Origin of the sequence: Collimonas sp. OK242, assembly GCF_900107095.1 — a bacterium.
Lineage (GTDB): Bacteria > Pseudomonadota > Gammaproteobacteria > Burkholderiales > Burkholderiaceae_D > Collimonas.
In genome coordinates, this window is the sequence record NZ_FNOR01000021.1 from 1 (window position 1) to 57,312 (window position 57,312).

Sequence of the window (57,312 nt, forward strand, 5' to 3'; positions counted from 1 at the left end):
TGCAGGCGCTTGCTGCATGATGCCCGCTCTCAAAACAAGTAGTCCTGATTAGTTCTTCGACTGGTCAACCATCTTGTTCTTTTTGATCCAAGGCATCATGCCGCGCAGTTGCTCGCCAACTTGCTCGATCTGATGTTCGGCAGTGATGCGGCGACGGGAAATCAGGGTTGGCGCGCCAGCCTTGTTTTCGAGGATGAAGCTCTTCGCATATTCACCGGTCTGGATGTCTTTCAGGCACTGACGCATGGCGTTCTTGGTGTCTTCTGTAACGATGCGCGGGCCGGTGACATATTCGCCGTATTCAGCGTTGTTGGAGATCGAGTAGTTCATGTTGGCGATGCCGCCTTCATAGATCAGGTCAACGATCAGCTTCAGTTCGTGCAAGCATTCGAAGTAAGCCATTTCCGGCGCGTAGCCAGCTTCGACCAGAGTTTCAAAACCGGCTTTGATCAGCTCAACCGCACCGCCGCACAAAACAGCTTGCTCGCCGAACAAGTCGGTTTCAGTCTCTTCGCGGAAGTTGGTTTCGATGATGCCGGCACGGCCGCCGCCATTGGCGGTTGCGTACGACAAGGCGATCTCGCGGGCGCTACCGGATTTATCTTGATAAACGGCGATCAGGTGCGGCACGCCGCCACCTTGGGTGTAGGTCGCACGGACAGTGTGGCCTGGCGCTTTCGGCGCGATCATAATGACGTCGAGGTCGGCACGCGGCACGACCTGGCCGTAGTGCACGTTGAAGCCGTGGGCAAACGCCAGCGTCGCGCCTTGCTTGGCGAACGGCGCGACGTTTTCTGCGTAGACCTGGGCGATATTTTCGTCCGGCAGCAAGATCATGATGACGTCGGCCGCTTTCACCGCGTCGTTGACTTCAGCCACGTTCAGGCCGGCGTTCTTGGCTTTGTCCCACGATGCGCCGCCCTTGCGCAGGCCGACTGTCACCTTGACGCCGGAATCGTTCAGGTTTTGCGCGTGCGCATGGCCTTGGGAACCGTAACCGATGATGGCAACATTCTTGCCTTTGATCAGGGAGAGGTCGCTGTCTTTGTCGTAGAAAACTTTCATTTTTAATCCTATATATGTAATTTGATGTTTGAGTGCATTGCGTTGAACATTTCAGCGCGCTGACTTATTGTTTGCTTAAACTTTGAGAATGCGTTCGCCGCGACCGATGCCGGAGCCACCGGTACGGACGGTTTCCAGAATCGCTGCACGATCGATAGAATCGATGAATGCGTCCAGCTTGCCCTTGTTGCCTGTCAGTTCCAGGGTATAGGACTTGTCGGTGACGTCGATGATGCGGCCCCGGAAAATATCCGCGGTACGCTTCATCTCCTCACGTTCCTTGCCGACCGCGCGCACCTTGATCAGCATCAGCTCGCGTTCGATATGTGCGCCTTCGGTCAGGTCGACCACTTTGACGACTTCAATCAGACGGTTCAGGTGCTTGGTGATCTGTTCGATCACGTCATCCGAGCCGCTTGTCACGATGGTCATGCGTGACAAGGTCGCATCTTCGGTCGGTGCGACCGTCAATGTCTCGATATTGTAGCCACGGGCCGAAAATAGACCGACCACGCGCGACAAGGCGCCCGCTTCATTTTCCAGCAGTACAGAAACGATATGTCGCATGATTACAGATCCTCCGAACCGAGCAGCATTTCAGTCAAGCCCTTGCCCGCCTTGACCATAGGCCAGACGTTTTCGGTTTGATCCGTAATGAAATTCATGAATACCAGGCGATCCTTCATGCCGAACGCCTCTTTCAGTGCACCGTCCACATCGGCCGGATTTTCGATCTTCATGCCGACGTGACCGAACGACTCGGCCAGTTTGGTGAAGTCCGGCAGCGAATCCATGTAGGACTCGGAATAGCGCGAACCGTAATCGATCTGCTGCCATTGACGGACCATGCCGAGGAAGCGGTTGTTGAGCAGAATGATCTTCGGCGTCAGGTGATATTGCTTGCAGGTGGCAAGTTCCTGGATACACATCTGGATCGATGCTTCGCCGGTGATACAGGCCACGGTCGCACCCGGATTGGCCATCTGCACGCCCATCGCATACGGCAAGCCGACACCCATGGTGCCGAGGCCGCCGGAATTGATCCAGCGGCGCGGCTTGTCGAAGCCGTAATACTGCGCCGCCCACATCTGGTGCTGGCCGACGTCGGAGGTGATGAATGCATCGCCATCAGTGATCTGCCAGACCTTCTGTATCACGGACTGCGGCTTGATCACTTCTTTCGAATCGGCAAACTTGAGGCAATCGCGGCCGCGCCATTCGTTGATCTGCTTCCACCAGTTGGACAAGGCCGCCGTATTTTGCCGGGTCTCGGCAGCATCCAGTTGCGCCAGCAGCTCCTGCAGCACATCCTTGACGTTGCCGACGATAGGAATATCGACCTTGACGCGCTTGGAAATCGACGATGGGTCGATATCGATATGGATGATCTTGCGCGATGTCGAAGTGAAATGCTTAGGGTTGCCGATCACGCGGTCGTCAAAGCGGGCGCCGATCGCGATCAGCACATCGCTGTTCTGCATCGCCATGTTGGCTTCGTAAGTGCCGTGCATGCCGGGCATGCCGACAAACTTGTCGCTGGACGATTTGTAGCCGCCGAGGCCCATCAAGGTGGTGGTGCACGGGTAGCCCAGGCGATCCACCAGCTTGTTCAGCTCAGGCGAAGCATTCGCCAGGATCACGCCGCCGCCGGCATAGATCATCGGCCGTTCGGCTGTCAGCAATAATTGCACTGCCTTGCGGATCTGACCGGAATGACCCTTGTCGACCGGCTTGTAGGAACGCATTTCGACTTCCTTCGGATAGTCGAAAACGTGGCGGTGCATGGTAATGTCTTTGGGGATATCCACCAACACCGGGCCGGGACGGCCGGTACTGGCGATAAAGAAAGCCTTCTTGATGGTCGATGCCAAATCCTTGACATCCTTGACCAGGAAGTTGTGCTTGACGCACGGGCGTGTAATACCAACCGTGTCGCACTCCTGGAACGCATCTTCGCCGATCGCATAGGACGGCACCTGACCCGAAATCACCACCATCGGGATCGAGTCCATGTAGGCCGTGGCCAGGCCGGTCACCGCATTGGTGACGCCGGGACCGGACGTGACAATCGCCACGCCAACCTTGTTCGAACTGCGAGAGTAGGCATCGGCTGCGTGAATCGCAGCTTGCTCATGACGTACCAGGATATGCTGGAATTTTTCTTGCTGGAAAATGGCGTCGTAGATGTACAGCACCGCGCCACCGGGATAGCCGAACACGTGTTCGACACCCTCTTCCGCCAGACAGCGCACCAGAATTTCCGCGCCGGTAACAGGCAAATTTGTATCTTTGTTCATGATGACTAGATCCTTTCAAGGTCCATTGGAAATTGATCGGATGCTCTTTCCTGACGAAATGGCGCAGCGTACCAGTGCCACGGCGTCCCTTTTTTGTGCGATCACGTCATTCCGTTGCGTAGCCGTAGATACGATTCAAAATGGCGCTAAACGCTACTCGTTCGGCCGAAAATTCTGATTCCACCGCTGCCTGTTTCTCGCGCTTGTGGCACGGGTTGGAGCAAACAGCTTACACATGTGAAGCATGCCTGTCCGTTGAGCAACATCTTGAGTCGTCAGCGAAAAGGCTTGCACTTCAGGGTTCTGAAGTGGATAGCTACCATAATGCGTAGTTTCATTCCGGTCAAGCCAAATTACATGAAATCCAAGTTAAATCGTGTCTTTTGCTGCAGATTTACCCACAACCCTCCCCTTTTTTGCTAGCATTCGGCCAGTCTGGAAATTTATTGCAAGCCATTGCTTATCCGGACGCAGGCCAAGGGCGGCAAACGTAGACGAGTCAACATCGGGGCCTGCCCCAGGCGTGATCGTATTCCGACTCGCAACAGAATCTTGAATCAGCAGTAGGTAGAAGGGCCTGTTAACAATTGATTTGGGAGTGCGAACGCGCGGCAGGCGTTGCGTGCCTAGGCGCAGCGACGCGACGTAGCGGTGCTACGGCAAGGAGTTGCAACAACGGCATGCGACGCCTGCAGCCGTTCCCGGAGGGTTCAAACCAAAACGTGCGCTGGCCGCGTTGCGTGGCTTGCTGGGGCACCAGCCCCAGCAAGCCACGCGCCTTGCCACCACACGTTTTGGTTTGAACGCATCTCCCAAATTAATTGTTAACAGGCCCTAGTGTATGACCCAATTCGCCGCGAAGCATGGCCACAGATAAAGAACTTTCCGATTTCCTTGAAAACGTAGAACGCCGGGCTTTCAAGCAGGCGGTGTACGCCGTCCGTAAAGACGAGTCCGCCTTGGACATCGTCCAGGACGCCATGATCAAACTGGCGGAAAAATACGGCGACAAACCGGCGGCCGAGCTGCCGATGCTGTTCCAGCGCATCCTGCAGAACACCATCCATGACTATTTCCGCAGGGAAAAGGTACGCAATACCTGGGTCAGCCTGTTTTCCAGCATGGGGCATAACAATGCCAGCGACGAGGATTACGATGTCCTGGAAACCTTCGAGTCGGATGAAGATTCGCAAGCGACCGAATCCAGCGCCAATAAGCTGGAACGTGAGCAAATTCTTAACATGATCGACGAGGAAGTACAGAAACTGCCGGCGCGTCAACGAGAAGCCTTCCTGATGCGTTATTGGGAGGACATGGATGTTGCCGAGACCGCGGCCGCAATGGGATGCTCGGAAGGCAGCGTAAAAACGCACTGCTCTCGCGCAACGCACACTCTGGCGCTATCGCTCAAGGCCAAAGGAATCAGTTTATGAACACTAAAGAAATCAATTTCGCTTTCAAGGTGCGGCACGCACTGAATGAAAACCTGGACAATTTGCCAGCCCCTACCGCTGACCGCCTGGCTGCCGCCCGCAAGGCGGCGATGGCGCGCAAGAAAAAAGATGCGCCGACCCGTGTGCTGGCGCATCAAGGCGTATTGGCAGGACACGCCGGCAGCTTCTTCGGCAATCGCCTGTCCTGGCTGATGCGGATCGGTGTTGCTGCGCCGATTCTGGTCGGCGTGGTGCTGCTGTCCGGTTTGTATCAATACGAACAGCAACATCGGATTACTGCCGCCGCCGACATCGATGCCGCCATGCTATCGGACGAATTGCCGCCATCGGCCTACCTGGACCGCGGTTTTAGCGCCTACCTCGCCCAGCAGCAAGAAGACCAATGACGTCAAACTCTTCCTCCAATCCGGGCGACCGCAAGCCCTCTGTCAACATGCTAGGCAGCCGCCGCAAGCGTTTCATCGGCGCCGCGTGTGCGTTGCTGGTGACCGGCGGCGCCGCGCTGGCGGTACTCGGCCCGATTGCACCGACCCAGGCTGCCGGCCGCCCGATTGCCGCCAGCGTCAAGGAAGTCTCAGGCAACCCGCCCAAGATGACCAAGGTGGTCGATAGTGCCGCTCCTGCCTGGAATGAACTGAGCGCCGTCCAGAAACATGTCCTGGAGCCGCTCGCCCCCGATTGGGATAAATTAAAGCCGACCACCAGGAAGAAATGGCTGGAAATCAGCGGCCGCTACGCCAGCATGACGCCTGCCGAACAGGAAAGATTGCAGGCCAGGATGCGCGGCTGGGTAACGTTGACTCCCGAACAGCGCCGTATCGCCCGTGAGAATTACGCTCGCGCCAACAAGCTCGATACCGAGCAAAGAGCGTTGCGCTGGCAGCAGTATCAGCAATTGTCGGAGCAACAAAAGGAAGAGCTGGCTGAACAAGCCACGCCGCGCCACAAACGGGTAACTACCTTGCCGCCGGCCACGCTCAACAAATCCAAACCGGCAGCGCCAGTCAAGCTGGCGCCCCCTGCCGGCCAGGAACAGGCTGCGGCAACCGCGCCGGGACCAGCGACGGCACCAGCGCCGATGCTGGCGCCTGCCACGAAATAAACATCTTGAATCCTGCCGCAACCGAACAGCTTGCCAGCCAACAGCAGACGCCATCGCTGAAACGCCGTTTCGGCAGCATCATGTATGAGGCCATGCTGTTGTTCGGCATCCTGTTTATTTCGGGATGGATTTTTTCCACCTTGCTGCAGCAGCGCAACGCGCTTTACCTGCGTCACGGACAACAAGCCTGGCTGTTCATCGTACTCACCCTGTACTTCGTCTGGTGCTGGAGCCACGGCGGACAAACGCTGGCCATGAAAACCTGGCGCATCCGGCTCGTCAACCGCGACGGCAGTGCGGTCAGAGCCGGCCGTGCCGCCGTCCGCTTCCTGCTCAGCTGGTGCTGGTTCCTGCCCGGACTGGCGCTGTCCTGGGCGCTAGGCGCGCATACCTGGATGCTGGTGTTGATCCCGGCGGCGAATTTCGTGCTCTGGGCCATGACTATCTATCTCGATCCGCAACGGCAATTTCTGCATGACCGTATCGCCGGCACCAAGCTGGTGAATATGGCGGAAATCGTCAAACCCGCCGGCAAGCACAAGTGGTATCACTGAGATGACTAAAACCGCAGCCGGGCCCTTAGAGCGGCTTCGTTTCTTCTGACAGAGCCAGCAGTTCCGGTTCGGAAAATCCAGCCGCCCTCCGCGCCTCCAGATTGAACGGCCCGCGCAATACCGGCGCCTTGTGTTGCAGCGCCAAGGCGGTAAAGGTTGCCAGCGGCTCCAGCCGGCGCGCCTCGCAAAGCCAGCCATACCAGTGGTTGCCGATCGCCACATGGCCGATCTCGTCGCGCAAGATAATGTCGATGATCGCTGCCGCACCGTCGTCGCCGGCCTGCGCCAGCTTGGCGCGGGTGCGCGGCGAGGCGTCCAGGCCGCGTGCTTCCATCATGCGCGGCACCAGCGCCATCCTGGCCAGGATGTCATGGCTGGTTTTCTCAGTCAGCTCCCACAAGCTGTTGTGCGCCGAAAAATCGCCATAGGCAAATCCCAGCGTCTGCAAGTGGCTTGCCAACAAGCTGAAGTGATAAGCTTCTTCCTTGGCGACCCGCAGCCAGTCGGCGTAGTAATCTTCCGGCATCCCGGCGAAACGCCAGATGGCGTCGAGCGCCAGGTTGATGGCATTGAATTCGATATGCGCCAGCGCGTGAATCATGGCGGCGCGCCCTTCCAGCGATGCCATGGAGCGATGCTTGACTTCGCGCGGCGGCACCAGCGCCGGCAGTGGCGGGCGCCCCGGGATGCTTAAGCTTGCACTCAGCACGCGCTGCCTATCCAGTGTCATTTCGGCATTTTTCCAGCTCGCCGCCAATGCCTCGACCCCTGCCACCTTGGCGGCAACATCGGCCTCGCACAGCCAATGCAGGGCGGCGGCACGCAACTCAAACTCGTCTGGCTTTGCGAGAAAGGGAGATTGCTTCATGTTGACAGCGGTAAAATGACGCTACAGTTGAAAAATCGCATTATGGACATATCTACAAGCATTCAATAAGCTTCCCGCAAAAGGGCATCCGGCATGCCCGGCAACCAGCATTCTACGGAGATTTATGGCCATCTACCAATTGGGCGAACATGCCCCCGACATCGCCCCTTCAGCATATATTGCGCCATCTGCCAATCTGATCGGCAAGGTCAAGATCGAAGCCGACGCCAGTGTCTGGTTCGGTGTCACGATCCGTGGCGATAATGAATTGATCACGGTCGGCCAGGGCAGCAACGTGCAGGAAAGCAGCACGCTGCACACCGACATGGGCTTTCCGCTGACGCTAGGCAGGAACGTCACCGTCGGCCACCAGGCAATGTTGCACGGATGCACGATCGGCGACGGCGCACTGATCGGGATTCAGGCCGTCATCCTGAATGGCGCCAAGATCGGCAAGAATTGCCTGGTCGGCGCCGGTGCGCTGGTCACCGAAGGTAAGGAGTTCCCGGACAACTCGCTGATTATCGGTGCGCCGGCCAAAGCCGTGCGGACCCTGAGCGAGCAGGATATTGCAGCGCTGGCCGGCAACGCTGCGCATTACATAGAACGCGGGCGAGAGTACAAAACCAGCCTGAAACAAATCGGATAGGCGCACAGCAGTTACCCGATCAAGCAATATAAGCAATATTCAAGTAGTAAATCAGCAACAAATTAGCGGATGAAAAATATGGACGTAACAAAAATGATGGATGCCGGCGAGATACACGGCGATAGCGATTCGCTACAGAAATTCATGGTGGAGAACGCTGCCGTGCGTGGCGAACTGGTACAGCTGTCCGCCACCTGGCAGCAGACGCTGACGCACCACCAGTACCCGGCGCCAGTCACGACTTTGCTTGGTGAAATGATGGCCGCGGCGGCGCTGCTTTCCGCCAATTTGAAATTCAACGGCGTCATCGTCATGCAAATATACGGCGACGGCCCGATCCGGCTGCTGGTGGTTGAATGCGATTCGCAACTGCGGATGCGCGCCACGGCAAAGCTCGCGCCCGATGCCGTGATCGACCTCGACGCGACCATGTCGCAGCTGGTTAATCTGAATGGCCAGGGGCGGTTTGCAATCACGCTGGATCCACAGGATAAAATGCCCGGCCAAAAGGCTTATCAAGGCGTCGTGCCGTTGGATGGCGAGAGTATCGCCACCGTCATCGAAAACTATATGCTGCGCTCGGAACAGCTCGATACCAGGTTGTGGCTGGCGGCGGACAACAAAGTTGCACGCGGTTTGCTGTTGCAGAAATTGCCGAATCACGGCGGCATCGATGTGCCCGTCAACGACGACCTGGAAACATGGAATCGCTTCCTGGCGCTGGGCGGCACTTTGCGTCCTGAAGAAATGCTGGCAACCGATATCCAGACGCTGCTGCGCCGCCTGTTTTGGGAAGAAACCATCCGTGTTTTCGAACCGCAGCAACCCAGCTTCCAGTGCAATTGCTCACGCGAGAAAGTTGGCAACATGCTGAAAATGCTGGGCCAGCCCGAGATCGAGGAAGCCCTCGTCGATTTGGGCAAGCTGGCGGTGAATTGCGATTTCTGCGGCAAGCACTATGAATTCGACAAAGTCGATTGCGCACACCTGTTTGCCAGCGCAGCACCGGTTGCAGCGTTGCTGCCTACTGGCAGCAGCAAGCATTAAAGGCAGGTATTAAGGGCGGGTATCAGATCGGTAAAAGCGCGGCCAGGGCGGCAAGCAATAGCGTCGCCCTGCAGATTTCAGATATAGGCGCAGGAGATCAGGGCTCTGATTTCTTGTTCTTTTCGGATGGCACGGCGACCGCGATCGTCTTTTCTATCGCCGTCAATGCTGCATTTGGCGGAGCCGGCGCGTCGGCCGGATTACCGTTCGGATCGAGAATCTGTATGAAAATCTCGTCTTTCTTAATCATGCCCAGCTCGGTGCGCGCCCGTTCTTCGACCGCGCCGGTGCCTTCTTTCAAATCATGCACTTCCGAATCCAGCTTGGCATTGCGGACTTTTAGTTCGTCGACCTTGTCATGCGCGGCGTGCACTTGCTGATCCATGTCCCACACACGCAGCCAGCCGCCCTTGCCTAGCCACAGTGGGTACTGGACCAGTATCAGCAAAGCGGTCAGGAAAATGGCAATCAGGCGCATCGGGATAAACAGTCTTTAGTTGATTCGAACTTCGTCCCAGTCAGTTGAGGACAGAGTCGCCCCGAAAAGGGTAATTCGCCACGCTACGGTGGCTCTTAAACTCTGTCCTCAATTTATTACACTTGCAATTACTTGAGATTATAAAACGCGTCACGGCCAGGGTAGCTGGCGATGTCGCCCAGATCTTCTTCGATACGCAGCAGCTGATTGTATTTGGCCATGCGATCCGAACGCGACAACGAGCCGGTCTTGATCTGCAAGGCATTCATACCTACCGCGATATCGGCGATGGTCGAATCTTCAGTCTCGCCCGAACGGTGCGAGATCACTGCGGTATAGCCGGCGCGCTTGGCCATTTCAATCGCAGCGAAAGTTTCGGTCAAGGTGCCGATCTGGTTGATCTTGATCAGGATCGAGTTGGCGATATCTTTATCGATACCTTCCTTCAAGATCTTGGTATTGGTGACAAACAGGTCGTCGCCAACCAGCTGGATTTTCTTGCCCAGCGTTTCTGTCAGCAGTTTCCAGCCGTCCCAGTCGTTTTCGGCCATGCCGTCTTCGATGCTGATGATCGGGTACTTGTCGCACCACGATGCCAGCAGGCCGGTGAATTGCGCGCCGGTCAAGGTCATGTTTTCGCCGGCCAGAACGTAGCTGCCGTCTTTGTAGAATTCGCTGGCGGCGCAATCCAGGCCCAAGGCAATCTGGGTGCCTGGCTCGTAGCCTGCGGCTTCAATCGCCTGGATGATCAGTTTCAGCGCATCTTCGTGGCTAGCCAGCGACGGTGCAAAACCGCCTTCATCGCCAACCGACGTTGCCAGGCCCTTGTCGTGCAAAATCTTCTTCAGTGCGTGGAACACTTCAGCGCCGTAACGCAGCGCCTCGCGGAAGCTAGGTGCGCCGACCGGGATGATCATGAATTCCTGGATATCCAGGTTATTGTCGGCATGCTCGCCACCGTTGATGACGTTCATCATCGGCACAGGCATTTGCATCGCGCCGCTGCCGCCGAAATAACGATACAGCGGCAAACCGGCTTCTTCCGCTGCCGCTTTGGCAACTGCCATCGATACTGCCAGCATCGCGTTGGCGCCCAGGCGGCTCTTGTTTTCAGTGCCGTCGAGATCGATCAGGGTGCGGTCCAGGAACGCTTGTTCGCTGGCGTCCAGGCCCATGATGGCTTCGGAAATTTCGGTGTTGATATGCTCGCACGCCTTCAACACGCCCTTGCCGCCGTAACGGCTCTTGTCGCCGTCGCGCAGTTCGATCGCTTCGCGCGAACCGGTGGAGGCGCCGGACGGTACCGCCGCACGTCCCATGACGCCGGATTCCAGCAAGACGTCGCATTCGACTGTCGGATTACCGCGCGAATCAATAATTTCGCGGCCAATGATGTCAACGATTGCACTCATGTATTTCCCTATCAAATAAAAATATGCGCGATATTAAAACCATTTACGTGGGCAGACTGCAAGCGCCGCCACTTGTGTATATAGCGGCAGCGATATAGTCCGGGTCCCAAGCAATCAACCGAAATTGCTTTCGATAAAGCCATTCTTTTTGACGACCCGGTCCAGGTCTATCATGGTCGACAACAATTCTTTCATGCGTCCCAGCGGCACCGCATTCGGTCCGTCGGATTTGGCTTCTGCAGGATTTGGATGGGTTTCCATGAACACACCGGAAACGCCGACCGCAATCGCGGCCCGTGCCAGCACCGGCACGAATTCGCGCTGGCCGCCGGAAGTGCTGCCTTGGCCGCCCGGCAATTGCACCGAGTGAGTGGCATCGAACACTACCGGGCAACCGGTTTCGCGCATGATCGCCAGCGAGCGCATATCGGATACCAGATTGTTGTAACCGAACGAGGCGCCGCGCTCGCATGCCATGAAATTATCTTCCGGCAAGCCGGCTTCGCGGGCGGCGGCACGCGCCTTGGCGATCACATTGATCATGTCGTGCGGGGCCAGGAACTGGCCTTTCTTGATATTCACCGGCTTGCCTGATTGCGCGCAGGCATTGATGAAATCGGTTTGGCGACAGAGGAAAGCCGGTGTCTGCAAGACATCGACCACCGCCGCCACCGGCTTGATTTCATAGATTTCATGGATATCGGTCAGCACCGGCACGCCGATTTGCGCTTTGACTTCAGCCAGGATCTCCAGCCCTTTTTCCATGCCGAGGCCGCGGAAAGAAGTGCCGGACGAACGATTCGCCTTGTCGAAAGACGATTTGTAAATGAAGTTGATGCCCAGCGCGCTGGTGATCTCTTTCAATTGTCCGGCGGTATCGAGCGCCATCTGGCGCGATTCGATGACGCACGGGCCGGCGATCAGGAAAAACGGTTGATCCAGACCGACATCAAAGCCACAAAGTTTCATGTTCTTTCCTTACGCTGCAATTGCGGTATTAGCTTGCTTGTGCGCCAACGCAGCCTTGATGAACGAAATAAACAGGGGATGTCCATCGCGCGGAGTCGATTTGAATTCCGGGTGATACTGGACACCAACGTACCAAGGGTGGGCATTTTCGCCCTTGCGTGGCAATTCCATGATTTCGCACAAGCCTTCGGTCGGGGTACGGGCCGACACCACCAGACCGGCCGCTTCGATACGATCCAGGTAATGGTTATTGGCTTCGTAGCGATGGCGATGGCGTTCGGTCACGGTCGGGCCGTAGATTTCGGCGGCCAGCGTCTCCGGTTTGACATCGCAGGTTTGCGCGCCCAGGCGCATGGTGCCGCCCAGATCGGAATTAACATCGCGCAACTCCACCTTGCCGTCGTGATTTTGCCATTCGGTGATCAGGGCCACTACCGGCTGATCGGTTTGCGCATCGAATTCAGTCGAATTAGCGAGCGGCAGGCCGGCCATGTCACGTGCATATTCAATCAATGCAACCTGCATGCCGAGGCAAATACCCAAATAAGGAATCTTGTTTTCACGGGCGAAACGGGCTGACGCGATCTTGCCTTCGACGCCGCGCTTGCCAAAGCCGCCTGGTACCAGAATCGCATCGTACTTGGCCAATGCGCCGGTGCCGTTGGCTTCGATTTCCTCCGAATCCAGGTACTCGATGTTGACCCGGCTGCCGGTATGAATACCGGCGTGGCGCAAGGCTTCAGTCAAGGACTTGTAGGACTCGGTCAGGTCGACATATTTGCCGACCATGCCGATAGTGACTTCATAGGTCGGGTTTTCCAGCGCATGCACCAGCTTGGTCCAGACCGAGAGGTCGGCCGGCCTAGGCGACAGGCCCAGCTTTTCGCAGACAATCGCATCCAGCCCCTGGTCGTGCAGCATTTGCGGGATCTTGTAAATGGTGTCAGCGTCCCACACCGAAATCACGGCGTCTTCCTGGACGTTCGAGAACAAGGAAATCTTGGCCCGTTCGTCGTCAGGGATCGGACGGTCGGCGCGGCACAGCAATGCATCCGGCGAAATACCGATTTCGCGCAGTTTCTGCACACTATGCTGGGTCGGCTTGGTCTTCAGTTCACCGGCCGACACCAGATACGGCACCAGGGTCAGATGGACGAAAGCGGCGGCGTTGCGGCCCGCACGCAGGCTCAGCTGACGCGCCGCTTCGAGGAAGGGCAAGGATTCGATATCACCGACAGTACCGCCGATTTCCACCAGCGCCACGTCGAAACCTTCGGCGCCGCGATAGATGTAATCCTGGATTTCATTGGTGATATGCGGAATAACCTGTACCGTCTTGCCGAGGTACTCGCCCCGGCGCTCCTTGCGGATCACGGATTCGTAGATCTGGCCGGTGGTGAAGTTATTCACCTTCTTCATCTTGGCCGTAATGAAGCGCTCATAGTGGCCGAGGTCGAGATCGGTCTCTGCGCCATCGTCGGTCACAAACACTTCGCCGTGCTGGAACGGGCTCATGGTGCCTGGATCGACGTTGATGTACGGATCGAGTTTAAGAAGGGTGACTTTAAGGCCGCGCGATTCTAATATCGCGGCGAGAGAGGCGGCTGCAATCCCTTTACCAAGGGATGAGACAACGCCGCCGGTAACAAATACAAACTTAGTCATTACGGAAGGTGCCGAACGGCACATGCGGGAAATTCGAATTATACATCAAACAGCCGTTGCGGCAGCCGCCGGTGATCCTAAAAATAGCAGCTTTTGTTGGTAAGCCCGTCAGCAACCACAACAATCGCTGCGCTGATGCCTGCATGAAATTGTGCTTCATGTGATAATTCGCGGCTTCCGCCCCGGTCTATCAATGTTCCCCTGATTTTATTATTCATTTTATTGTTGACCTTGCCTACCTCGCCATTATTCCGTTCAAGTGTTGCGCCAAAGCCGCAGGAGCTCATTGCATGAGCCGGCTGTTCGGCGACCTTCCAGAGGACGACGGCCTGCCGGGAGCAACCCGCCGGGTGGCGATTATCGTCATGATTCTTGGCACCAGCATGACCGTGCTGGACGGTTCCATCGTCAATGTTGCGCTGCCCATGATTGCCCGCAGCCTGCAGGTCGATGCGGCCGCCGCAGTATGGATAGCCAACGCCTACATCCTCGCCGGCGCCATGACCATGGTCGCCTTCGCCTCGCTGGGCGAGGTGCTCGGCTTTCGCCGTGTATATATGAGCGGCATTCTGGTATTCACTCTGGCGTCGCTAGGCTGTGCGCTATCGCCTTCGCTGGCGATGCTGAATGGCATGCGGCTGTTACAAGGTCTGGGCGGCGCCGCCGCCATGTGTATCGGTCCGGCGCTCTACCGCAATATATTCCCTACCCGCCTGCTGGGAGCGGCATTAGGCGTCAACGCCCTGGTGGTGGCCTCCTCTACCGCTGCCGGGCCAGCGATTGGCGGCCTGATGCTGTCGGTACTGAGCTGGCCATGGCTGTTTGCGGTCAATGTCCCGATCGGCATCGTCACCCTGCTGATGGCATGGCGCGTGCTGCCGCGCGATCCGGGACGCGGCGGCAAATTCGACGCCATCGGCGCCGTACTCTCGGCACTGGCCCTGGGCACCTTTGTCATGGCCGTCGATGGCTTATCGCGCCACGATAGCCGGGGCAAGGAATTGCTGCTCTTCGCGATCGCCCTGGTTTCGCTTGTTTTATTTATCATCAGACAACGACGTTACGCCGCACCGTTATTGCCACTTGATATTTTTGCATCGCCACGGTTTTCCATGGCGGTAGCTACTTCGCTCTGTTCTTTTGTTGGCCAGGGAATTGCCTTTATTGCACTGCCGTTCCTGTTTCAAGGCGCCTATGGCTTTAGTCCGCTGCTATCGGCCGCCTTGTTTACACCCTGGCCGGTGGCGATTGCCATCACGGCGCCGATCGCCGGCCGTCTGGCCGACCACTATTCGGCGTCGCTGCTGTCAACCTGCGGCCTGCTGGTGCTGACGCTAGGCCTGGTATTGCTAGCCTGTCTCGGCGAACACGCTTCGGTGCCGGATATCTTGTGGCGCGCCTTTGTGTGCGGACTCGGTTTCGGCTTTTTCCAGAGCCCCAACAATCGCGAAATGCTGAGCAACGCACCACGTGCGCGCAGCGGCACCGCGTCCGGCGTGCTGGCGATTGCCCGCACCTTCGGTCAATCCCTGGGCGCAGCGCTGGTCGCAGTGGTGCTGGCGGCAACCAGCATCGCCCAGGCTTCAGCCGACACCGCGCATATCGACGCCAGCGCGGTCCACTTGTCGCTATGGCTGGCGGCAGCCGCAACCTTGCTGGCCACCACTATCAGCGCGCTACGTATCAAGCACGGACGAAACTGACAGAATTGTCATATTTGCGACAGCATCAGGTACCCCAGCAAGACTTAAAGTATTCCTGAATACTGTCCGATGCTGCGATTGTTGTGACTGTTGCGATTATTGCAACCGCTGCTTGCCCGCCGTTCGGACACTCCATCCGATGTTCCGAACGTCAGACCAAGCAGACTCATGAATTTCTCCTCCCCCCTAAGACCCCAGCGTTCGTTTACAACCAGCATCATGGCTGCCGCAGTTGCGCTCTCGCTGACAGCATGCGCAGTCGGCCCCGATTATGTGCGGCCGTCGATGGATGTGCCTGCCAGCTATAAAGAGAGCGGCCCGTGGAAACAGGCACAGCCGCAGCCAATCGACAGCAGCAACTGGTGGGAAGTCTATGGCGACGCCACCCTGAACAAGCTGGTACAGCAAGCCAACCAGGCCAACCAGAATATTCGCCAGGCGGAGGCCCAGTATCGCCAGGCACGTGCTGCGGCCGATGCGGCACGCGCCGGCTTCTGGCCGACGATCGGCGTCAACGCCGGCGTCGACCGCGCACGCACCAACAGCAATGGCGTCAAGCTCGGCAATGGCTACAGCGCCGGCTTGCAAGGCAGCTGGGAGCCGGATGTCTGGGGCAGCGTGCGGCGTTCGGTGGAAGCGGGCGACGCCGGCACCCAGGCCAGCGCCGCCGACCTGGCCGCCGCCCGCCTCAGCATCCAGGCAACCTTGGCGCAAGATTATCTGCAGCTGCGCATCACCGATCTGCTGAAAGATTTGTATGCGCGCACCACCGCCGCCTATACCCGCTCGCTGCAACTGACCAGGAGCCAGTACGCAGCCGGAGTCGCACTGCGCTCGGACGTGGCGCTGGCGGAAAGCCAGTTGAAAACCGCCGAAGCGCAAGCCATCGATTTGCAGGCGCAACGCAGCCAGCTGGAACACGCAATCGCCATCCTGACCGGCCAGGCGCCTTCCGGATTCAATTTGGCGGCGAATTTGGCTACGCTATCGGCCGATACCCAAATGCTGGCCAAGATGCAGGCTGGTTTACCGCCGGTTCCTGCCGGCCTGCCCTCGGATCTGCTGGAACGCCGTCCCGATATCGCCAGCGCCGAACGCCATGTTGCGCTTGCCAACGCCAACATCGGCGTCGCCAAGGCCGCCTTTTTCCCGGCATTGATGCTGAGCGCCAGCGGCGGCTTCAACAGCGCCAGCCTGGCGCAGTGGTTCGACACGCCAAGCCGGGTCTGGTCGCTCGGGGCGGCGCTGGCCGCAACCATTTTCGATGGCGGCCTGCGGCGTGCGCACAGCGACCAGGCGATTGCGGCGTATGACGTTGCGGTAGCGCAATACAAGCAAACCGTACTGGGCGGCTTCCAGGAAGTGGAAGACAACCTGGCCACGCTGAACGTCCTGGATCAAGAGGCGATCGCCCAGAACCAGGCAGTGCAAGCCTCGCAACTGGCGGAACGGCTGGCGCTCAGCCAGTACCGCGCCGGCACCGCGACCTATCTGACGGTGGTCACGGCGCAGACGCTTGCCCTGAGCAATGAACGCACTTTAGTGCAATTGCTGGGACGCCAGCTGCTGGCTAGCGTGGCGCTGATCAAGGCTGTCGGCGGCGGCTGGGATGCCAGCCAGCTGAGCGGCGCCGAGCGTCCAAGCCAAGCACAACAGGCACAAAACAATACAAGCAATTAATTCTCCGAGCAGACGACATGACCACCACACTCTCCAAACCACGTGCAACGCTGCTGATTACCGCCGCGCTACTGGTCCTGATCGGCGCCGCCGGCTGGGGCATCGTTCACAAGGCCGGCGCCGTCGCCGCGCCAACCGCCGCTGCCAACGCAGTGGCGGTCACCACCGCAGCCGTCAAACAGCAAGACATGCCGATGTACCTGAGCGGAGTCGGCACCGTCACCTCGAATGCCAGCGTCACTGTCAAGGCGCGTATCGACGGCCAGCTGGACAAGGTCGGCTTTGTCGAAGGCCAGGACGTGAAAGCCGGCCAGTTGCTGGCGCAAATCGATCCACGCACCTTGCAAGCCCAATTGGACCAGGCGCTGGCGCAAAAGGCCAAGGACCAGGCACAGCTGGCAAACTCCAGGCTCGATCTGCAGCGTTACACCACGCTGGTGCAACAGGATGCCGCGACACAACAGACGCTGGACGCCACGCGGGCGCAAGTCACGCAACTGCAAGCCGCCGTGCAAGCTGACGAAGCGCAGATCAATTACGCCAAGGTGCAACTCAGCTTTACCCGCATCCTGGCGCCGATCAGCGGCCGGGTCGGTGCGCGCCTGGTCGATCCTGGCAATATCATCCACGCTGCCGATGTCAATGGCCTGGTGGTGATCAATCAGATCGATCCGATTGCGGTCGTGTTTACGCTGCCGGAAGAAACCTTCCAGAGCATCAATACAGCCTTGCATGGCAGCCAGAAGCCGTTGAGCGTGCAGACCTTCCCACGCGACAACTCGACCATGCTGGCCCAGGGCAATCTGACGCTGCTGAATAATCAGATCGACACCAGCAGCGGCACGGTGCAGCTGAAAGGTATTTTCCAGAATCCGTCGCATGTATTGTGGCCGGGCCAGTATGTCAATGTGAGACTGGTGCTGGGCGATCGCAAACAAGCTCTGACGATTCCTGCAGCTGCGGTGCAGCGGAGCCAGGATGGCATCTACGTCTACGTCGTCGGCGCCGATGACACGGTAAAGAATCAGCCGATTCAGCTCGCCAATATCCAGGACGGCGTAGCCGTGATCGACAAGGGCTTGAATCCGGGGCAACGGGTAGTGGTCGACGGCCAGTACAAACTGAAGCCCGGCATCAAGGTCGTCGAAGCCGGCGCTGCCGGCACCGGCACCGCGCCTGCCCCGGCCGCCAAAGGGGCAAGCAATTGAGCATCTCCGCGAACTTCATTAAACGTCCGATCGGCACCACGCTGCTTGCGATTGCGATTTTCCTGGTTGGCGCTGCGGTATGGCCGCTGCTGCCGGTGGCGCCGTTGCCGCAAGTCGATTTTCCGACGATCCAGGTCTCCGCCAACCTGCCCGGCGGCAATCCGGAAACCATGGCATCGAGCGTGGCGCAGCCGCTGGAACGGCAATTCTCGCTGATTGCCGGCCTGTCGCAAATGACCTCGACCAGCTCGCTCGGCTCGACGCAAATTACCCTGCAGTTCGATCTCAACCGCAGCATCGACGCTGCCGCGCTGGACGTGCAGGCAGCGATCACCGCCGCCAGCGGCCAGCTGCCGGCCAACCTGCCGAGCCCGCCGACCTTCCGCAAAGTGAATCCGGCCGATTCGCCTATCCTGGTGATGTCGGTGCAATCGGACGCATTGCCGCTGATCCAGGTGAACGACTATGCCGATAATATTCTGGCGCAGCAGATTTCGCAGATTCCGGGCGTTGGCCTGGTCAACATCGGCGGCGTGCAAAAACCCTCGGTGCGGATCCAGGTAGATCCGACCAAACTGGCAGCGATCGGCATCAGCCTGGAAGATATTCGCGGCGTCATCGCCAACCTGACTGTAAATCAGCCGAAAGGCACGGTAGACGGCCCCAAGCAAAGCTTCACCGTCTACACCAACGACCAGCTGCTGAGCGCCGAGCCATGGAACGACATGGTGTTGGCCTACAAGAACGGCGCGCCGATCCGGGTGCGCGACATCGGCGTCGCCATCGACGCGGCAGAAAACCTCAAGGTTGCCGGCTGGGCCTATGCCGGCGCAGCTGCACCGGCCGGCAACACGGTGATCAATGGCCGTTCGATCGTGCTGGCGGTCACCAAGCAGCCGGGCGCCAACGTGATCGAAACCGTGGACCGCATCAAAGCTGCCCTGCCGCGCCTGCAGGCGGCGATCCCGCCGACAGTGCACGTCAACACCTTGATCGACCGCACCCAGACCATTCGCGCCTCGGTGCTGGACGTGGAATTTACGCTGGTGCTGACCATCGCACTGGTGGTGCTGGTGATCTTCCTGTTCCTGCGTAACATCCCGGCTACCTTGATCCCGAGCGTGACCGTGCCGTTGGCTTTGCTCGGCACCGCCGCTGTCATGTATCTGCTGGGCTTCAGTCTCGACAATTTGTCGCTGATGGCGCTGACTATCGCGGTCGGCTTCGTGGTCGACGATGCGATCGTGATGCTGGAAAATATCTATCGCTATGTCGAAGAAGGCATGGCGCCGATGGAGGCCGCCTACAAGGGTGCGGGAGAAATCGCCTTTACGATTATTTCGATCTCGGTTTCGCTGGTTGCGGTGTTTATTCCACTGCTGCTGATGGGCGGCATCGTCGGCCGCCTGTTCCGTGAATTTGCCATCACCGTGACGTTGACGATTGTGGTTTCGGTCTTCATTTCGCTGACCCTGACGCCGATGCTGTGCTCGCGCTTCCTGAAGCCGCATACGGCTGAGTCGCACGGCCGCATGTATCAGATGTTCGAACGCGGCTTCGATGCCATGCTCAATGGCTACAAGCGCGGCCTCAATATCGTGCTGCGCCATCAGTTCATTACCCTGATGGTGTTTTTCGCCACCATGGCTGCGACCGTGGCGCTGTTCATCGTGATCCCGAAAGGCTTCTTTCCGCAGCAAGACACCGGCTTCGTTTACGGCTTTGCCGAATCGGCCCAGGATTCGTCGTTTGCCTCGATGAACAAACGCATGCTGGCGCTGGCCGATGTGGTGCGCAAGGATCCTGATGTCACCGGTTTCGGCATGAGCGGCGGCTTCAGCACATTCAATACGGGTAATTTTTTCATCAGTCTGAAACCAAAAGATCAAGGACGCACCGCCAGCGCCGACGAGGTGATTGCGCGCTTGCGGCCGCAGCTGGCCCAGGTGCAAGGGGTCAACTTGTTCCTGCAAGCGGGCCAGGATATCAACGTCGGCGGCCGTTTGTCGCGCTCCCAATATCAGTACACGGTGACTGACTCGAACCTGGACGAACTGAACGTCTGGGCGCCGAAGCTGCTGAACCGCTTCCGTCAATTGCCGCAATTGACCGATCTCGCTTCCGACCAGCAAAACGCAGCGGCGGCGGCCAAGCTGACGATCGACCGGGCTCGCGCTTCCAGCTTCGGGATTTCACCGGCGCTGATAGATTCGACCATCTACGACGCCATCGGCCAGCGCCAGGTCGCCCAATATTTCACGCAGATCAACAGCTATCACGTGATCCTGGAAGTGACGCCCAAGCTGCAGCAAGATCCCGACCTGTTCAGCAAGATTTACCTGACCTCGCCGATCACCGGCCGGCAAGTGCCGCTGTCGACCTTTGTCAGCATCGATACCAGCAAGACTTCCTATCTCTCGATCAGCCATCAAGGCCAGTTCCCGGCGGTGACGATTTCCTTTAACCTGGCGCCGAACGTAGCGCTTGGCGAAGCGGTCGCGGCGATCCAGAAGGCGCAGCATGAGATGGGCGTGCCGGAGACCTTGACCGGTGCTTTCCAAGGCACCGCCAAGGCGTTTGGCGATTCGCTGTCGTCGCAGCCTTATCTGATTGCAGCCGCGCTGGTGGCAGTGTATATCGTGCTCGGTTTGCTGTATGAAAGCTATATCCATCCGTTGACGATCTTGTCGACCTTGCCTTCGGCCGGCGTCGGCGCCCTGCTGATTCTGATGATGGGCGGTTATGATCTCAGCGTGATTGCACTGATCGGTATCATCCTGCTGATCGGTATCGTCAAGAAAAACGGCATCATGATGATCGACTTTGCGCTGACGGCGGAACGCCAGCACGGCATGAAACCGGAAGAGGCGATTTACCAGGCTTGCCTGCTGCGTTTCCGGCCGATCATGATGACTACCATGTGCGCATTGCTGAGCGGTCTGCCGCTGATGCTGGGCCACGGCGCCGGCTCGGAATTGCGGCGTCCGCTGGGTTATGCGATGGTCGGCGGCCTGGTATTGTCGCAGGCGCTGACCTTGTTCACGACGCCGGTTGTGTATCTGTACCTGGACCGGGCCCACTACTGGTATATGAGCCGCAAGGAAGCGCGGCGGGCGCGCAAGGCAGACAAAGCCGGTATTGCTACAGATGTTGGCGCGTCAAGCGTGACGGATTCAAAGTAATGCGTCAAAGTAGTGCATCAAAATAATGTATCGGCATAATGAAAATAGTAAAACGTGTTCCTGCATATCGATCTGTTCTTGGCGATATGCAGGAGACTAGCCAGGAGACAGGCTGCACATGAAAATCCTGATCGTCGAAGATGAACAGAAGACGGCCGACTACCTTTGCAAGGGCTTGACCGAGCAGGGTTGCGCTGTCGATGTCGCGCATGACGGCGTCGACGGCCAGCACCTGGCTTTGCAGCATGACTACGACGTCATCGTGCTCGATGTCATGCTGCCTGGCATAGACGGCTTTGCGGTGTTGCACGCCCTGCGCGCGATCAAGCAAACCCCGGTCATCATGCTGACCGCGCGCGACCGGGTGGAAGATCGCATCAAGGGCCTGCAAGGCGGCGCTGACGATTATCTGGTCAAGCCGTTTTCCTTTCTCGAATTGCTGGCACGCCTGCAAGCGCTGACACGGCGTGGCCGTGCCATGGAGCCGGCGCAATTGCGCATTGCCGATCTGCAGATCGACCTGATCAGCCGCAAGGCGCATCGCGCCAATGTCCGCATCGACCTCACCGCCAAGGAGTTTTCCTTGCTGGCGGTACTGGCGCGGCGCCAGGGCGAAATCCTGTCCAAGACGGCCATCGCCGAACTGGTGTGGGACATGAATTTCGACAGCAATACCAACGTCGTCGAAGTCGCCATCAAGCGCCTGCGCGCCAAGATCGATACGCCGTTCAGCCCCAAGTTGCTGCATACGATACGGGGCATGGGTTATGTACTGGAACCGCGGGAACCGCGAGAGCCGCACATGCAAGAGAATAGCGAATGAAGCGTTCGATCACTGTCCGCCTGGTGGCGATGTTTGCCCTGGCCGCGCTCCTGATTTTTTCCCTGATCGGCAGCGCGCTGTATGGCGTACTGCGGCGTGAACTGGCGCGTCATCAGCAAGACGAGCTCAACACGCGGTATCTGGACACCAGCTACATGATCGGTCACAACGGCGACCCTGCACGGTGGCCGCGGGTGCAGGCCAAGCTGGATACCCTGTCGCCAGCCGACGGCAGCATCCGGTACTGGGTGCTGAGCGACGATACCCGTTTTCAATACGGCAAAGGACTGGCTGAAATCGAGCAACTGGACCGCAATCCGAACGGCATGGGCATCATGATGCTGCATGGCCGCGAGTATCCGCTGCACACGATGATCGGCACCATCGAGCCGTTCCAGGATCGGCCCGCGGTGCGCCTGATCGTGGCGGTCGACGCGGCGCCATACATGCATACCCTGCACGCTTTCATGACAGCACTGGTCGGCTTGTCACTGCTGGGTGTGCTGCTGGTCATGCTGCTGGGCTACTGGATCGCGCAGGTCGGCTTGCGGCCGCTGAAGCAGCTGTCCAGCGCCGCCCAATCGCTCGGCCCCAGAACTTTATCGCAGCGCTTGCAAATTTCGCCGTTGCCGGGCGAGCTGTCGGATTTGACGATTGCCTTCAACGGCGCTCTGGAGCGTATGGAAGGCGCTTACAACCAGCTCGAAGCCTTCAACGCGGACGTCGCCCATGAACTGCGCACGCCTCTGGCAAACCTGATCGGCGAAACCCAGGTGGCGTTGTCGCGGCAACGCACCGCGCCGCAATTCGAGGAAGTGCTGCAGTCGAACCTGGAGGAACTGGAACGCTTGCGTTCTATCATCAACGACATGCTGTTCCTGGCCCGCGCCGACCAGGGTGAAGCCGCCACCAGCCTGGTGCGCACCTCGATCGCGCTGGAAATCGACAAGACTGTGGAGTTCTTTGAATTCGTTCTGGATGATTTGAAAATGGCGGTCACGGTGGCTGGCGACGTCAACGCCGAAGCGTCCATCGAAACTTCGTTGTTCAAGCGTGCCATGAGTAATCTGCTGCATAACGCGATTCAGCATTCCAACCCTGGCGCCGCAATTGCAGTCACGATCACGCAGCAGCCGACGGCTATCCAGATTGCCGTATCGAATCCCGGCAAACCGATCGCCGAGCATCATTTGCCACGTCTATTCGATCGTTTCTATCGGGTCGACGCTGCGCGTAACGACACCAATCAAAGCCAGCTGCACGGCCACGGCCTGGGGCTGGCAATCGTCAAGGCGATCGCCAAGATGCATGGCGGTGGCGTGTTTGCCGACAGCGTGGACGGCATGACGACGATAGGCTTCAGCATTCCTGCCGGCGATGCGATCACGCCGTGAGATAACTTGCTGGCTTGCATAGATGGTAACGCTTGACGAATAGGACGGTGTTGCGAGGATGTAAAGCGGGGGTGGAGCCGAGACTCAGCGGATATGACGCGAGCGTAATTAATACAAAGGAAAGAGGCGAGCCTTGTCTGCGGCACTTGCAGGAAATGGCTGTGGCTGCTTCGTTCCCGACCTGACCAGGTTGACCACGCCACAATGCGCAGGGGCCCGCCGGGGTGAATTGTACCGCATTGCGACAATGCTGGCAGCGCTTTTTTCATCCTTGCCGCCAGTTTTTGCCGTACTTCCTGCGAGCCTCGCCTGCAAACCCAGACTTACAAGCCCCGCGTCACAAACCCAACTCCTGCCAGATCCGATCGACGCGCGTCTTTACCTCATCCGTCATGCTGATCGTGCGTCCCCACTCGCGGCTGGTTTCACCCGGCCATTTATTGGTGGCGTCGATCCCCATCTTGCTGCCCAGGCCGCTGACAGGCGAAGCGAAATCAAGATAGTCGATGGGAGTGTTATCGACCAGCGTGGTGTCGCGGATCGGATCGACCCTGGTGGTGATGGCCCAGATGACTTCGTTCCAGTCACGGATGTTGACGTCCTCGTCGACCACCACAATGAACTTGGTATACATGAACTGGCGCAGGAAGCTCCAGACACCGAACATCACGCGCTTGGCATGGCCGGCGTACGCCTTCTTCATTTGCACCACCGCCATACGGTAGCTGCAGCCTTCGGGCGGCAAATAGAAATCGGTAATTTCTGAAAACTGCTTTTGCAGCAAGGGAATGAACACCTCGTTCAACGCCACGCCCAACACCGCAGGTTCATCCGGCGGCTTGCCTGTATACGTAGAGTGATAGATCGGCGACTTTCGCATCGTGATGCGATCGATGGTGAACACCGGGAACCAGTCCTGCTCATTGTAATAGCCGGTGTGGTCGCCATACGGTCCTTCCAGCGCCATTTCATAACCGGACGGATGAGACGGGTCGGGGTTGATGTGCCCTTCCAGCACGATCTCGGCCGAAGCCGGCACCCGCAACTCGCTGCCGATGGCTTTGACCAGCTCGGTGCGGCTGCCGCGCAGCAGGCCGGCAAACTGGTACTCGGACAAGCTGTCCGGCACCGGTGTCACTGCGCCTAATATGGTTGCGGGATCGGCCCCCAGCGCCACCGCCACCGGGTACGGCTGGCCGCCGGTCGCGATCGCGTGCTCGCGGAAATCCAGCGCACCGCCGCGATGCGCCAGCCAGCGCATGATCACCTTGTTACGAGCAAGCACTTGCTGGCGGTAGATGCCTAGATTCTGCCGCTTCTTATGCGGCCCTTTGGTAATCACCAGGCCCCAGGTAATCAGCGGCGCCACGTCGCCCGGCCAGCAATGCTGAATCGGCAGCCTGGCCAGGTCGACGTCGCTACCTTCCCACACGATGTCCTGGCATGGCGCCGAGCGGTGCTCCTTGGGCGCCATGTCCCACAACGATTTAACCAGAGTGCCGAGGCCGAGGATGTCTTTGAAACCCTTAGGCGGCTCCGGCTCTTTCAGCATTGCCAGCACGTGGCCGATACGCCGCAATTCACCGACGTCATCGGCCCCCATGCCAAGCGCAACGCGCCGCGGCGTGCCGAATAAATTACCCAACACAGGTATCGAATGCCCAACCGGATTTTCAAAAAGAAGCGCCGGTCCTGCCGCCCGCAAAGTGCGATCGCAGATTTCCGTCATCTCCAAATAGGTCGAAATCGGCGTCGAAACGCGTTTTAGCTCACCAATCTGTTCTAATTTGACAATAAAATCACGTAAATCTGAATATTTCATGGGTTTTACAATGTATATGAATGTTAATTCGACAATTAAGCCTTTTCGGCCAAGTGCTTGATTTTATTGGCTTGCGGCGGTAAACCGGCTCAATCGTTATACATAAAAGTTATTATTATTGATTTTCATAGTATTGACTTGATATAAACAGCCCCCTACAATGCGTCCAGCTTGTAGAAGCCGCGTCGCCCAAAAAGCGAATTTTTGTCGGCTCTCAATTCTCACGGGATCGGGGTCCCAAATGACATTTTAAGGAGTGTTTTCAAAAGGCGTCAGCCTTCTCCCCCGAACAAGCTGTTTGCCTGTAGCCGGCTACGCTCTACTGCGGCCGATTGATCCAAAGCTACTTAAGCGCAAACAGCAACGACGTATCGGCACACCGCAGACCAAATGCGATGCCTTGCGATATTGATTACGGTGCACGCAGCATTCAGTATATTTGCTCCAGCTTTACCAGGGAGCCTGCTCGCACCGCGACGATTCAGGAGGTTCAATTGTTAGCAAGATCTACCAGAGCACTATCTAGTTGGGCTACGCTCGACTATGTAAGGAAATTCAGCAGTCAGTTCGTTAGCCGCGTGTTTTTCGCCCGCGACAGCGTCGGCGGTTTCATCGCCACCACCCGCATCACCGTTTTGTTCAGCGGCTTGCTGGCCATCGTCGGCTTCACCACCATGATGGTAAAACCGGACCTGGCATACAAACTCCAGAATCTGCCAGTGTTTGCCGGCAGCGCCGGGCAAAACGTTGCGCCGCAAGCTATACCTGCACCGGCACCAGAACTTTCGGGCCAGGCCGGTACTGCACCTAAAGTTGCGACCCTGACCGTACCGACACCGGCAGCCGACAACAATCACGTGCTGCGCATGGATGGCTTGTCGAACCAGGCCATCAAGCCGCTCGACAGCTCGCGCCAGCAGCAATGGGTCACCAACTGGTTGTCCAAGCGCTATCGCGTGGCGGGCGACGCCACCAATATGTTTGTGACGGCAGCTTACAAGACAGCGCGGGAAACCAAGCTTGACCCGCTGTTGATCCTGGCCGTGATGGCGATTGAATCCGGCTTGAACCCGTTTGCCGAAAGCCCGGTGGGCGCACAAGGCCTGATGCAAGTCATGTCGAAGGTGCACGAAGACAAGTTTGAAAATCTGGGCGGCATCAAGGCGGCCTTGAATCCGGCAGCCAATATCAAGGTCGGCTCCATGATCCTGAAGGATTATGTCACCCAGGGCGGTTCGGTTGAAGCCGGCTTGAAACGTTATGTCGGCGCCGCAGCTTTTGCCAATGACGGCGGGTATGGCTACAAGGTACTGGCTGAATATCGCCGCCTGCAAGACGTCGCCATCGGCAAGAACGTCCCATCGATCGGTTCGACAGCACCAATCGCAACACCGAAACCGCGTCAGATACAGGCAGTTTCGCCAAGCGACGCCGGCCAGGTACCGGCTGAAGCCGCTGTCGGCGCAAGTGTGATAGAACATCGTATCCAGCAGTCTGACAATCAGCTCAATGCGCTGCCGCTGACCTGATCCGTTCTCAACCGTCAGTTATGAAAAAGAGCCTCTACGGCTCTTTTTTTTTCGCTCTGCTTCCTGCAATTGAAGATCTATCCCTGAGCGCCCGCCGGCGCATTCCACTGGCAGCGTGCCCTGCACCCCGCCACTTCTCGCGGAAAGCCGGATCTGCAGCCCCCTCTGGTAAGACATATCTCGTAATATTGGAACAAGACTAGGCTTAACCCGCTCAGGATAAGAGCTGATGATTCGATCATAGCCTGCCGGAACCAGGGTTGGCGTGCTGGGAAGGCATTTCCGAATTCGATATCAACTGCAAACAAAATATTCCTACAAGCAGCTGAGTTAGAGGAGACGCGATGAACAATCCCCGACAAAGAATCAAGCTGCATATTCCATTGTGCTTGATCTGGGCGAGCGCTACCGGATTCGCATTTATCGGTCTCGGCAGTTTCGGCATCCTCGATAACAACGAGGGCTTGTATGCAGATATATCCCGCGAGATGCTTGTCTCGCGCGACTGGCGCATCTGGATAATCCCGCATCTGAACGGCTTGCCGTATATGGAAAAACCGCCTCTATTGTATTGGCTGACGGCGCTATCCTTTGTCATTTTTGGCGTATCGGAATGGTCTTCCAGACTGGTCCCCGCCTTATCGTCGTTAGCCTGCGTCGCCATGCTGCTGCAATTCGGCCGGCTTGTCGGGCGGCCGCGCGCCGGCCGTCTGGCGGCGTTGATGTTTGTCAGCAGCGTCGGCGTGATCGCGATGTCGCGGCTCTTAATGTTCGATATGCTACTGACGGCATTGCTGACCGCGGCGCTGATGTACGCCTATCGCCATCTGCACGACGGCAAGACTAAATGGCTGCGCCTGGCCTATGCTTGCCTGGCCCTGGCCTCGCTCACCAAAGGATCGGTCGCACTTGTCTTGTTCGCTCTGGTCGTACTGGGTTTTATACTGCTTAACCGCCGCCTGCGCGAATGGCGCACATGGTTCGAGCCAAATGCGATGTTGATTTTTTTTGCGATCGCCGCACCCTGGTATGTGATAGCGGGCTTGATCGACCCAGCGTATTCCTGGCTGTATTTTTATAACGAGCACATCTTGCGCTTTCTGGGAAGGCGCGAGCCACGAGACTATTATTCCGGCCCTTGGTGGTATTACCTGCCCCGCATGCTGGCCTATCTTTTCCCCTGGTCGGCCTTGTTGTCGGGCATATATTTTTCTGAGCGGCAGCCACTCCGCACCAGGCATCCCTCATTACAACGATTCTTGTGGCTGGCGTGGCTGCTGCCGCTGCTGTTCTTTTCGATGTCCAGCGCAAAAGCCAATTACTACCTGATCGTCGCAGTGCCATTTGCGGCCTTTCATCTGGCAGCCGTGATCGAGAACCGCGGATTCCTGCGCGGGATAGGTGGCGCCATCCCGGGACTGTTAATCGCCGGCTGCGCTGCCGGCCTATACATTCGAGTGGCGACCGGCGCAGAAAATATGCGTCCGGAAGTTGCTATCCTGGGACTGGCAATACCGGCGTTCGCGCTGGTAATGCTGGCTGGACTGGCGCTGCTGGCGCTAGGATCGGCATATTGCGCCTGGCGTAATCCCAGAGTCGGAATCTTGGCATACCTGGTTGTGCCGGCCTGGCTCACGGCGGGATTGATGGCGACCATGCTGGGAATCGAACCGCTGGTCTCGACCCGTGCCTTAGCTGCGCATATTCAAAAAACATTAGCGGATAGAGAGATATATCTGTATCGGGATTTTGAAGCAGTGTCGTCGCTGGGCTTATATCTCAACAAATCTCTCGTGGTGGTCGACTCACACAGTAACGATCTGTTCTGGGGTAACCGCTTACACGCGAATAACATCATCATTTCCGCAGATCAGTTCAACGCACAGCTATCAGGAAAGCCTGTTGCGATTGTAGTCACCGATAGGCAGCTCAAGAGCTTTCGAGAAAACATCTTCTTTCAACATTTCAAGACGCAGACACGAATAGGCGAGGTATCCGTGTTCGTCAATTAGCATCCGCCGGCTAACGAAAAACCCCGCCGCAACCGGAGCGTAGACTCCTTGTTGCGGCGGGGTTGAAAGCGCTACGCTGTGCGCTTACTCGCCCAGGTAGGCCGCCTTGACCTTGGGATCATCCAGCATGGCGTTGGCGTTGCCGCTCATCGTCACCAGGCCAGAATCCATCACATAGGCCCGATGCGCAGCTTCCAAAGCCAGCTTGGCGTTCTGCTCGACCAGCAGGATCGTGATCCCTTGCGCGGAAACGTTACGGATAACCTCGAAGATCTTTTCCACCATGATCGGCGACAAACCCATCGACGGCTCATCCAGCAGCAATAGCTTCGGATGGCTCATCAATGCACGCGCCATCGCCAACATCTGCTGCTCGCCGCCGGACAAGGTGCCGGCCATTTGCGCGGCGCGCTCTTTCAAGCGTGGAAATACGCCAAACCACTTGTCGATGTCAGCCGCAATACCGGCCTTGTCGTCGCGTGTATAAGCGCCCATCAGCAAATTCTCCTGGATGCTCATGCGCGTGAACACGCCGCGCCCTTCCGGCACCATGGCCAGCTTTTGCTTGACCAGGCTAAACGAGGTATGGCCCTTGGTATGCTGCCCCAGGTAATGCATCTCGCCTTCGACTTTACATTGCGGCAAAGTACCGGTGATGGCTTTCAGCGTGGTGGTCTTGCCGGCGCCGTTGGCGCCGATCAGCGTCACCAGCTCGCCTTCGTTGACGTCCAGGCTGATGCCCTTGACCGCCTGGATGCCGCCATAGGCAACTTTCAGATTGTTGACTTTCAGGATATTGGTTGCCATTAGTGACCACCTCCCAGATACGCTTCGATCACAGCCGGGTTCTTCTGGATTTCGGCCGGCAATCCTTCGGCAATCGGCTTGCCGTAGTCCAGCACGGTCAGGCGGTCGCACAAGCCCATCATCAGCTTGACATCATGTTCGATCAGCAAAATGGTCTTTCCTTCATTCTTGATTTTCACCAGCAGCTCGCGCAGCGCCAGTTTTTCGGTGGCGTTCATGCCGGCTGCCGGTTCGTCCAATGCCAGCAATTGCGGATCGGTAGCCAGCGCCCGGGCGATTTCCAGGCGGCGTTGATCGCCGTATGACAAATGCCGTGCGGTACGCTCGCCAAAACGGCCGATACCGACGAAATCCAGCAGCTCTTGCGAACGCTTGCGGATAGCCACCTCCTCCAGGCGAGCAGCCTTGTGGCGGAACACAGCACCGAACAAGCCCTGTTTGGTACGCACGTGGCAACCCACCATGACGTTTTCCAGCACGGTCATCTCGCCAAACAGGCGAATGTTCTGAAATGTACGTGCAATCCCGGCCTTGGCCACCTCATGCGGCGCCGAAGGCGAGTATGGCTTGCCGGCCAGCTCAAAGGAGCCGGTATCGGCCTGGTACAAACCGGTAATCACATTAAAGAAAGTCGTCTTGCCGGCGCCGTTCGGTCCGATCAGGCCATAGATCTGGCCCTGCAGGATCTTGATATTCACTTCCGCCAGTGCCTGCAAACCGCCAAATCGTTTATTGACGCCGGAGATATTTAAAATAATTTGTGCGCTCATGTGATCTCCTTAAGCCTCTACCACGCCGGTTGCCAGCGTAGGTTTATCGATATCGGCATCCGGCCGATCCTCGTGCTTGGGCGCAGGCCACAAGCCGGCTGGACGGGTCAACATGATCACTACCATCGCCAGGCCGTACAGCAGCTGGCGCAGCACTTCGGCGTCGATCAGGACCTTGCCGAAAACCGCCATCTGCATCGGCTCCACGGTGTGCCGCAGCACCTCAGGCAATGCCGCCAGCAATATGCCGCCCAGCACCACGCCCGGGATATGCCCCATGCCGCCCAGCACCACCATCGCCAGCACCGCGATCGATTCGGTCAAGGAGAACGATTCGGGCGAGACGAAACCCTGGAACGAGGCGAACATGGCGCCGGCGACGCCGCCAAACGAGGCGCCCATCGTAAACGCCAGCAGCTTCATGTTGCGGGTATTGATGCCCATTGCCTTGGCGGCGATTTCATCTTCGCGTATCGCCACCCAGGCACGGCCCAGGCGCGAGTTCTGCAAGCGGATCGAAATAGTGATAATTGCAATGCACAGGATGAGGAACAGGAAGTAGTAGGCATTCACCGATGGCAGGCTGAAACTGCCCAGCTGGACCGTCGCATTGGAACCGCGCTCCCCTGCCAGCGAGACGCCGAAGATGCGGATAGGATCGATCAGATTGATGCCTTGCGGACCGTTGGTGATATTGACCGGCGCATTCAGATTGTTCATGAAAATCCGGATGATTTCACCGAAACCCAGTGTCACGATAGCCAGATAGTCGCCGCGCAGCTTGAGTGTCGGAGCGCCGAGAATGGCGCCGAACATCCCTGCCAGCCCGGCTCCCAGCGGCACGATCACCCACAGCGACAAGTGGATGCCGTTCTGAACAATTTCCGGGCCGCAGATCATCACCAGGAAATTGCCGATGGCCGGATAGGTATTGACGAAGGATTCCAGCACCGAAGCAAACTGCGGCGACGCCAGCAAGCCAGTCATGTAGGCGCCGATCGCATAGAACGCGATGTAGCCGAGGTCGAGCAGGCCGGCGAAACCGACCACGATGTTCAGACCTAGCGCCAGCATGATGTAGAGCAGCGCAAAGTCCATGATGCGGACCCAGGAATTACCGTAATTGGCGGCGATAAACGGGAAAATCACGAACAGGATAGCGAGGGCGACCAGGCTGGTGTAGGCCTTGGTCGGGTTCTTTTTAGTATCGAAAAAATGAGCCATGTGTCCTCCTCGGATTAAGCGCGATCGGCGACACGTTCGCCCATGATGCCGGATGGCCGCAGCGTCAGTACGATGATCAGCACGATGAAGGCAAAGATATCCTGGTAATTGCTACCGAAGAAATTGCCGGTCAGATCGCCGATATATCCAGCGCCGAGGCTTTCGATCAGACCCAGCAGGATACCGCCCAGCATGGCGCCGTAGATATTGCCGATACCGCCCAGCACCGCGGCGGAGAAGGCTTTCAAGCCGGGCACGAAACCCATGGCGAACTGCGCCGATGAATAATTGGCGCCCCACATCACGCCGGCGACAGCCGCCAGCGCAGCGCCGATGGCGAAGGTCATGACGATGACGCGGTTGGAATCGACCCCCATCAGGCCGGCGACCCGCGGATTCTCGGCGGTTGCGCGCATGGCGCGGCCCATCTTGGTTTTTTCAACCAGCATCACCAGGCCGAACATCGATGCGGCAGCCAGCACCAGCAGCATGATCTGCGTCGGCGAGATCAAGGCGCCGAAGACATGCACAGGATCAGACGGCATGACTTGCGGCACCGGCAGCGGGCTGCGGCCCCAGATCATCATGGCAAACGTCTGCAACAGGATGGAAACGCCGATCGCGGTGATCAGCGGCGCCAGGCGCGGCGCATTGCGCAGCGGCCGGTAGGCGACCCGCTCGATGATCAGGCTGACGATGACGCAGACCGGGATGGCGCCGATGATGGCAATCGCCAACTGGACGATCCCGGGCAGATTCGGCGCCACGTGCTGCAGCAGCTTGAGGATCGAGAGGCCAACCATGGCGCCTATCATCAAGATGTCGCCGTGGGCGAAGTTAATCAGGTTCAACACGCCGTATACCATCGTATAACCGAGGGCAATCAACGCATACATGCTTCCCAGCACCAAGCCGTTGATAACTTGTTGGATAAAGATATCCATAATTTCCTTGTTCTATGTGTGTTTTGGTTCAAATCGGTCAGAACACTATTGCGACCATAGGTAGCACAGCAAAAATCATTCCCGATACAAAAACGGCACCCGGGATAAATCCTAGTGCCGTTGGGAGACACCCTTCTGCTCCTCCGGAAGATAGCTGGAAAGGTAATTTGGCCATGCGTGAACAGCCGAAATAAGTAAAATGAACTGGGTACACATACTTGTTTGTCTCCTATACGTCTTCTGTAAAAACGTTTTTTATCTTAAGTGTATTACATCGAGGGCAATGCACCATGACTGTGCAGATTATCGCTAACGTTGAGCGATAAACAACTCCGACAGTACTGCAATATTACCCTTCTGACCGCGGTTCGGACAGAGTTTTACAATCAAACCGCAGCGCCGCAATCATAGCTAGGAAAACAAAAAACTATCGATGGAAAAATAGAGCTTCTTCGAAATATAATTTCGCGCCAGAATGAGGCAGGGAAGCCGCCGCGCGCGACTTTGTCGAAGAAGTTTTGACAGATAACAATCAGAAGTGAGCAAAGGTGAAATTGGCCCAAAACAGCATAGCCAATCAGCATCGATAGATGCTCATTGGCGGGCTGCTGCAGGGTCTATTAACAATTAATTTCATTTATGCCATTTTTCAGGTCAGATGCGCGCCAGCCCCTTCGGCATAGGGAAAGTGACATTCTCTTCGGCGCCGTCCAGCGTCCGCACGTGCTTGGCGCCATAGGCCTTCAGACGGTCTATCACGGCTTGCACCAGTATCTCCGGCGCCGACGCGCCTGCGGTGACGCCGATGCGGTTTTTGCCCTGCAGCCAGGCCTGGTCTATCTGCTCTGCGTTGTCCACCATGTAGGCGACGGTGCCTTTTTTCTCCGCCACTTCGCGCAAACGGTTGGAATTCGAACTGTTCGGGCTGCCGACCACGATCACCACATCGACCTGCGGCGCCATGAACTTGACGGCCTGCTGGCGATTGGTGGTGGCGTAGCAGATGTCGGCTTTCTTCGGTTCGGCAATCGCCGGAAATTTTTGCTTCAAGGCGGTGATCACATCAGCCGTATCGTCGACCGACAAGGTGGTCTGCGAGACATAGGCCAGCATGTCGGGATTCGCCACTTGCAGCCGATCGACATCGGCCACGGTCTCGACCAGGTGCATGCCGCCCTCGGTCTGGCCCATGGTGCCCTCGACCTCAGGGTGGCCTTCATGCCCGATCATGACGATTTCACGCCCCTCGCGGCGCATCTTGGCGACTTCCATGTGTACCTTGGTCACCAGCGGACAAGTTGCATCGAATACTTTCAAGCCACGCACTTCGGCTTCTTCCTGCACCGCCTTGGAAACACCGTGCGCAGAAAAAATCACGGTATTGCCGGTCGGGACATCCGCCAGTTCTTCAATGAAAATGGCGCCCTTATTGCGCAGATCCGCCACCACGTAAGCGTTGTGGACAATCTCGTGACGCACGTAAATCGGTGCGCCGAATTGCTCCAGCGCACGCTCGACAATTTCAATCGCGCGGTCGACCCCGGCGCAGAAACCGCGCGGTTGCGCCAATAAAATCTCTTTATCCATATTCACTTCCTTCAACCGCACACTACACGCGAACTACACGTGGATTACAAAATACCGATGATCTTCACTTCAAACTTGAGCGATTGCCCGGCCAGGGGATGATTGAAATCGAATAAGGCGCCCTGCTCGTCCATTTCACGCAGCACCCCGGCAAACCGGCCGCCGCCCGGCGCCGCAAAATCCACCAGGTCGCCTATACGATACTCCTCTCCCAGCTGGGAGTTCTGGCGCAATGTGGCGCGCGAGACGCGCTGGATCAGCTCGGGATTGCGCGGCCCGAAAGCTTGTTCCGGCGCCAGCTCGAAGGTTCGGTGCGTACCTTCCGGCAAGCCCAGCAAACAAGTTTCCAGAAACGGCGCCAGCTGGCCCATGCCGAACTGCAGCGTGGCTGGCGACTCCTTGAAAGTGCTGACAATATCTTCGCCCTCTTGCGAGGCCAGGCGGTAGTGCAAGGTCAGATAAGAAGCTTCGGTAACGACAGGGAGAGACGAATTAGGCATGATTAAGCAAAAGTACCATTAACAAAAAATTAACTACCAGGCGGAAGATGATATTGTAAGCCACCTTGAGCCATAAGGCTTAGCTGGCTTTACACCTGATCCTGATTACACCATGGCAATTACCGACTGGCCGGCAGATCAAAGACCGCGCGAACGCCTGATTAAATTCGGCTCGCAAGCACTGTCCGATGCAGAATTGCTGGCAGTCTTTCTCAGAGTCGGCGCTGCCGGCAAGAGCGCGGTCGACCTGGGACGCGAGATGACCACCCATTTCGGCTCGCTGAATCGCCTGTTTTCCGCTCCGCTCAGCGATTTCTGTACCATCAACGGCCTCGGGCCGGCCAAATTTGCCCAGTTGCAAGCCATACTGGAGCTCGGCAGGCGCTCGCTGGTGGAGGAACTGCAAACCGGCAGTAGTTTCGACGCCCCGGCCGCCGTCAAACAGTATCTGCAGCTGTTGTTGACCAACAAACCCTATGAATCGTTTCTGGTGCTGTTCCTGGATGTCAAAAATCGCCTGATCTGCGCTGAAGAATTATTCCGCGGCACCTTGACCCATGCCAGCGTCTATCCGCGTGAAGTGGTCAAAGCGGCATTGGTGCACAATGCCGCCAGCGTCATGCTGGCGCATAACCACCCTTCCGGAACACTGGAGCCCAGCGCCGCCGATCGCAAATTAACCGATACGTTAAAGCAGGCGCTGGGCCTGATCGACGTCAGGATCCTTGATCACTTCATCGTAGCCGGGACGCAAGTGCACTCGTTTGCGGAGCATGGCCAGCTGTAAACCGGCCGATTTCAAATTGTTAAATCCAGGAAAGCGCACAAGACACAATTGTTTTTCGCAAGTCATTGAAAAATCTCATTTTTTTATATATACTCACCTTTTTTCCAGTTTCGGAAATCTTTTAGGAGTAAAAACATGGCACGTGTCTGCCAAGTCACCGGGAAGGGGCCGATGGTCGGCAACAACGTTTCCCATGCAAACAACAAGACGAAACGTCGCTTTTTGCCTAACTTGCAAAATCGCCGCATTTTCGTTGAGTCTGAAAATCGCTGGGTCTCCCTGCGCTTGTCCAACGCCGGCCTGCGCGTAATCGACAAAATCGGCATTGATGCCGTGTTGACCGATTTGCGCGCTCGTGGCGAAAAAGTCTAACTAGCAGAATAAAGGAAGAATCATGGCGAAATCAGGCCGCGACAAAATCAAGCTGGAATCGACCGCAGGTACCGGTCATTTCTACACAACTACAAAAAACAAGCGTACAACCCCGGAAAAAATGTCGATCATGAAGTTCGACCCTAAGGTTCGTAAGCATGTTGAATACAAAGAGACCAAGATCAAGTAATTGATCCTGCTCTGCAAAAAGCCCCGCAAGACAGCTGTCTGCGGGGCTTTTTCACGTCCGGCCTTTGCACGATCTTTCCAGTTACGTTCTTCGATCGGTCGTCACGGGATCAGCAGCAGGCTGCCGGTGGTGCGGCCTGCTTCAAGATCGGCTTGCGCCCTGGCAGCTTCAGCCAACGGATATTCGCCGCCAATTTCAGCTACGACCCCGGCTTGCATCATGGCGATGAGCGCCGCGGATGCAACTGAATAAGTATCCTGATCCGCCAGGTAAGCCATGATGCTGGGACGAGCCAGCGACAGCGAGCGGCGCGGCCCTAACTCTTCGACGCTGATCGGCGCTATAGGGCCAGCCGCTTGCCCTATGCTTGCGACCGTGCCGAATGGCCGCACGCAAGCCAGCGTCTTCAGGAGCATGCTGCCGCCGATACCGTCAATCGCGAAATCGACGCCCTTGCCGCCGGTCACGGCGGCAACCTCGGATACGATATCGGCATCGCGTCCTGCGATGACATGATCAGCGCCGTATGTCTTGGCAATTTGCGCCTTTTCGGCAGATCCGGCCGTGCCGATCACTGTCGCGCCAAGATGCTTGGCCCAGCGCACCAACAGCGCACCCAGGCCGCCGGCAGCAGCGTGGATGAGAATCGTGCTGCCCGCACTGACCTGGAAAGTGCGAGTGAGCAGCATATGCGCAGTTAACCCGCGCAGCATCGAAGCGGCAGCCAGGCGCGAACTGATGTTCTCTGGTAAAAGAATCGCCCTTGCCTGCGGCAGCAAACGCGTTGCAGCATAGGCACCGACCGGCGCACCGGCATAAGCGACACGGTCGCCGATAGCGAGATGTTCGACACCCTCCCCGACTGCATCGATCGTTCCTGCACCTTCGACGCCAAGGACCGCTGGCAACGCCGCAAGCGGATAAAGGCCGGTGCGATGATATATGTCGATGAAGTTGACGCCAATTGCCTCCTGCCTGATCCGCACTTCGCCCGGACCGGGCAACTGCGGCTCGCAGCTGACAACTTCGAGTTGATCTGTGCCGCCCACACCCGTCATTCTGACCATTTGATCCATTTTGTCCATTTTGTCCATTTTGTCCTCCATTAAGTTGGATTTATTCTGATCGATTGCGCTTTGTTTGAAAATTCCCTAATATTTGTCATCTTATGTGCAAATTTTAACAATGGCTGACTGGGAAAATCTTCGGCATTTTGCCGCACTGGCGCAGGCTGGCAGCTTATCCGGCGCAGCGCGACAGCTCCATGTCGAACATGCGACCATAGCGCGCCGCATTGCTGCGCTCGAAGCTGAATTGAAGCTTAAACTGGTAGACCGACGTGGCCGCAGGCTGTCGTTGACGGCGGATGGCGAACGCATAGCAGCCTTGGTCGAGCATATGGAGAGGGACGCGCAGGCGATTCACCGCGCAGCCGATGGCGCACGCTCGGAAGTGGCCGGGCATGTCACCATCAGCGCACCGCCAGCCTTGGCTGCGGCGATGCTGGCGCGGCCACTTGTCGCCCTGCGCAAGCAACACCCCGACCTCAACCTCTGCATTCTGGGCGAAACACGCCAGGTCTCGCTGGAACGCCGGGAAGCCGACATAGCCATCCGCCTCAACCGTCCCACCGATGGCGATTTCATTATCGTAAAGCTCGCAGAGCTTGCATTTCGCCTGTATGCCAGCCCGGCGTATCTCGACCGGACGCCGCCGGAGGACTGGGCCTACATTGGCTATGTCGAGAGCATGGACGCCGCGTCGCAGCAAGCCGCCCTTATCCGGCAAATGGCCGGTGGCTCCCTCAGCTTTCGGGCGACAACTCACGATATCCAGCACGCACTGGCGCGTGAAGGCGGCGGCGTGGCAATGCTGCCGACGTTCATGGCGGAAGATGATTCGACCCTGGCCCCGGCAATGCCGGATCAGCAGCCGGTGACGCGAGATGCGTGGCTGGTCTGGCATGCCGACTTGAAAGGCTCGACCGCCATACGTGCCGTCGTCAAATCTATCCAGGAAGAATTCGGAAAAACCTTTAAATAAATCTTGAAACGACTCGCCGGGTAAAAAAAAACGGTCCAATTTACATGGACCGTTTTCTTGATGATGATAAGCGCCTGCGGACGCAAGAATCTATTTACGTATTTGCGCAAGCGACCTGTCTTTTATCCTGTCTCAGGAATAACTACGCAGGCGCAACGAGAAATCCTGCAAGGACTTGATGCCGGAAGCTTCGGCACGTGCGCACCAGTCCTGCAACTGATGCAGCAACTGATCGCGCGTGAAATGCGAACGCTCCCAGATTGCGCCCAGCTCAACCCGCATCTCGTGCATGGTCTGCAGCGCTTTGCTATGCAGGAACAACTCTGTCAGCTGCTGCTTTTGCGGCGCTTCCAGTTTGGTCGGCTCACGTTGCAACAATTTCTTCGACGACTTCAGGAAACCTGCTCCCAGTTTGGCCTTGTCGGTCAAATGGCCGCGTTCTTCGTGCCAGGCGCTCTTCAACGATTTTGCATACTTTGCCATGACATCGTAACGATTGGCGATCACCGATTGCAGCGTATCCAGGTCCGGCACCAGCTTGGCGTGGTTGAATTTCGGTGCAGGAGCCACTTTCTTGACCTTGGCCAGGCCGCAGATCTCCAGAATCCGGATATACATCCAGCCGATATCGAATTCGTACCACTTCGACGACAATTTGGCCGAAGTGCCGAATGTGTGGTGGTTGTTGTGCAGCTCTTCGCCGCCGATGATGATACCGAACGGGATGATGTTGGTGGCCGCATCGTTACAGTCGTAGTTGCGATAGCCCCAATAGTGGCCGATGCCGTTGATGATGCCAGCGGCGGTAATCGGAATCCAGACCATTTGCACAGCCCAGACGCTGAGGCCGACCACGCCGAACAGCATGACGTCGATAAACAGCATCAACACAATGCCCCAGGCGCTGCGTTTGGTATAGACGTTTCTTTCGATCCAGTCGTCCGGCGTGCCATGGCCAAATTTCTCCATGGTTTCCAGGTTCTTCGATTCTGCGCGATACAACTCCGCGCCTTCCCAGAATACTTTCTTGATGCCGCGGGTAACCGGGCTATGCGGATCTTCCTCGGTATCGCATTTTGCATGATGCTTGCGATGGATGGCTGCCCATTCCTTGGTGACCATGCCGGTTGTCAGCCACAGCCAGAAGCGGAAAAAATGACTTGGAATGGCGTGCAGATCCAAGGCGCGATGGGCCTGGCCGCGATGCAGGAAAATAGTCACTGCCGCGATCGTGATGTGCGTCACGACCAGCGTGAACACAAGCACTTGCCAGGCGCTGGCGCCTGTTACGCCATTCGATAAGAAATCGAGAATTGCATTGAACACTATGTGTACTCCATGTGTAGATATTGCTACTACTTTTTTACGGTGAGATAAGGGTGAAATGTGAGTAAGATACCAGCACGTTGACGGGTAGTTACCGAACAGTTACCCGAATTTCGAGTGCAATTGTACCCTTATTATTCGCTCTTTCGAGGTTTTGGCGCATCTTGTTGGCCATCTAATTGCAAACCGTGTTGTGTATCGGCGCTGAAATTGCCTTTATGTAAAACTGGATTGGCCGCGGCGTCGCCCGCCTCATCGGTTGCCATGGCCTGCACTACCCTGATATCTCGTTTCACTTGAGCAATCTTGATTTGACGGGCTTGCAACACGCGCCAGATTGCCCGGTTAACATCGGACAACACATTCAGGCGACCGTTCTCCGGATCCGTGATCCAGAATCCGACCTCTAGCTCTAGTCCATCCGGGCCTATCTTCAGCAGCAGCGCTTGCGGCAAGGTTTCCTGCGAAACGCGATTAACCTCGACCACCGCCTGCTCCAACAGCAACAATACACTTTCGACATCATCCTGATGCTCAATCATCACCTGTGTCGACAGGCGCAGGATCCGGTTGGTCAGCGAATAGTTCTGTACTGAATTGATCATGAAGATTTCATTCGGCACTACCGTATCGACCCCGTCCAGCCCTTGCAACACGGTATAGCGGCTATTGATCTGGACCACCTTGCCGTAAAAGGTGCTGACGCCGACCATATCGCCGATCGCCAGGCTGCGTTCCAGCAAGATCACGAAGCCTGATACATAACTGCTGGCGATCTTCTGTAAACCAAGACCCAGCGCGACACCCAGTGCGCCGCCGAAGACCGACAACACAGTCAGATCGATGCCGACCAGCGACAAACTGACCAATACAGCCACCAGTATCAGGAAGGCCCGCGCCATGCGCGCCACCACGGTGCGGATCGAGGAATGCACGGTGTTGACCCGCATCAGGCGCTCTTCCAGCGTGGCGCCGGCCCACAATGCAATCACCAGCGTCACCAGTACCGAGACCAGCGCTTGCAAGATTGCCAGCAGCGAAACCTGATAGCGGCCGATCGGCAGCACCGTGCTTTCCAGGTAATCGAACAGATCCGGCCACCAGCCGGTGATATAGAGCAGCAAGCCGATCCAGACCAGCGCGCCGAAACTCTTTTCAAACAACAGGAGGAAAGTACCGACGCCGCTATTGCGCGCGAAAACCCGGCGCAACACATAGAACACGAAGCGCATCAGCGCCAGCGAAGCTACCAGGGGAATCATCAGCCGCATGACATTCACCGGCTGATGCCATTTTTGCAGGGCCAGTTTGACCAGCGCCAGCAACAGCAAGGTGATGACGGGCGTCAACACCTTGACGAAGCTGACAAGTCCGATCTGCATCGCCGGCGGCTGGGCGGCGTTGAGGTTGAAAGTACGGCGCAGCAGGCGGGCCAGCAACCAGCCCAGGCCGATACACGCCGCCAGCAAACCGACCTGCGCCAGCAAACCCGGCGCCCGCAGGTCGCTCAGCAAGTCGTTCAGCAGCTCAGTAAAAATATCTGGCATTGTTTTGAATGCAGTGTAACGTCCCGGCAGTCACCTGGCTAAGTCGCCTGCTTATTTACGCACAAACACTGCGGCAAAGAAGCCGTCGGTCTGATGCTTGTGCGGCAGCAATTTGAGATAGTCGCCCATCTCAAGTGCAATTTTCTGCTCGGCCAATACGTCTTTCATCGGCACCAGCGAAAAATCTTCGTGGCTGGCCAGGAATTGCGCAGCAATCGCTTCGTTTTCTTCATCCAGCAAACTGCAAGTACCGTACACCAGGCGGCCGCCGGACTTCACCAGACGCGCGGCGCTGGAGAGAATCGCGATTTGCTTGGTATTCATTTCGGCAATCGCTTCCGGCGTCTGCCGCCATTTGACGTCCGGATTACGGCGCAAGGTGCCGAGGCCGCTGCATGGCGCATCGACCAGCACGCGATCGATCTTGCCGGCCAGGCGCTTCACCTTGCCGTCATTCTCATGCGCGATCAACACCGGATGAATATTGGACAAACCACTGCGCGCCATGCGCGGCTTGAGTTTTGCCAGGCGTTTCTCGGAAACGTCGAAGGCATACAAGCGGCCGGTGTTGCGCATGGTCGCGCCCAGAGCCAGCGTCTTGCCGCCGGCGCCTGCACAGAAATCGACCACCATCTCGCCGCGCTTGGCGCCGACGATTTGCGCCAGCAACTGGCTGCCTTCATCCTGCACTTCGATCGCACCGCTCTTGAACAGCGGCAGGTTTTGCAAGGTCGGCTTCTTGATGACGCGCAAACCGAGCGGCGCATAAGGCGTCGGCACGCACAAGATCGGCGCTTCAGCCAAAGTGGCGATGACTTCTTCGCGAGTGGCCTTGAGCGAATTGACGCGCAGATCAAGCGGCGCCGGCTGATTCATCGCATGCGCCAGCTCCAGGGTGGCGGCTTCGCCGTCACGCGCCACCAGCTTGTCGAACAGCCATTGCGGCAGGTTGGAACGCATCAGCGGCGGCATCAGGTCGCGGTTGATTTCGGCAACCCGTTTCAGCCACTCGGTTTCTTCTTCCGACAAGCCGCCCAGGGATTCGATGCTGACCGCATCGGCCAGGCCCAGCAGGGTCATGCGGCGCATGGTCGGGCCGTTGCCGGATTCCGCAAAGCTGGTGTAGATGGCTTTGTTACGCAACAAGCCATATACCGCTTCCGCCACCACGCCGCGTTCACGCGAACCCAGCTTCGGATGATCACGGAAGTAGCGCGACAAAGTGCCGTCGGCCGGGCCGGTAAAACGTAGGATTTCGCGCAGGACTTCTTCGGTGTGGCCAATGATCGCGGGAGGCAATCTCATAGTAGATCTTTCATAAAATTCTTTTAATCTGTTGAACCTGCTCTCGGGCTAGCCAGAGCAAACGATCGTATTAGCGTTCGCGCTAGGCCGCACTGTTACGTACTCGTCCGTCTTCGATACTTAATCGATTTTCGACAAACCAGCGCACTGCACGTGGGTATAGCTGATGCTCTTCAATCAGCACTCGCTGCTCCAGCGACTGTTCGGTATCGTTTTCCAGCACCGGCACCACGGCTTGCGCTACGATCGGGCCGTGATCCAGCGCGGCCGTGACGAAATGGACGGTGGCGCCATGTACCTTGACGCCGGCTTCCAGCGCCCGCCTGTGGGTCGTCATTCCCGGAAAACTCGGCAGCAACGAGGGATGGATATTCAATATGCGGCCGGCATAATGCTCTACGAACGGCGCCGTCAAAATACGCATGAAACCCGCCAGCACTACCAGATCAGGGGAAAAACCATCGATCACGACGCGTAAGGCGGCGTCGAACTGTTCACGATCAGGATAGTCTTTGTTCGCTACTACTGCCGTGGGAATACCTTGAGCAGCAGCAAATTTCAAACCTTCGGCATCGGCCTTGCTGCTGATAATCGCGGCGATTCTGGCAGGCCATTGTTCGGTTTGAGCGGCACGGACGATGGCTTGCATATTGCTGCCACGCCCGGAAATCAGGATAACAATGCTTCTCATGGCGCGCATTGTACCCGTTGCACCGCCATTTTTGAGCAAACAGGCCGGCTAATTATCAAAATTGCAGACAATATCGCGTGGACTTGCCGGGAAGAATCGGAAATAGACGAGAAAGCGGCTCGCTTTACAACAGTAAAAAAACAGTTAAACCGGCTTTCCTGCCTTGCCTGGCGAGCCGACATCGCCGCTGCAGCTATTGGAATGAGTAAAAAACCCGGAACGCCACTTTCTTGTCAGCCCAGAAATCGGCGCTGTCGCGGAATACGTCGAGCAAGGTTTCCCGCGCTTCCTTGTCGAACTTGGGCGTATTTGGCAATTGTTCAATGACCACGATGAAACCTGGTTGCGGGCCCGATTTGTGGGCGAGATCGGTCAGGCAATCAGCTAGTGCGTCGAAATTCTTGCCAAAGTGCTTGGGAAAATGAAAGGCGTGGGCGATATTCGCCAGCACTTGTTGTTTAGTCGTTGCCTCTGCGCAATAAGCATACAGGAAATGTTGTCCGAGTCGATTGGCCTCCGCCTGCAGATCGGTCACACGGAAGGCGCGGATGGACTGCACTACATTTGGCGGTACGGTTTTAAACAAACTCATTTTTCCCTCAGCTAGAGCAATGATGATGGATTGCTGTTGTCGTGCTGTATCTCAGTCACTCGCGTCATTCGCTCCTCTCAGTCACTCCTGAATGCGTCTGAAAGTTTGATAATGATTGTCGGTGTAATAATATTCGCCAGAAGTCAGGGGATTGCCGCCAGCAATGATACGGCGCGCGCCACGATTGCGGGCATACGGGGTTTTTACCGTAAATTCGTGATAATACCCGCGCCGCTGCTTGGGTAGCATCCCTTCATAATTGCCGAAGGTCACGCCATCTTTGGCGTACGGAAACGGTCCGCCTTGTTTAATCAACATCAATGTCGCCTGCGCTTCATGCGGCAATTGATTTACCGAAATCACATCCTGCGACGGGGTTTCCCGAGGGGTTTCCCGAAGGGTTTCCCGATAGGATTCCCGGGCAAAAACTTGAAATGACAGCAGCAAACCAAGCAGCAACAGCATCCCGTTACGCAGCATGGCGGTGGCGAAATCGGAACTTAGACCAAGGAAATGAAGCCGGGTTGCCTGGCTTTTCATAAATTCAATATTTTATGGTTCTGATACCGTAGGGTAACGTGTTGATGAAAACGAATCAACCCGTATCCTTGCCCCGACTTCAGGTGTTGCAATATTTGATAATATTATTTGACAATATTAACCAATCACAAGTTCTACCTTTCTTCCTCAACGGCGGCTACGGGGCTGGAACCCGGGCCAAAAAAGTCGGCCACTTCATCGCGCCGCGCCAGCGTATCTTTCTGCCCCATGCGAATCAGCTCACGCGTATAGCCGGATTCGAATAACAGATAAGACGCGAGGCCGCCGCCGCGCACATCGGTCGCACCCAAGCCCCCGAGCAAGGTCCGGATCGGCAGGGGTAAGCTTGAAAAATGCTTTGAGGCAATATCATCAATTTGTTCCGAAGGCGAAATAATCAGCATTTCCACCGGCTTCAGCGGCGTGAGCTGGCGTTGCTCCTCCGTCAAGAAAGAAAGCGTGTGATTGATACGCTCCAGGCGTTCGATATCCACCGCCAGTCCATCCAGGAAGATGCTGGACAAGGCATGGCTGGCAATTTGCGCCAGGCTGGGGTAACGGGCCAGCAAGGGCGTATCAGCCGGCGCCTCCTGGCGCCGCCCGGCGCCTACCACCATCACCTTGCTGGCGCCAAGGTGAATCGCCGGAGAAATCGGCGCCAGCTGGCGCATCGAACCGTCGCCGAAATATTCGCGACGGCCATCGCAATAAATCGGAATCGCTGGAAAGATGAAAGGAATCGCTGACGAGGCCAGCAAATGGCCGACGCCGATCTGATCCCGGACCGCCCGCCGCTGGCTGCGGGTCCAGCCCTGGATTTCGATAGCACTCTGGTAAAAGGTGATGTGCTGGCCGCCGCTATAGGAGGAGGCGGTGATCGCCAGCGCCTGCAAGCTGCCGTTGGCCAGCGCCGCATCCAGTTTCTCAAGATCCAGCAGCCGGTGCAGCAAGGTGATCAGCGGCGTATTGTCGAGCAGGGAGGTGGGCGGGTGCGCATGCCATTTGCGCAGCAGCCAGCCAAAAGAAAGCAAGGACAACCAGCGTGCGCCGGAACGCAGCACGCCCAGGGAATCGGCGCGATACACCTGTTCGACCGTGAAGTGCTCCCAGACATCCATCAGTTTTTGCACGCCGTGGCCGAAATTTTCGCTCCGGCAAGCCAGCGCCGTCGCGTTGATGGCGCCTGCGGAAGTACCGCAAATGATGTCGAAGGGATTCTGTTCCGGCGCCCAGCCCTGCTCGCGCAAAATGGACGCCACTGCATCCATCACGCCAACCTGGTAGGCAGCGCGCGCACCGCCGCCGGTCAAGATGAGGCCTGTTTTCTGTTTTGTCTCCATGGCTATGAAGAGTAACAGGGAGAAGAAATTTGTGGGGGAGTTGGTGTAAGACTTTAGTGAAGCGAAGCAGCAAATGCATACATCTTGCACCTGCTACTTCGCGACATCAGTTGCATTGCTCCGACTGGCGGCTAGTGAACGCTGACTTCGACCCGTCGCGCCTGTGCGTTATCGCCGCTGCCGGTTGTCACCTGCGGCTTCTCCAGCACGATGGCGTCTTCGGCCACGCCGGCGATCAGCAGGATCGCTTTCACGCTTTTCGCGCGTTCCTTGGAAATCTCCTCGTTTTTAGCCGGATCGCCGGTGGTGTCGTGGAAGCCGCTGACCACTACTTTGGCATCGGCCTTGGCTTTGGCCGCATCCACGACGGCCGCCAGTTTTTCAGCGGTATCGGCCGGAGCTTCTACCTTGCCTGATTCAAAATAGATGACGGCGGCGGGCGACGATGCCGCTGCAGCAAGACTTGCAGCAGCGCTGGCGCTGGCCGTGGCTTCTGCGGACGGCGCCGCAGTTGCCGCCGCAGTTGCCGCCGCGGTTGCCGATGTCGTTACCGGTACCGGCACCAACAAGATTTCCTGTCCCGTTGCTTGTTGCATCCCCGAAGCCGGCAGCAAGGGCACCAGCAACAAGGCCACGATATTGATGATCTTGATCAGTGGATTGACCGCAGGGCCGGCGGTATCTTTATAAGGATCGCCGACAGTATCGCCGGTGACCGCAGCCTTATGCGCTTCCGAACCTTTGCCGCCGTAGTTGCCATCCTCGATATATTTCTTGGCGTTGTCCCAGGCGCCGCCGCCGGTGGTCATCGAAATGGCGACGAACAAACCGGTCACGATGGTCCCCATCAATAAACCGCCCAGCGCGGCAGGTCCCAATATCAGGCCGACCAGAATCGGCACCACTACCGGCAACAGCGACGGGATGATCATTTCCTTGATGGCCGAAGAAGTCAGCATGTCGACCGCCTTGTCGTACTCAGGCTTGCCGGTGCCATCCATGATGCCTTTGATGTCGCGGAACTGGCGGCGCACCTCAACCACCACCGCACCTGCTGCGCGGCCGACCGCTTCCATCGCCATGGCGCCGAACAGGTAGGGAATCAGGCCGCCGATGAACAAGCCGACAATCACCAGAGGATTGGACAAATCGAATACCGTGCTCTTCCCCACCGAATCCAGCGCGTGCGTGTAATCGGCAAACAGGACCAGCGCCGCCAAACCGGCCGAGCCGATGGCGTAGCCCTTGGTGACTGCCTTGGTGGTGTTGCCGACCGCGTCCAGCGGATCGGTAATCGCGCGCACCGAATCAGGCAAACCCGACATCTCGGCAATGCCGCCGGCGTTATCGGTAATCGGGCCGTAGGCGTCCAGCGCGACAATGATGCCGGCCATCGACAGCATGGCGGTAGCGGCAATCGCAATGCCGTACAGGCCGCCCAGCCAGTAAGAAGCCAGGATGGCGACACATACCGCCAGCACCGGATACGCGGTCGATTTCATGGAAACGCCCAGGCCGGCGATGATATTGGTGCCGTGGCCGGTGGTAGAGGCTTGCGCGATGTGGCGCACCGGTTTGAAATCGGTGCCGGTGTAGTACTCGGTGATATACACCATCAAGCCGGTCAGGATGATGCCGATCAGAGCCGAACCCATCATCGGCGCCCGCATCGGCGCCGGCAGGATCAGCCAGGTGACCGCCACGAACCCGATCAGGCTCAGGATCGCCGCCCACCACAGCCCGGTATACAGCGCCGACATGATTTTCTTGCCAGGCTTGGCCTTCACCATCGAGCAGCCGACGATGGAAGCCAGGATCGATACCCCGCCCAAAGCCAGCGGATACAACACCGCTTCCAATTCAGCGTCATGGATCAGCAAAGAACCTAACAGCATGGTGGCGATCAAGGTCACCACGTAGGTTTCGAACAAGTCAGCCGCCATGCCGGCGCAATCGCCGACGTTGTCGCCGACGTTATCGGCGATCACTGCGGGATTGCGCGGATCGTCCTCGGGAATGCCGGCTTCCACTTTACCCACCAGATCGGCGCCGACATCGGCCCCCTTGGTAAAGATGCCGCCGCCGAGACGCGCGAAAATGGAAATCAGGGACGCGCCAAAGGCCAGTCCGATCAGAGGCCGGATGATATCGTGCAGCGATAGCCCTGAAGGCCCCGCGAACGCCAGCAGCCACAAAAAGAACAGGGTTACGCCCAGCAGGCCCAGCCCGACCACCAGCATGCCGGTGATCGCCCCGCCGCGGAAAGCGACGTCAAGCGCTGGTCCCATGCCTTTGGTCGCAGCCTGTGCCGTGCGTACGTTGGCGCGCACCGAGACATTCATGCCGATGAAGCCGCAAGCCCCTGACAGCACGGCGCCGATCAGGAAGCCGGAGGCAGTGATCAAACCAAGTCCAGGCAGTATCGCAATAATAATGAACAGCACCACGCCGACGATGGCAATGGTGCGGTACTGGCGCGCCAGATAGGCAGCCGCCCCTTGCTGGATCGCGGCAGCAATTTCCTGCATGCGGGCGTTCCCAGGGTCCTGCTTCAATATCCAGCTGCGCGAGACTAGCCCATAGACGACGGCAATGATGCCGCAAGCGACGGCAAACCATAGACTTGATGCCATTGTTTACTCCTCCAGTTTTTTTGGTACGGCTTCACGACAAAGTAAGACAACTACACTAGGATCTGTGCACCTGCATCCATGGATCCCAAATGGGTGGATTGCCGGCCAATACTGCGTAATGCATTTCTTTTCGCTGCCCTTTTTTTATTCTTGGAGAAATACCCGGGCTGGTTTGCTGTTTAGTTGTTTCCCTTGATGAATTCTAAATTAATTAATTTATTGATCAAAAGAAAAAGCGGACCGAGGTCCGCTTTTTTTTTTTGCTTCTTATGCTTCCAGCGCCGCAAACGCGCTATCGCGTATCTGTTCAACCGGACCGACGCCGGCGATCTTGCGGTACTTGGGCGCGCCTGGCAAACCAGCCTTGGCCCAGTCGCCGTAGTAATTGACCAGCACTTCGGTCTGCTCGTGGTATACCGACAGGCGCTTCTTGACGGTTTCTTCCTTGTCGTCGTCGCGCTGGATCAGGTCTTCACCGGTGATGTCGTCCTTGCCTTCCACTTTTGGCGGATTGTACTTGGCATGATAAGTGCGGCCTGACGACAAATGCACGCGGCGGCCGCTCATGCGCTCGATAATGGCGCTGTCGGGAACGTCGATTTCCAGTACATAATCGATCGCCACGCCGGCTTCCTTCATGGCGTCTGCCTGCGGAATGGTGCGTGGAAAGCCGTCGAACAAATAGCCGTTGGCGCAATCCGCCTGTTGCAGCCGGTCTTTGACCAGGCCGATGATGATGTCGTCCGATACCAGGCCGCCCGCGTCCATCACCTTCTTCGCCTCGATGCCGAGCGGAGTGCCAGCCTTGACTGCTGCGCGCAACATGTCGCCGGTGGAAATCTGCGGAATGTTGAATTTCTCTTTAATGAAAGTCGCTTGCGTGCCTTTACCGGCACCAGGCGCTCCTAAAAGGATGAGGCGCATGTTAAATCCTAAGGTGAGTTTATGAATTGATTGTGGCGATGGCGCGCAATGTGCTGCACCGTCTCCCGATATGCTTTTGCATTTAATTCTGCATGTGATTTTATTTATATCACGCTATCTTTGCATGAAACTTACCATACAATTTTACCAAACAGCCAGTCCGCAACACTATTTCTGTTGGTTCAACGATAATTTCCCGACATTTGCGTGACGCCTGCGCGTTTTCTTTGCACTTTATTCGGTACTAAAAAAGCGCCTTACCCGCTCCAGATCTTCCGGCGTATCGACGCCTGCCGCAGGCGTCGCCGCTGCAATATGCACCGCAATCGGGTAGCCATGCCAAAGCACGCGCAATTGCTCCAGCGCTTCGATCTGCTCCAACGGCGACACCGTCAGAGTCGGATAGGTTTGCAAAAAGCCGTTGCTGTATGCATACAGGCCGATATGCCGCAACGGCAAGTAGCCGGCCGGTAAATCCTGTCGTGACTGGGCGAAGCCATCCCTATGCCAAGGAATTGTTGCCCGTGAAAAATACAGGGCGCGCCCGGCCTGGTTCAAGACCACCTTGACCACATTTGGATTGAAAGCGTCGGCCGCGCAATCTATCGCATGCGCCGCGGTCGCCATCGGCACGTCGCCGGTGATCTGCGCCGCCGTAGCTGCGATCAACGCGGGATCGATCATGGGTTCGTCGCCTTGCACGTTGACCACCACCGCATCGGCGGCCAGCCCCAATGCCGCCGCCACTTCGGCAATGCGGTCGGTACCGGACGGATGATCGGCGCGCGTCAGCCGCGCGGCGATGCCATGCCGGGCGCACACTGCCAGGATTTCCGCATGATCGGTGGCCACGATCACCTGTGCCGCTCCCGATTGCGCAGCGCGCTCGGCGGTGCGCACGATCATTGGTTTGCCGCCGATATCGGCCAGCGGTTTGTTCGGCAGGCGAGTCGATGCCAGCCGCGCCGGAATGATGACAGTGAAAGGTCTGGTCGGATTCACAATATGCACAATACGCGCCGCCTACGCCGCCGGCGACGCATCTGCAGCTGCCCCCGGTCCGGCCGGCATGGTCAGGTCACGCGCCTGATCGGCCCACATGATAGGGATGCCGTCGCGAATCGGGTAGGCCAGCCTGTCGGCGTTGCAAATCAGTTCCTGGGCTTTTTTATCGTAATGCAGCGGCCCTTTGCAGATCGGGCAAACCAGGATGTCAAGCAGTTGGGTGTCCACGGAGTTTCTCCAGAATTTGATGTATTTGATGCGATAACGCGGCGTCAATCTGAGCTGTCACAGGAACGACCCAGATCCGCGGATCATTCTTGATGGAAGCTATTTGCCGACATTTTACTGCATCCTTTTCCGTAATCAGGATGAACTCGGCTTGCAGCGCTGCAAATGGCTTGTCGGAAAAATCATGATGATCGGGCAAGGCCAGCGCTTCGAATACCAATCCAGCCGCAGTCAGCATCGAAAAAAACCGTTGCGGATTGCCGATGCCGGCAGCGGCGGTAATCCGCAGTGCCGGGTCCTGCAAGCTGGCCAGCGCCCTCACCCGGCTCGCATCGCCAAGCTGTACCGCTTGCTCGCCAACCAGCTGCATGCGGACAGTCGAAGCCGGCATCGAGGCTGGAATGGTTGCCGCATTCACCACGGTAAAATCACGCCGGCGCGATGGCGGTTCACGCAAGGGCCCGGCCGGCAGCAGCCAGCCGTTGCCGACACCGCGCGCATCGAACAGCACGATTTCGATATCGCGTTGCAGACGATAATGTTGCAAACCGTCGTCCGACAGAATCAGGTTGACCTCGGGGTGCGCTTGCAGCAATGCCTCGGCGGCGGCCACCCGGTCGCGGCCCACCACCACCGGGCATAGCGCGCGGCCGGCAATCAGCACCGGTTCGTCGCCCACTTCGGCGGCCAGCGATGTGCCGCTTACATGGCGTACCGCGGGCTGTCCGGCGCCGGACTGAGCCGCATACCCGCGCGAGATCACGCCAGGCACATAGCCTGCTTCCCGCAGCGCTTGCACCAGCCAGATAGTCAGCGGCGTCTTGCCGGTGCCGCCGACAAAAATATTGCCTACCACGATCACCGGCACCGGCAAGCGTGTACTGGCTAGCCAGCCCGCTGCATACAGGCGGCGCCGCAGCGTCGCCACCAGGCCGAACAAGAGCGACAACGGCCATAACAGACAGGCCAGCAGACCGCGCCGCTGCCAGGCGGCGCTCAGCGTCGATTCAAGTGAAGATTTATTTGTGGCCACTAGTCTGGGCAGCAAACGTGATCTTGTCGAAACCGGCCAGACGCGCGGCTTCCAGTACATTGATCACAGTCTGGTGGGTAGCCATGGCGTCAGCGTTGATGATCACCACCGGGTCGCCCTTTGATTGGCCAGTCCCGCTGCCGGCTTGCGCGGCATTCTTCAGATCGAGCGCCAATGACGCCGCATCTTTCGACGACACCTGCACGTTATTGACGGCGTACTGGCCCTGCGGATTGACCGCCACGTTGATTTCCAGCGGCTGCACCATGGCCTTGTCGGCATCGGCAGTCGGCAAGGTAATTTGCAGCGCTGTAAATTTACTGTAGCTGGTGGTGACCATCAGGAAAATCACGATCACCAGCAGTACATCGATAAACGGAATCAGATTGATTTCGGGGTCTTCGCGACCTTTTCCCTTACGGAAATTCATATATTTATTTTCTATGCAATTTAACTATCTAATCAGTTGGGGACAGAGTAACTCGCCACGCTACGGTGGCTCTTAAACTCTATCCCGCAATTGTTTTTGATTTATTTACGCGCGCCGTGAACAGTATCGACAAATTTTACCGCCTGCTGCTCCATATCCACGATGAAGCTATCCACCAGCGCCCGGAAGTGCCGATAGAAAACCAGCGCAGGCATGGCAATCGCCAGGCCGAACCCGGTGTTGTACAGGGAGACAGAAATGCCGTGGCCCAATTGTGCAGGATCGGCGCCGGCGCCATTGGTTGCGCCAAAAATTTCGATCATGCCGACCACGGTGCCGAACAAACCCATCAACGGCGCCAGCGACGCAATGGTGCCGAGCGTGGTCAGGAAACGCTCCAATTCATGTGCTGTGGCCTGGCCGGCTTCTTCAATCGACTCTTTCATCAGTTCGCGCGGTGCGTCGACGTTACGCAGGCCGGCAGCCAGCACCCGTCCCAGCGGCGAATTGGTTTCCAGATTGGTAAGAACTTCAGTATTGATCTTGCCGTTGTGATAAACCCGTATCACTTCTTGCAATAACTGCGGCGGCAAAATGCGCGGCCGACGCAGGTATACCAGACGTTCGATAATCAATGCGGTGGCAATGATGGAGGCAATTAACAAAAACCAGATCGGCCAGCCCGCAGCTTGAATAATGGCAAACAAAAGAAACTCCTTGGTGAAATCGCATTCAATATCGACAAATGCAGATGAGGGGTTCATCAGCATGGATGCAGAATGTAACTTGTTGAAGCCTTGTGAGCAAGCGCGAGTAGCGTTGCGAGGCGGAAATTTTACGACTAACTCATCAATGACGAAGCAATGACTGAGCAAGGCGCCAAGTTCCGCACATATTATGTGAACAAGATTGTGGACAAGTACCTAACTCAGCAGCGAAGTCCATGATTTCAAAGGATTTTTTTGTACTGCATGAAAAACGTGCAGACTTTGCCTGCGGCGCGCGGCCAAAGTTCTCCACAGATTTTGGGGATAACTTTGTGAACAAGCACACTGGAATCACACGAAGTCCTTGATTGGAAACGCTTTTCCGCTACTGTCACGGATAGCTGCAAATGCGCCTGAAACGGCGTTTTACGGATGGCGACTACGATTTTTTGCATCTTTCATGATCGTTTTAGCATGGCGTGCCCTGCGGATATCCACAAAGTTTCGCCTACCCATAGTTACCCACAGATTATGTGGATAAGCTTGTGTGCAAGCACACTGCAATCTGAGCAAGCCCTTGATTTGTTTCGCTTTTCCATTGATGTTCAGCGACCGTGCTTTACAATGTCAACGCTGCGGCGCATCACCCGCGAATAAAGACTCCTTGAAAGCCCGTATGAATTTTTCCAGCACCACCGACAACCATTCCAGCGGACCGCCAGTACTGACCGTCTCCGCCTTGAATCAAGCTGTTGCGCGCATGCTGGAACGCAGCTTTCCACTAGCCTGGGTCTCAGGCGAGATATCGAATTTCAAAAGCTACGCCTCCGGCCACTGGTACTTCACGCTGAAGGACGACGCGGCGCAAGTGCGCGGTGTGATGTTCAAGGGCCGCGCCCAGCATGCCGGCTTCACTCCGCGCGACGGCGACAAGGTTGAAGTGCGGGCGCTGGTGACGCTGTATGCTGCGCGCGGCGACTACCAGCTCAACGTCGAAGCGATCCGGCGCGCCGGGGTCGGCAATCTGTATGAAGCATTCCTACGCCTGAAAGAGAAGCTGAATGCGGAAGGTTTATTCGATCCGGCCCGCAAACGGCCGCTGCCGCAATTCGCGCGCTGCATCGGCATCGTCACCAGCCTGCAGGCGGCGGCGCTGCGCGACATCTTGAGCGCACTGGCGCGCCGCGCGCCGCACGTGCGTGTGATCCTGTATCCAACGCCGGTGCAAGGCGACGGCGCGGCGGAAAAGATCGCGCGCGCCATCAATACCGCCGCCGCGCGCGCCGAATGCGAACTGCTGCTGGTGTGCCGCGGCGGCGGCAGTATCGAAGACCTATGGTCGTTCAACGACGAAGCGGTAGCGCGCGCCATCGTCGCAGCGCCGATGCCGGTGATTTCCGGCGTCGGCCACGAAACCGATTTCACGATTGCCGATTTTGCCGCCGACTTGCGCGCCGCCACCCCCACTGCCGCCGCTGAACTGGCAACGGTGCCGCGTGCCGACTGGCTGGCGACGCTGGAGACGCATGCCGATGACCTGACACGCGCCTTGCGGCGCCAGCTCGGCGAAGCCAGCCAGACCCTGGACTGGCTGAGCCGTCGCCTGACCAGCCCGGCAACCACCATCGCCCATGAACGACTCAAGCTGCAAAGCCTGCAAGCCAGGCTGCTGCACGCCACCCGCATCCCGCTAACCCAGTCGCGTTACGCGCTGCTCAATCTGCGCACGCGCCTGGCCGCTCACATCCCCAGCACCGTGGCGCCACGCAATGCATTGCTGGAACAAAGCCGGCGCCTTAGCGGCGCCATGGCCGCGCAAAGCCGGCATGGCCGCCAGGCGCTGGCGGCGCTGAATGCGCAGCTGGAACTGCTCAATCCGCAACGCACGCTGGAGCGCGGCTACGCCATCATCTCGGATGCCAAGGGTCATGTGATCCGCACGCCGCAGGCCTTGCAACCGCGCCATGTGATCACGGTGCAATTGGCTGAAGGCAGCGCCAAGGTCGGCATAGACAGCGTGCAGGCTACACTCGGTTAAGACTGATTAGTAATTAGTAAAGGATTAGTAAAGGCAAGAAGAATTCGTCAGCATGCTGCATGGATCAGCTAAGCGCTTTACAATAGCCCTTTCCTGGAAACTGTTCTGAGATGTATAGGCAACAGCTTCTTTGTAATCCCAATAAAACTATAGGACACAATATGGCACACACACTCCCGCCCCTGCCGTACGATATGGACGCATTGGCTCCACACATCTCCAAGGAAACCCTGGAATATCACTATGGCAAACATCACCAGACCTATGTGACTAACCTGAACAACCTGATTCCTGGCACAGAATTCGAAAACGCATCGCTGGAAGACATCGTCAAGAAATCTTCCGGCGGCGTTTTCAACAATGCAGCGCAAATCTGGAACCACACTTTCTACTGGAACAGCCTGTCGCCAAAAGGCGGCGGCGCCCCGACCGGCGCATTGGCAGATGCGATCAACGCCAAGTGGGGTTCGTTCGACAAATTCAAGGAAGAACTGACCAAAACTGCAATCGGCACTTTCGGTTCCGGCTGGGCCTGGCTGGTAAAGAATGCTGACGGTTCGCTCGGCCTGGTATCGACTTCCAACGCAGCCACACCGCTGACCACCGACGCCAAGCCTTTGATCACGGTCGACGTATGGGAACATGCTTACTACATCGACTACCGCAATGCCCGTCCAAAATACCTGGAAGCATTCTGGGCATTGGCGAATTGGGAATTTGCTTCGCAAAATTTCGCATAAAAATTTCGCATAAGACAAACTTGTGGCGGTCGATAAGGATTCAAAAACTCATCGACCTCACATGTAAAAATAGCGCTGGCTTTACCGCCAGCGCTATTTTTTTATCCGCGCCTCGAATTTTCTTGAACCTGCTCCGGTCTGGCGATCGCCCGCCACAGCATTTTGAACAGTGCATTCGCCTGCAGCGCCAGCGGCTCCTTTTCGCCGCGCATCGTATGCATATGCACCAGCCTTTCCAGGATGCCGATGAAATAATCCAGCAGGATTTTTTCATCCACTTCATCAGTCAACACGCCTTGCGCACGGCCGTCGGTCAAGGTCTTCATCAATACTTCCATCATTTCCGGTTGCCGGAAAGTGCGGTCGCGCCCCCATGCGCTGATCTGCAGCGAACTCATGATGAGCTGGCTTACCTTGGGATTACGGTCAAAAAAATCCAGCACGACCCAGAACACCTTGCGCAATTTGTCCTGGCAACTCTCGATGCCCTGCAAGTGATCGAGCATGCGCGAAGCCAGCGTGCCCAGCCAGGCTTCCAGACAGGCAAACAGCAGCGCCTCCTTGCTGCCGTAGTATTTATAAATTGTCTGCAGGGAGACGCCGGCGGCGCTGGCGATCTCACCGAAACTGACGCTATGGAATCCGCGTTCTGAAAACAAATCCAGCACTGCGCTCTCTATCCTCTGCCTGATCAGAGGCTTGAGCAAGGCGCGGTCCAGTACGATTTTCTGTTTTTCCGATGGCATGGGTTAATTGTGATTATGTTATATGTGTAATTATTATTACGTCTTTGACGCACGCAATTCAGCGCGCCGGTTTAGAGTGAATTACCAATTGACGCTGGCCATTGCCTTCACTAAAGTGGGTGTTCAGCACGAGTCGGACGCCAAGCGAGACATCAAGCAAAGTGTAATTTCAATTACCAGAACATACAAGCCGGAGACGCTATGACTGAAGCCTATATTTTCGATTCCGTACGAACCCCGCGCGGCAAGGGCAAGAAAGACGGCCGCCTGCATCAGGTAACGCCGGTCAATTTGCTGGCCCAGTTGCTGCAAGCGCTGGAACAACGCAACCGCCTTGATACCTCGCAGGTCGACGACGTGGTACTCGGCTGCGTGACGCCGCTCGGCGAGCAAGGCGCGGACATCGCCCGCACCGCAGTGCTGTATGCCGGCTGGGACCAGTCGGTGCCGGGAGTGACGCAATCGCGGTTTTGCGCCTCGGGCCTGGAATCTGTCAACCTGGCGGCGATGAAAGTCATGTCTGGCCAGGAACAGCTGGTGGTGGCTGGCGGCGTTGAAAGCATGTCGCGCTGGGCCATGGGCTCGGATGGCGGGGCCTGGTTCATGGATCCGCGGGTCAACCAGATCACCGGCTTTGCGCCGCAAGGCATAGGCGCCGACCTGATCGCGACGCTGGAAAACTTCTCACGCAGCGACGTCGATAATTTTGCGCTGCAATCGCAACAGAACGCTGCGCGCGCCCGCGCCGAAGGCCGTTTCAACAAATCCCTGATTGCAGTCAGGGACCTGAATGGCATGGTGATACTGGATCATGACGAATACATCCGCGCCCAAACCACGATAGAGAACCTGGCGGCGCTGAATCCGGCCTTCGAGCAAATCGGCCAGATGGGCTTCGATGCGACGGCGCTGCGTAAATACACTACTGTCGAAAAGATCAACCATGTCCATCATGCCGGGAATTCCTCCGGCATCGTCGATGGCGCCGCGCTGGTATTGGTCGGCAGCAAAGAAATGGGCCAGAAACTGGGATTGAAACCGCGTGCCAGGATCGTCGCCGCCGCCGTCACCGGCTCGGAGCCGACCATCATGCTGACCGGCATCGCCCCCGCCGCACGCAAAGCGCTGGCCAAGGCCAAGATGGCGGCGCAGGATATCGACCTGTTTGAAATCAATGAAGCGTTTGCCGCAGTTGTCATGCGCGCCGTCCGCGATCTCGATATCGACCCGGGCCGGGTCAACGTCAACGGCGGCTCCATCGCCATGGGGCATCCGCTGGGTGCGACCGGCGCCATGATTCTCGGCACCGCGCTGGACGAGCTGGAACGCAGCGGCAAGGCGACGGCCTTG

The 57,312-nt window shown here is 57.4% G+C and carries 53 protein-coding genes and 1 other RNA gene (1 of these 54 only partly in view); 21 read left to right on the forward strand and 33 right to left on the reverse strand.

Going from position 1 to position 57,312, the window contains the following annotated elements; translation table 11 throughout:
• Window positions 1–48 precede the first annotated feature (48 nt).
• From ilvC to BLV81_RS20215, 3 genes are all read right to left on the reverse strand, one after another.
• Complete coding sequence (ilvC, locus tag BLV81_RS20205; protein ID WP_092359613.1) at window positions 49–1,065, reverse strand: ketol-acid reductoisomerase; 1,017 nt, start codon at window positions 1,063–1,065, stop codon at window positions 49–51.
• 75 nt (window positions 1,066–1,140) lie between these two features.
• The gene (gene ilvN, locus BLV81_RS20210) at window positions 1,141–1,632 is read right to left on the reverse strand and encodes an acetolactate synthase small subunit (protein ID WP_014005248.1); all 492 of its coding nucleotides are present in this window, start codon (window positions 1,630–1,632) and stop codon (window positions 1,141–1,143) included.
• A 2-nt stretch (window positions 1,633–1,634) separates the two neighbouring features.
• A complete protein-coding gene (locus tag BLV81_RS20215) occupies window positions 1,635–3,362 on the reverse strand; it encodes an acetolactate synthase 3 catalytic subunit (RefSeq protein ID WP_092359615.1) in 1,728 nt (575 codons plus the stop codon).
• 863 nt (window positions 3,363–4,225) lie between these two features.
• On the opposite strand from BLV81_RS20215, the gene BLV81_RS20225 reads away from it, so the two are divergent.
• Genes BLV81_RS20225 through BLV81_RS20240 form a run of 4 tightly spaced genes read left to right on the forward strand, consistent with a single transcriptional unit; the run spans window position 4,226 to window position 6,472 of the window.
• Window positions 4,226–4,795 (forward strand): RNA polymerase sigma factor, encoded by a 570-nt coding sequence (locus tag BLV81_RS20225; protein ID WP_092359618.1) that lies wholly within the window; start codon window positions 4,226–4,228, stop codon window positions 4,793–4,795.
• A complete protein-coding gene (locus tag BLV81_RS20230; RefSeq protein WP_092359620.1) occupies window positions 4,792–5,202 on the forward strand; it encodes a DUF3619 family protein in 411 nt (136 codons plus the stop codon). Before BLV81_RS20225 ends, BLV81_RS20230 begins: the two co-directional genes overlap by 4 nt.
• Entirely contained in the window at window positions 5,199–5,918 is a 720-nt protein-coding gene (locus BLV81_RS20235) for a DUF3106 domain-containing protein (RefSeq protein WP_092359621.1), read from the forward strand. Before BLV81_RS20230 ends, BLV81_RS20235 begins: the two co-directional genes overlap by 4 nt.
• A gap of 5 nt (window positions 5,919–5,923) precedes the next feature.
• The gene (locus BLV81_RS20240) at window positions 5,924–6,472 is read left to right on the forward strand and encodes an RDD family protein (RefSeq protein WP_092359623.1); all 549 of its coding nucleotides are present in this window, start codon (window positions 5,924–5,926) and stop codon (window positions 6,470–6,472) included.
• Window positions 6,473–6,497: 25 nt separating this feature from the next.
• Here BLV81_RS20240 and BLV81_RS20245 read toward each other — a convergent pair whose 3' ends face one another.
• Entirely contained in the window at window positions 6,498–7,340 is an 843-nt protein-coding gene (locus BLV81_RS20245; protein WP_092359625.1) for a ferritin-like domain-containing protein, read from the reverse strand.
• 124 nt (window positions 7,341–7,464) lie between these two features.
• On the opposite strand from BLV81_RS20245, the gene BLV81_RS20250 reads away from it, so the two are divergent.
• Window positions 7,465–7,989, forward strand: coding sequence for a gamma carbonic anhydrase family protein (locus tag BLV81_RS20250; protein ID WP_092359626.1), 525 nt, complete (start codon window positions 7,465–7,467; stop codon window positions 7,987–7,989).
• A gap of 78 nt (window positions 7,990–8,067) precedes the next feature.
• Complete coding sequence (hslO, locus tag BLV81_RS20255; RefSeq protein WP_092359715.1) at window positions 8,068–9,036, forward strand: Hsp33 family molecular chaperone HslO; 969 nt, start codon at window positions 8,068–8,070, stop codon at window positions 9,034–9,036.
• A gap of 97 nt (window positions 9,037–9,133) precedes the next feature.
• Here hslO and ftsB read toward each other — a convergent pair whose 3' ends face one another.
• The 5 genes from ftsB to BLV81_RS23990 all read right to left on the reverse strand — a co-directional run bounded on the left by ftsB (window position 9,134) and on the right by BLV81_RS23990 (window position 13,720).
• The gene (gene ftsB / locus BLV81_RS20260) at window positions 9,134–9,514 is read right to left on the reverse strand and encodes a cell division protein FtsB (protein ID WP_092359628.1); all 381 of its coding nucleotides are present in this window, start codon (window positions 9,512–9,514) and stop codon (window positions 9,134–9,136) included.
• A 128-nt stretch (window positions 9,515–9,642) separates the two neighbouring features.
• Entirely contained in the window at window positions 9,643–10,926 is a 1,284-nt protein-coding gene (eno, locus tag BLV81_RS20265) for a phosphopyruvate hydratase (RefSeq protein WP_092359630.1), read from the reverse strand.
• A gap of 114 nt (window positions 10,927–11,040) precedes the next feature.
• Window positions 11,041–11,895: a 3-deoxy-8-phosphooctulonate synthase gene (kdsA, locus tag BLV81_RS20270; RefSeq protein WP_092359632.1), complete on the reverse strand. Its 855-nt coding sequence runs from the start codon at window positions 11,893–11,895 to the stop codon at window positions 11,041–11,043.
• 9 nt (window positions 11,896–11,904) lie between these two features.
• Window positions 11,905–13,560 (reverse strand): CTP synthase, encoded by a 1,656-nt coding sequence (locus BLV81_RS20275; protein WP_092359634.1) that lies wholly within the window; start codon window positions 13,558–13,560, stop codon window positions 11,905–11,907.
• Complete coding sequence (locus BLV81_RS23990) at window positions 13,553–13,720, reverse strand: hypothetical protein (RefSeq protein WP_176992914.1); 168 nt, start codon at window positions 13,718–13,720, stop codon at window positions 13,553–13,555. Before BLV81_RS23990 ends, BLV81_RS20275 begins: the two co-directional genes overlap by 8 nt.
• 130 nt (window positions 13,721–13,850) lie before the next feature.
• On the opposite strand from BLV81_RS23990, the gene BLV81_RS20280 reads away from it, so the two are divergent.
• The 6 genes from BLV81_RS20280 to BLV81_RS20305 all read left to right on the forward strand — a co-directional run bounded on the left by BLV81_RS20280 (window position 13,851) and on the right by BLV81_RS20305 (window position 23,550).
• Entirely contained in the window at window positions 13,851–15,263 is a 1,413-nt protein-coding gene (locus tag BLV81_RS20280) for an MFS transporter (protein WP_092359636.1), read from the forward strand.
• Window positions 15,264–15,431: 168 nt separating this feature from the next.
• Window positions 15,432–16,943, forward strand: a complete 1,512-nt coding sequence (locus BLV81_RS20285; protein ID WP_092359638.1) for an efflux transporter outer membrane subunit — start codon at window positions 15,432–15,434, stop codon at window positions 16,941–16,943.
• Between the two features lie 17 nt (window positions 16,944–16,960).
• Window positions 16,961–18,151, forward strand: a complete 1,191-nt coding sequence (locus tag BLV81_RS20290; protein WP_092359639.1) for an efflux RND transporter periplasmic adaptor subunit — start codon at window positions 16,961–16,963, stop codon at window positions 18,149–18,151.
• Window positions 18,148–21,333 (forward strand): efflux RND transporter permease subunit, encoded by a 3,186-nt coding sequence (locus BLV81_RS20295; protein WP_092359641.1) that lies wholly within the window; start codon window positions 18,148–18,150, stop codon window positions 21,331–21,333. The genes BLV81_RS20290 and BLV81_RS20295 overlap by 4 nt, the downstream gene beginning before the upstream one ends.
• Before the next feature lie 118 nt (window positions 21,334–21,451).
• The gene (locus tag BLV81_RS20300) at window positions 21,452–22,156 is read left to right on the forward strand and encodes a heavy metal response regulator transcription factor (RefSeq protein ID WP_092359643.1); all 705 of its coding nucleotides are present in this window, start codon (window positions 21,452–21,454) and stop codon (window positions 22,154–22,156) included.
• A complete protein-coding gene (locus BLV81_RS20305; RefSeq protein WP_092359645.1) occupies window positions 22,153–23,550 on the forward strand; it encodes a heavy metal sensor histidine kinase in 1,398 nt (465 codons plus the stop codon). The genes BLV81_RS20300 and BLV81_RS20305 overlap by 4 nt, the downstream gene beginning before the upstream one ends.
• A gap of 122 nt (window positions 23,551–23,672) precedes the next feature.
• On the opposite strand, the gene ffs is transcribed toward BLV81_RS20305, so the two are convergent.
• Together ffs and ubiD are read right to left on the reverse strand one after the other, a co-directional pair.
• Window positions 23,673–23,771: signal recognition particle sRNA small type (gene ffs, locus BLV81_RS20310), an RNA gene on the reverse strand.
• Window positions 23,772–23,887: 116 nt separating this feature from the next.
• Window positions 23,888–25,372, reverse strand: coding sequence for a 4-hydroxy-3-polyprenylbenzoate decarboxylase (ubiD, locus tag BLV81_RS20315; protein ID WP_092359647.1), 1,485 nt, complete (start codon window positions 25,370–25,372; stop codon window positions 23,888–23,890).
• Window positions 25,373–25,866: 494 nt separating this feature from the next.
• Between ubiD and BLV81_RS20320 the strand changes: the two genes are divergently transcribed.
• Window positions 25,867–26,901, forward strand: coding sequence for a transglycosylase SLT domain-containing protein (locus BLV81_RS20320; protein WP_255365387.1), 1,035 nt, complete (start codon window positions 25,867–25,869; stop codon window positions 26,899–26,901).
• 344 nt (window positions 26,902–27,245) lie between these two features.
• The gene (locus BLV81_RS20325; RefSeq protein ID WP_092359649.1) at window positions 27,246–28,913 is read left to right on the forward strand and encodes an ArnT family glycosyltransferase; all 1,668 of its coding nucleotides are present in this window, start codon (window positions 27,246–27,248) and stop codon (window positions 28,911–28,913) included.
• Between the two features lie 84 nt (window positions 28,914–28,997).
• Here BLV81_RS20325 and BLV81_RS20330 read toward each other — a convergent pair whose 3' ends face one another.
• The 6 genes from BLV81_RS20330 to BLV81_RS20355 form a co-directional block, all read right to left on the reverse strand.
• Window positions 28,998–29,720: an ABC transporter ATP-binding protein gene (locus BLV81_RS20330; protein WP_092359651.1), complete on the reverse strand. Its 723-nt coding sequence runs from the start codon at window positions 29,718–29,720 to the stop codon at window positions 28,998–29,000.
• Window positions 29,720–30,490, reverse strand: coding sequence for an ABC transporter ATP-binding protein (locus tag BLV81_RS20335; RefSeq protein WP_092359653.1), 771 nt, complete (start codon window positions 30,488–30,490; stop codon window positions 29,720–29,722). Before BLV81_RS20335 ends, BLV81_RS20330 begins: the two co-directional genes overlap by 1 nt.
• Before the next feature lie 9 nt (window positions 30,491–30,499).
• On the reverse strand, window positions 30,500–31,714 hold the full coding sequence (locus tag BLV81_RS20340; protein WP_092359655.1) for an ABC transporter permease subunit: 1,215 nt from the start codon (window positions 31,712–31,714) through the stop codon (window positions 30,500–30,502).
• A gap of 14 nt (window positions 31,715–31,728) precedes the next feature.
• The gene (locus tag BLV81_RS20345; protein ID WP_092359657.1) at window positions 31,729–32,658 is read right to left on the reverse strand and encodes a branched-chain amino acid ABC transporter permease; all 930 of its coding nucleotides are present in this window, start codon (window positions 32,656–32,658) and stop codon (window positions 31,729–31,731) included.
• Window positions 32,659–33,312: 654 nt separating this feature from the next.
• Window positions 33,313–34,245: a 4-hydroxy-3-methylbut-2-enyl diphosphate reductase gene (gene ispH, locus BLV81_RS20350; protein ID WP_092359659.1), complete on the reverse strand. Its 933-nt coding sequence runs from the start codon at window positions 34,243–34,245 to the stop codon at window positions 33,313–33,315.
• Between the two features lie 44 nt (window positions 34,246–34,289).
• A complete protein-coding gene (locus BLV81_RS20355; RefSeq protein ID WP_092359661.1) occupies window positions 34,290–34,745 on the reverse strand; it encodes an FKBP-type peptidyl-prolyl cis-trans isomerase in 456 nt (151 codons plus the stop codon).
• A gap of 112 nt (window positions 34,746–34,857) precedes the next feature.
• Here BLV81_RS20355 and radC point away from each other — a divergent pair, with 112 nt between their 5' ends.
• The 3 genes from radC to rpmG all read left to right on the forward strand — a co-directional run bounded on the left by radC (window position 34,858) and on the right by rpmG (window position 36,094).
• Window positions 34,858–35,532: a RadC family protein gene (radC, locus tag BLV81_RS20360; RefSeq protein ID WP_092359663.1), complete on the forward strand. Its 675-nt coding sequence runs from the start codon at window positions 34,858–34,860 to the stop codon at window positions 35,530–35,532.
• Window positions 35,533–35,667: 135 nt separating this feature from the next.
• Window positions 35,668–35,904: a 50S ribosomal protein L28 gene (gene rpmB, locus BLV81_RS20365; RefSeq protein ID WP_014005219.1), complete on the forward strand. Its 237-nt coding sequence runs from the start codon at window positions 35,668–35,670 to the stop codon at window positions 35,902–35,904.
• A 22-nt stretch (window positions 35,905–35,926) separates the two neighbouring features.
• Window positions 35,927–36,094, forward strand: a complete 168-nt coding sequence (gene rpmG / locus BLV81_RS20370; RefSeq protein ID WP_009667251.1) for a 50S ribosomal protein L33 — start codon at window positions 35,927–35,929, stop codon at window positions 36,092–36,094.
• Between the two features lie 101 nt (window positions 36,095–36,195).
• On the opposite strand, the gene BLV81_RS20375 is transcribed toward rpmG, so the two are convergent.
• Window positions 36,196–37,188 carry a quinone oxidoreductase family protein gene (locus BLV81_RS20375; RefSeq protein WP_255365389.1) on the reverse strand — a complete coding sequence of 331 codons (993 nt, stop codon included), beginning with the start codon at window positions 37,186–37,188 and terminating at the stop codon, window positions 36,196–36,198.
• 91 nt (window positions 37,189–37,279) lie between these two features.
• Between BLV81_RS20375 and BLV81_RS20380 the strand changes: the two genes are divergently transcribed.
• On the forward strand, window positions 37,280–38,137 hold the full coding sequence (locus BLV81_RS20380) for a LysR family transcriptional regulator (protein WP_092359665.1): 858 nt from the start codon (window positions 37,280–37,282) through the stop codon (window positions 38,135–38,137).
• A gap of 132 nt (window positions 38,138–38,269) precedes the next feature.
• Here BLV81_RS20380 and BLV81_RS20385 read toward each other — a convergent pair whose 3' ends face one another.
• From BLV81_RS20385 to BLV81_RS20450, 14 genes are all read right to left on the reverse strand, one after another.
• Window positions 38,270–39,463, reverse strand: a complete 1,194-nt coding sequence (locus BLV81_RS20385; RefSeq protein ID WP_369823911.1) for a DesA family fatty acid desaturase — start codon at window positions 39,461–39,463, stop codon at window positions 38,270–38,272.
• 134 nt (window positions 39,464–39,597) lie between these two features.
• Window positions 39,598–41,010 (reverse strand): mechanosensitive ion channel family protein, encoded by a 1,413-nt coding sequence (locus tag BLV81_RS20390; RefSeq protein WP_092359668.1) that lies wholly within the window; start codon window positions 41,008–41,010, stop codon window positions 39,598–39,600.
• A gap of 51 nt (window positions 41,011–41,061) precedes the next feature.
• On the reverse strand, window positions 41,062–42,315 hold the full coding sequence (locus BLV81_RS20395) for an RsmB/NOP family class I SAM-dependent RNA methyltransferase (RefSeq protein ID WP_092359670.1): 1,254 nt from the start codon (window positions 42,313–42,315) through the stop codon (window positions 41,062–41,064).
• 82 nt (window positions 42,316–42,397) lie between these two features.
• Entirely contained in the window at window positions 42,398–43,015 is a 618-nt protein-coding gene (gene purN / locus BLV81_RS20400) for a phosphoribosylglycinamide formyltransferase (RefSeq protein WP_092359672.1), read from the reverse strand.
• 184 nt (window positions 43,016–43,199) lie between these two features.
• Window positions 43,200–43,598, reverse strand: coding sequence for a barstar family protein (locus BLV81_RS20405; protein ID WP_061539345.1), 399 nt, complete (start codon window positions 43,596–43,598; stop codon window positions 43,200–43,202).
• Window positions 43,599–43,679: 81 nt separating this feature from the next.
• Window positions 43,680–44,138 (reverse strand): guanyl-specific ribonuclease, encoded by a 459-nt coding sequence (locus tag BLV81_RS20410; RefSeq protein WP_255365390.1) that lies wholly within the window; start codon window positions 44,136–44,138, stop codon window positions 43,680–43,682.
• 134 nt (window positions 44,139–44,272) lie between these two features.
• Complete coding sequence (locus BLV81_RS20415; RefSeq protein ID WP_092359675.1) at window positions 44,273–45,478, reverse strand: patatin-like phospholipase family protein; 1,206 nt, start codon at window positions 45,476–45,478, stop codon at window positions 44,273–44,275.
• Window positions 45,479–45,609: 131 nt separating this feature from the next.
• Window positions 45,610–48,111: a sodium-translocating pyrophosphatase gene (locus tag BLV81_RS20420; protein WP_092359677.1), complete on the reverse strand. Its 2,502-nt coding sequence runs from the start codon at window positions 48,109–48,111 to the stop codon at window positions 45,610–45,612.
• A 267-nt stretch (window positions 48,112–48,378) separates the two neighbouring features.
• On the reverse strand, window positions 48,379–49,035 hold the full coding sequence (gene adk, locus BLV81_RS20425) for an adenylate kinase (protein WP_092359679.1): 657 nt from the start codon (window positions 49,033–49,035) through the stop codon (window positions 48,379–48,381).
• A gap of 234 nt (window positions 49,036–49,269) precedes the next feature.
• On the reverse strand, window positions 49,270–50,037 hold the full coding sequence (gene kdsB / locus BLV81_RS20430; RefSeq protein WP_092359722.1) for a 3-deoxy-manno-octulosonate cytidylyltransferase: 768 nt from the start codon (window positions 50,035–50,037) through the stop codon (window positions 49,270–49,272).
• Between the two features lie 21 nt (window positions 50,038–50,058).
• Entirely contained in the window at window positions 50,059–50,268 is a 210-nt protein-coding gene (locus tag BLV81_RS20435; RefSeq protein ID WP_092359682.1) for a Trm112 family protein, read from the reverse strand.
• The gene (gene lpxK / locus BLV81_RS20440) at window positions 50,249–51,301 is read right to left on the reverse strand and encodes a tetraacyldisaccharide 4'-kinase (RefSeq protein WP_255365391.1); all 1,053 of its coding nucleotides are present in this window, start codon (window positions 51,299–51,301) and stop codon (window positions 50,249–50,251) included. Before lpxK ends, BLV81_RS20435 begins: the two co-directional genes overlap by 20 nt.
• Window positions 51,288–51,731 (reverse strand): ExbD/TolR family protein, encoded by a 444-nt coding sequence (locus BLV81_RS20445; protein WP_092359685.1) that lies wholly within the window; start codon window positions 51,729–51,731, stop codon window positions 51,288–51,290. The genes lpxK and BLV81_RS20445 overlap by 14 nt, the downstream gene beginning before the upstream one ends.
• Before the next feature lie 101 nt (window positions 51,732–51,832).
• Window positions 51,833–52,438 (reverse strand): MotA/TolQ/ExbB proton channel family protein, encoded by a 606-nt coding sequence (locus BLV81_RS20450; protein WP_092359724.1) that lies wholly within the window; start codon window positions 52,436–52,438, stop codon window positions 51,833–51,835.
• 676 nt (window positions 52,439–53,114) lie between these two features.
• Between BLV81_RS20450 and xseA the strand changes: the two genes are divergently transcribed.
• Both xseA and sodB read left to right on the forward strand, forming a co-directional pair.
• Entirely contained in the window at window positions 53,115–54,476 is a 1,362-nt protein-coding gene (gene xseA / locus BLV81_RS20455; RefSeq protein WP_092359687.1) for an exodeoxyribonuclease VII large subunit, read from the forward strand.
• A 161-nt stretch (window positions 54,477–54,637) separates the two neighbouring features.
• Window positions 54,638–55,216, forward strand: a complete 579-nt coding sequence (gene sodB / locus BLV81_RS20460; RefSeq protein ID WP_092359688.1) for a superoxide dismutase [Fe] — start codon at window positions 54,638–54,640, stop codon at window positions 55,214–55,216.
• A gap of 101 nt (window positions 55,217–55,317) precedes the next feature.
• Here sodB and BLV81_RS20465 read toward each other — a convergent pair whose 3' ends face one another.
• Entirely contained in the window at window positions 55,318–55,962 is a 645-nt protein-coding gene (locus BLV81_RS20465; RefSeq protein WP_255365392.1) for a TetR/AcrR family transcriptional regulator, read from the reverse strand.
• A 201-nt stretch (window positions 55,963–56,163) separates the two neighbouring features.
• Between BLV81_RS20465 and BLV81_RS20470 the strand changes: the two genes are divergently transcribed.
• A protein-coding gene (locus tag BLV81_RS20470; RefSeq protein ID WP_092359689.1) for an acetyl-CoA C-acetyltransferase crosses the window boundary here: on the forward strand, window positions 56,164–57,312 show its 5' portion. It continues 57 nt past the right edge of the window; 1,149 of the gene's 1,206 nt are visible here — the first part of the coding sequence; it begins with the start codon at window positions 56,164–56,166; its stop codon lies beyond the right edge, outside the window.

Excerpts from the sequence above, each read along its gene's own strand:
- BLV81_RS20375 (WP_255365389.1), bottom strand. The coding sequence starts at position 37,188 with ATGGACAAAATGGACAAAATGGATCAAATGGTCAGAATGACGGGTGTG.
- eno (WP_092359630.1), bottom strand. The coding sequence starts at position 10,926 with ATGAGTGCAATCGTTGACATCATTGGCCGCGAAATTATTGATTCGCGC.
- BLV81_RS20280 (WP_092359636.1), top strand. The coding sequence starts at position 13,851 with ATGAGCCGGCTGTTCGGCGACCTTCCAGAGGACGACGGCCTGCCGGGA.
- radC (WP_092359663.1), top strand. The coding sequence starts at position 34,858 with ATGGCAATTACCGACTGGCCGGCAGATCAAAGACCGCGCGAACGCCTG.
- BLV81_RS20245 (WP_092359625.1), bottom strand. The coding sequence starts at position 7,340 with ATGAAGCAATCTCCCTTTCTCGCAAAGCCAGACGAGTTTGAGTTGCGT.
- rpmB (WP_014005219.1), top strand. The coding sequence starts at position 35,668 with ATGGCACGTGTCTGCCAAGTCACCGGGAAGGGGCCGATGGTCGGCAAC.
- ilvN (WP_014005248.1), bottom strand. The coding sequence starts at position 1,632 with ATGCGACATATCGTTTCTGTACTGCTGGAAAATGAAGCGGGCGCCTTG.
- BLV81_RS23990 (WP_176992914.1), bottom strand. The coding sequence starts at position 13,720 with ATGAAGCACAATTTCATGCAGGCATCAGCGCAGCGATTGTTGTGGTTG.
- BLV81_RS20230 (WP_092359620.1), top strand. The coding sequence starts at position 4,792 with ATGAACACTAAAGAAATCAATTTCGCTTTCAAGGTGCGGCACGCACTG.
- xseA (WP_092359687.1), top strand. The coding sequence starts at position 53,115 with ATGAATTTTTCCAGCACCACCGACAACCATTCCAGCGGACCGCCAGTA.
- BLV81_RS20355 (WP_092359661.1), bottom strand. The coding sequence starts at position 34,745 with ATGCCTAATTCGTCTCTCCCTGTCGTTACCGAAGCTTCTTATCTGACC.
- BLV81_RS20325 (WP_092359649.1), top strand. The coding sequence starts at position 27,246 with ATGAACAATCCCCGACAAAGAATCAAGCTGCATATTCCATTGTGCTTG.
- BLV81_RS20445 (WP_092359685.1), bottom strand. The coding sequence starts at position 51,731 with ATGAATTTCCGTAAGGGAAAAGGTCGCGAAGACCCCGAAATCAATCTG.
- BLV81_RS20235 (WP_092359621.1), top strand. The coding sequence starts at position 5,199 with ATGACGTCAAACTCTTCCTCCAATCCGGGCGACCGCAAGCCCTCTGTC.
- BLV81_RS20465 (WP_255365392.1), bottom strand. The coding sequence starts at position 55,962 with ATGCCATCGGAAAAACAGAAAATCGTACTGGACCGCGCCTTGCTCAAG.
- ubiD (WP_092359647.1), bottom strand. The coding sequence starts at position 25,372 with ATGAAATATTCAGATTTACGTGATTTTATTGTCAAATTAGAACAGATT.
- hslO (WP_092359715.1), top strand. The coding sequence starts at position 8,068 with ATGGACGTAACAAAAATGATGGATGCCGGCGAGATACACGGCGATAGC.
- BLV81_RS20410 (WP_255365390.1), bottom strand. The coding sequence starts at position 44,138 with ATGAAAAGCCAGGCAACCCGGCTTCATTTCCTTGGTCTAAGTTCCGAT.
- BLV81_RS20330 (WP_092359651.1), bottom strand. The coding sequence starts at position 29,720 with ATGGCAACCAATATCCTGAAAGTCAACAATCTGAAAGTTGCCTATGGC.
- BLV81_RS20285 (WP_092359638.1), top strand. The coding sequence starts at position 15,432 with ATGAATTTCTCCTCCCCCCTAAGACCCCAGCGTTCGTTTACAACCAGC.
- ilvC (WP_092359613.1), bottom strand. The coding sequence starts at position 1,065 with ATGAAAGTTTTCTACGACAAAGACAGCGACCTCTCCCTGATCAAAGGC.
- BLV81_RS20275 (WP_092359634.1), bottom strand. The coding sequence starts at position 13,560 with ATGACTAAGTTTGTATTTGTTACCGGCGGCGTTGTCTCATCCCTTGGT.
- BLV81_RS20415 (WP_092359675.1), bottom strand. The coding sequence starts at position 45,478 with ATGGAGACAAAACAGAAAACAGGCCTCATCTTGACCGGCGGCGGTGCG.
- adk (WP_092359679.1), bottom strand. The coding sequence starts at position 49,035 with ATGCGCCTCATCCTTTTAGGAGCGCCTGGTGCCGGTAAAGGCACGCAA.
- ispH (WP_092359659.1), bottom strand. The coding sequence starts at position 34,245 with ATGGATAAAGAGATTTTATTGGCGCAACCGCGCGGTTTCTGCGCCGGG.
- kdsA (WP_092359632.1), bottom strand. The coding sequence starts at position 11,895 with ATGAAACTTTGTGGCTTTGATGTCGGTCTGGATCAACCGTTTTTCCTG.
- BLV81_RS20390 (WP_092359668.1), bottom strand. The coding sequence starts at position 41,010 with ATGCCAGATATTTTTACTGAGCTGCTGAACGACTTGCTGAGCGACCTG.
- purN (WP_092359672.1), bottom strand. The coding sequence starts at position 43,015 with ATGCGCGCCATGAGAAGCATTGTTATCCTGATTTCCGGGCGTGGCAGC.
- rpmG (WP_009667251.1), top strand. The coding sequence starts at position 35,927 with ATGGCGAAATCAGGCCGCGACAAAATCAAGCTGGAATCGACCGCAGGT.
- BLV81_RS20420 (WP_092359677.1), bottom strand. The coding sequence starts at position 48,111 with ATGGCATCAAGTCTATGGTTTGCCGTCGCTTGCGGCATCATTGCCGTC.
- BLV81_RS20225 (WP_092359618.1), top strand. The coding sequence starts at position 4,226 with ATGGCCACAGATAAAGAACTTTCCGATTTCCTTGAAAACGTAGAACGC.
- BLV81_RS20340 (WP_092359655.1), bottom strand. The coding sequence starts at position 31,714 with ATGGCTCATTTTTTCGATACTAAAAAGAACCCGACCAAGGCCTACACC.
- BLV81_RS20345 (WP_092359657.1), bottom strand. The coding sequence starts at position 32,658 with ATGGATATCTTTATCCAACAAGTTATCAACGGCTTGGTGCTGGGAAGC.
- BLV81_RS20250 (WP_092359626.1), top strand. The coding sequence starts at position 7,465 with ATGGCCATCTACCAATTGGGCGAACATGCCCCCGACATCGCCCCTTCA.
- BLV81_RS20305 (WP_092359645.1), top strand. The coding sequence starts at position 22,153 with ATGAAGCGTTCGATCACTGTCCGCCTGGTGGCGATGTTTGCCCTGGCC.
- BLV81_RS20290 (WP_092359639.1), top strand. The coding sequence starts at position 16,961 with ATGACCACCACACTCTCCAAACCACGTGCAACGCTGCTGATTACCGCC.
- BLV81_RS20380 (WP_092359665.1), top strand. The coding sequence starts at position 37,280 with ATGGCTGACTGGGAAAATCTTCGGCATTTTGCCGCACTGGCGCAGGCT.
- BLV81_RS20395 (WP_092359670.1), bottom strand. The coding sequence starts at position 42,315 with ATGAGATTGCCTCCCGCGATCATTGGCCACACCGAAGAAGTCCTGCGC.
- ftsB (WP_092359628.1), bottom strand. The coding sequence starts at position 9,514 with ATGCGCCTGATTGCCATTTTCCTGACCGCTTTGCTGATACTGGTCCAG.
- BLV81_RS20335 (WP_092359653.1), bottom strand. The coding sequence starts at position 30,490 with ATGAGCGCACAAATTATTTTAAATATCTCCGGCGTCAATAAACGATTT.
- sodB (WP_092359688.1), top strand. The coding sequence starts at position 54,638 with ATGGCACACACACTCCCGCCCCTGCCGTACGATATGGACGCATTGGCT.
- BLV81_RS20300 (WP_092359643.1), top strand. The coding sequence starts at position 21,452 with ATGAAAATCCTGATCGTCGAAGATGAACAGAAGACGGCCGACTACCTT.
- BLV81_RS20215 (WP_092359615.1), bottom strand. The coding sequence starts at position 3,362 with ATGAACAAAGATACAAATTTGCCTGTTACCGGCGCGGAAATTCTGGTG.
- BLV81_RS20405 (WP_061539345.1), bottom strand. The coding sequence starts at position 43,598 with ATGAGTTTGTTTAAAACCGTACCGCCAAATGTAGTGCAGTCCATCCGC.